This window comes from Thioalkalivibrio sp. XN8, from assembly GCF_011058255.1.
Classification (GTDB): Bacteria; Pseudomonadota; Gammaproteobacteria; order Steroidobacterales; family XN24; genus XN24.
The window spans coordinates 22,376-78,970 of sequence record NZ_JAALFH010000062.1; the positions used below are offsets into that span (position 1 = coordinate 22,376).

The window sequence follows — 56,595 nt, forward strand, 5'->3', positions numbered from 1 at the left end:
GGGCCGCCGCCAGGAACAGGGAGCTCATGCGGCCGCCTCCGCCGGCGCGGCCGGCGCGCGCCCCGCCATGGCAAGCACCGCTTCGGCGGCCTGTCGGTCGGCGTCCCGGCGCAACAGCTCATGCAGCTCGCCGAAGCGCTGGCGGAGCCGCTCGCAATGGACGGGATCGGCCAGCAGGGCCGCCGCTGCGGCCGCGATCCTGGCGGGCGTCGCCTCCTCCTGGATCAACTCCGGCACGATGGCCTCGCCCGCCAGCAGGTTGGGCAGCGAGTAGAGCTGTGTCTGCATCAGCTTGAAGGTCCGGACGATCCGCACGGTGAGCGGGGCGAGCCGGTAGGCCATGACCATGGGCCGGCGCAGCAGCGCCGCCTCCAGGGTGGCGGTGCCGGAGGCGAGCAGCACCAGGTCGGCGGCCGTCATCACCTCGCGCGAATGGCCGTCCACCAGGTGCACGTCCAGTCCCGGCGCGTGCCGGGCCAGCTGTGACTCGAACAGGGCCCGCAGCTGCGGTGTCGCCATGGCGGCCACGAAGCGGGTCCCCGGCCGCTGGGCCGCGAGCTGTGCAGCGGCTCCGGCGAGCACCTCGCCCAGCCGCTCCACTTCGCCGCGCCGGCTGCCCGGCAGCAGCGCCACCAGGGCCGGTCCTGGGGACTGTCCCGGGGACAGTCCCCATTCCAAACCCAGCGCCGCCCGCGCGGCGGCGGGGTCGGTGACCAGCGGGATGGCGTCCGCCATGGGGTGCCCGACGAAGCGCGCGGCGACACCGTGGGCGTGGTACAGCGGCGGCTCGAAGGGCAGCAGGCAAAGCACCTCGTCCGCGGCCGCCGCGACCGTATGGACACGCTGCGGGCGCCAGGCCCAGATCGAAGGGCTGACGTAGTGCATGGTGCGCATCCCGGCCCGGCGCAGCCGGCGCTCCAGCCCGAGGTTGAAGTCCGGCGCATCGACCCCGACCACCACGTGCGGCCGGAATGCCTCGAAGGACGCCACCAGCCCGCGCCGCAGCGCCAGCAGCCCGGGCAGGTGCCGGAGCACCTCGGCCAGCCCCATCACCGACAGCTGCTCCATCGGCGCCCAGCTCACGACGCCCTCGGCCTGCATCGCCGGGCCGGCGATCCCCGCCAGCGCGGCGTCCGGGTAGCGGGCCCGGATGGCGCGGGCCAGCCCCGCGCCCAGCAGGTCGCCCGACGGCTCGCCCGCCACCAGGCCGACGCGCAGGCCGCCGGGGGGCAGTGGGGGCTTGGGGTCGACGGGGCCGGGCATCGCGGCCCTTAGCGAACGATACTGCGGCTGGAGTCGCGGATGGAGGCGACGAAGAGCTCCAGCTCGGGCTGTTCCCGGGCCAGCTCCTCGAGCTGGGCCAGGGCGTCGGCCAGTTTGAGGCCGCTGCGATACAGCAGCTTGTAGCCCTGCTTGATGTTGGCGATCTGCCCGGCGGTGAAGCCGCGCCGCTTCAGGCCCTCGCTGTTGATGCCGCGCGGGCCCGGCGGCGTGCCGCCGACCATCACGTAGGCCGGCACGTCCTGGCTCACCCCGGCGTACTTGCCGAGGAAGGCGTGGGCGCCGGCGCGGCAGAACTGGTGCAGGCCGGAAAAGCCGGCGAAGATCACCCAGTCGGCGACGTGGCAATGCCCGGCGAGCGCCACGTTGTTCGCCAGGATGATGTGGTCGCCCAGCACGCAGTCGTGGGCGATGTGGGCATAGGCCATGATCCAGTTGTCGTTGCCGATCGTGGTCTCGCCCCGGTCCTGCGCCGTGCCGCGGTTGATGGTGACGCACTCGCGGATGGTGTTGCCGTCGCCGATCACCAGCCGGGTGGGCTCGCCGGCGTACTTCTTGTCCTGCGGCGCATCGCCGATGGAGGCGAACTGGAAGATTCGGTTGTTGCGCCCGATCACCGTCGGCCCGCGCACCACCACGTGCGGCCCGATCACGGTGCCGGCGCCGATCTCCACGTCATCGCCGATGATGCTGTAGGCGCCGATCTCCGCGTCCTCGTGGACGCGGGCGCCGGAGTCGATGATGGCCGTCGGGTGAATCACGACTTGCTCCCCTCCGGCGCGATCATGATCTCGGCCGAGGCCACCCGCCGGCCGTCCACCAGCGCCTCGGTGCTGAAGCGCCAGATGGTCCTGATGCGCCGCTCGTACGTGGCCCGGAGGACCAATTGGTCGCCCGGGACCACCGGGGCGCGGAAGCGGGTCTTGTCGATGCCCACGAAATAGAAGGCGAAGTTGTCGTCGGGCTCGACCCCGGCCGTGCGGAAGGCCAGCACGCCCGCCGCCTGGGCCATGGCCTCGACGATGAGCACGCCCGGCATCACCGGGCGCACCGGGAAATGCCCCGGGAAAAACGGCTCGTTGACGGTGACGTTCTTGATCGCCACCAGGTCCTTGCCCGGCGTGTGCTCCAGCACCCGGTCGATGAGCAGGAACGGGTACCGGTGCGGCAGGTAGGTCATGATGCGCTGGAGGTCCAGCGCGCTGTTCTCAGTCATTCTCGGGCTCTCCCTCGCCACGTTCCAGGCGGGCCACGCGCTTCGCCAGTTCGTCGAGCCGGCGGAAGCGGGCGGCGTTGCGGCGCCAGCGGGCCGCCTCGTCCAGCGGCAATCCGCCCGAGTATACGCCGGGCTCGCGGATCGAATGACTCACCATGGTCATGCCGGTGACTACGACCCCGTCGGCGATCTCCAGGTGCCCGCCAATGCCGACCTTGCCGGCGATCATGCAGTTGCGGCCGATGGTCGCGCTGCCGGCGATCGCGGCGCAGCCCGCCACCGCCGTGTGGGCGCCGATGCGCACGTTGTGGCCGACCTGGATCTGGTTGTCCAGCTTGACCCCCTCCTCGATCACGGTGTCCTCGATGGCGCCGCGGTCGATGGTGGTATTGGCGCCGACCTCCACGTCGTCCCCGATCACCACGCTGCCGACCTGGGGCACCTTGAACCAGCCCTCCGGCTCGCGCGCGATGCCGAAGCCGTCGCCGCCGATCACCACGCCGGGGTGCAGCAGCACGCGGGCGCCGAGCCGCACGCCGTGGCACAGCGTCACGCCGGCCACCAGCCGGCAGCCCGGCCCGACCACCACGTCGCGCCCGACCACGCAGTTGGGGCCGATCCAGGTCCCCGCGCCGATCCGGGCCCCGGCCTCGACGACCGCGCCGGGGGCGACGCCGGCGTCCGGCGCGACTTCGGCTCCCGGCGCCACGTGCGCGCCCGGGTCGATCCCCGGCGCGAAGGCCGGCGGCGGATGCAGGTCGGCCGCGATCCGCGCGTAAGCGGCGTAGGGATTGGCGGCGACCAGCACCGGCGCGGCGCACTCCGCCGCGAACTCCGGCGCCAGCACGACGGCGCCGGCGCGGGTGGTGGCCAGGTACCTGCGGTAGCGCGGGTTGGCCAGGAAGGAGACGGCGTCGGCGCCGGCCTCGGGCAGCGTGCCGACCCGCTGGACCTGCCGGTCGGGGTCGCCGCGCAGCTCCAGCCCGTGCCGGACGGCGAGCTCGCCCAGGCTGCGGCTCATGCGCCCGCCCGTGCTCAACCGCCCTGGTGGCGTCGCTGCAGGACCTGGAGGACCTGCTGCGTGATGTCGAGCGCGTCGCTGGCGTGAATGAAGCCTTCCACCAGCACCAGGTCATAGCCCTGGGAGCTGGCGTAGCCCTGGATCTCGGCGATGAACAGGCGTTGCAGCTCGCCGAGTCGCTCGTTCCGGCGCAGGTTGAGGTCCTCCATGAACTCGTTCTGGGTCCGCTGGAAGTCGCGCTGGCCGTCGCGGAACTGCTGCTCCACGCGCCGGCGCTCATCCTCGGACATGAAGCCGTCGGACTGCTGCAGCCGTTCCTGCAGGGCGACCAGCTCTTCCTGCTTGCTGCGCAGCTCCCGCTCCCGGGGCGCGAACTCCTCGGTCAGCGAGCGCTGCAGTGCCAGCGCCTGGGGCGCCTCTTCGAACAGGCGGTTGAGCTTGACCACGCCGATGCGCGTCTCCGCCAGCGCCGTCGTCGGCGCCGCGAGCAGCACCACCAGCAGCGTGGCGGCCAGGTTGCGAACGAGAGTGCGATGCGATGCCTTCATGCCTGTGGGTCCTCAATCATCGGGTCCGGCGGCTCGGTGCTCAGAACGCCGAGCCCACGGTGAACTGGAAGCCTTCCGTCCGGTCGCCCGGCTCGTCATTGAGCGGGAAGGCGTAGCTGAATCTGAACAGTCCCAGCGGCGCCAGCCACTGGAAGGAAATGCCGGTCGAGTATCTCAACTCGGAGAAGGAGAAGTCGTTGTTGAGGGGCTCTCCCGTATCCCGGTCGAAGAACGGCGTCGTGTCGGTGGAGAATATATTACCGGCGTCGAAGAACAAACTGAAACGCGTGGTCCTGGCGATCTCGCCCCGCAACGGAATGATCAGCTCCAGCTGGGAACTCAGCTCGAAGTTGCCGCCGTAAGGATTTTCGTTGGTGTCCAGGGGTCCGAGCCAGCCCTCGCGGTAACCGCGCACCGAGCCCGGCCCGCCGCCGAAGTAGCGCTTGAACGGCGGCACCTCGGTGGTGTCGCCGAGCGCATCGGTGTACGCGATCTCGCCGCTCCATTCGATAAACGTCGGGCCGATGAAGGGCAGGTACTGGAGCAGGTCGAGCGAGGCGCTGTAGTACTCCACGCTGCTGCCGGGCACCGTGTAGTTGAGCTGGATGCGGTGACGGGAGCCGCGGTCGGCAAAGAACACCCGGTTGCGGCTGTCGTAGGTCCAGCCGAGCAGGAGCTCGTAGGACTGGAACTGGGTTTCGAAGAGTTCGCCGCCGGTCACCTCCCGGACCCTGGAATCGCCGTTCAGCCGCACCCAGCGGATCGACTGGAAGGGGCTGCTGGCGTTGGTCAGGAGGCGCGAATCGTACAGCTGCACGCCGGCCCGCAGGCGCGTGTACTCCGAGATCGGGTAGCCGTACTCGATGCCGAGCGAGGCGGTCTTGGTGCCGAACTCCGAGGCGCCCGAGACGAACTGCGTGATATCCCGGTAAGACGCCGATACCGTCCGCGACACGCCGTTCGGCGTCACGTAGGGGTTGGTGTGGAGGAAGCTGTACACGGTCGAGAACCGGCCGGTATTGACGTCCGCCTCGATGCGGTTCCCCGTGCCGAGGAAATTGGTGTGGACGAAGTTGGCGTTGAAAATCACGCCCTGGAGGCCCGAGTAGCCGACGCCGCCGCCGAAACTGCCCGGCAGCCCTTCCTTGACGGCGAACTCCACGTCCACCAGGTCGTCGGTACCGATCACCGGAAAGGTCTCGCGCTGCACGTCCTCGATGAAGGGCAGCCGGCGCACGCGCTCCTCGGAGCGGTCCAGCGCCCGGTTGGAAAGATAGGCGCCTTCGAGCTGGCGCATCTCGCGGCGGAGCACCTCGTCGTTGGTGCTGGTGGTGCCGGCGAAATTGATACGGCGCACGTAGGCGCGCTTGCCGGGCTCGATGTAGAAGGTCACCGAGACCTCGTTGGTGCCGGGCGTGATGGTCGGCACGGGATCGACGCGGGCGAAGGCGAAGCCTTCCTCGCCGAGCCGGAAGGTGATCAGTTCGGCGGTCTGGGTCAGCTGGCGCCGGGAGAAGGTGTCGCCGGGCTTGCTCAGCACCAGGGCGCGCAGCTGTTCCTCCGGCACCGGCATCTGGCCGGCCAGCCGGATGTCGGCGATCCGGTGGGGCTCGCCCTCGCTGACGTTGATGGCGATGAAGATGTCCTGCCGGTCCGGCGAAATCTGCACCTGGGTCGATTCGATGTCGAAGTTGGCATAGCCGCGGTCCATGTAGAAGGACTGCAGCGTCTCCAGGTCGCCGACCAGCGATTCGCGCGCGTAGCGGTCGTCCTGCCGGTACCAGGACAGCCAGTTCGGCGTGCGCAGCTGGAACTCGTCGAGGATCTCCTCGTCGCTGAAGACCTCGTTGCCGACGATGGCGACCTGCCGGATCCGGGCCCGCTCGCCCTCCTGGATCGTGATAGTGATGTCGACCGTGTTCTCGGCCTCGTTCTCGTCGACGCGCGTGTCGATGATCACGCCGTACTTGCCGCGGCTGTAGTACTGGTCGGTCATGAAGCGCTCGACTTCCTCGAGCACCGGCCGGTCGAAGGTCTGGCCGCGGGACAGGCCGACGCCGCGCAGCGACTCCTCGAGGTCCTCGGTCTTGATGTCCTTGTTGCCGGTGATGGTCAGGCGCCGGATCGACGGCCGCTCGCGCACCGCAATCACCAGGGTCGAGCCGTCGCGCCGGAACTCCACGTCCGCGAACAGGCCGGTGCCGTAGACGGCGCGGATGGCCTCCGCGACCCGCCCCTCGTCCAGGGTGTCGCCGATGCTTACCGGCAGGTAATTGTAGACCGTGCCCTCGGCAATGCGCTGCAAGCCCTCCACCCGCATGTCGCGCACCACGAAGGCCTCGCCCTCCTGCGCCGGCACGGCCGCAGCGCCCAGCCCCAGGAACACGGCGAGCAGCGCCGCCAAAACTCGCAACCGATGCTTCACGCTCGTCCTCAGCCCGCGGTGATGCGCACGATATCGTTATAGAAAGCGAAACTCATCAGCAGCAGCAGCAGGAAGATGCCCACCTGCTGGCCGATGATCTGGGCGCGCTCGGAGACCGGGCTGCCCTTGGCGAGCTCGACCACCTGGTAGACGATCTGGCCGCCGTCGAGCATCGGGATGGGCAGCAGGTTGATGATGCCGAGGCTGATGCTGACGATCGCAAGGAAGGTGACGAAAGCCGCGAAGCCCGCCGCCGCCGTGAAGCCGGCCGTCTGGGCGATGTTGATCGGCCCGCTGAGGTTCTTCACCGAGACCTGGCCCATGATCATGCGCGCCATCATCGTCACGGTCAGCTCCGAGATCCGCCAGGTCTCGCCCACGGCGCGCCCTACCGCCGCCACGGGTCCGTAACGCTGCTCGGTCCGGATCGGGTCCCACAGTTCCGCCAGGATCTGCGGCCCGGCCCCGATCCGTCCGACGCGGACGCCCTCCTCGTCGGCGGCGCCGATCAACAGCTCGAGCCGCATCGGATTGCCGTCGCGCTCGATGAGCAGGCCCACGGTCTCGCCCGGCCGCGCCCGCACGAACTCGACCCAGTCCTGCCACTCCGCGATCGGCTCGCCCGCCGCGCTCAGCACCCGGTCGCCGGGCTGCAGCCCGGCCGCCGCCGCCGTGCCTTCCGGCAGCAGCTCGCCGACCACGGCCGGGACCGAGGGACGCCAGAACGAGATGCCCAGCTCGGGGAACATGGCGTTCGGCTCGGTGAGCGCTTGGATGTCGCCGTCGTAGCGCAAGGCCAGCTCGCGGCGGGCGCCCGCCGCATCCTCCACCAGCAGGCGCGCGCGCCCGGCCGGCACCATGGCGCTGAGCAGCTCCAGCTGGGCTTCCATCATGGTCCGGGTGGGCGCGCCGTCGATCGCGACGATCTGGTCGCCCGCCTGCAGCCCTGCCTCGGCCGCCGGCGAAGCTGCGGCGATCTCGCCGACCATCGGCTTGATCGCCGGCACGCCGGCCACGAATATGACCCAGTAGGCCGCGATCGCGAAGATGAAATTGAACGCCGGCCCGGCGAACAGCACTGCGATGCGCCGCTGGGGCGACTGGCGGTTGAAGCAGCGCGGCAGGTCCTCGGGGGGCACGTTGCCCTCGCGCTCGTCCAGCATCTTGACGTAGCCGCCCAGCGGGATCGCCGAAATCCAGTACTCGGTCCCGTCGCGACCGGTGCGCCGCCACAGGGGGCTGCCGAAGCCGACCGAGAACCGCAGTACCTTGATGCCGAGGCGGCGGGCGACCCAGAAATGGCCGTACTCGTGCACCGCCACCAGCACGCTGATGGCGACCACGAAAGCCAGCACTGACGTCAGCAATTCGTTCAATTCGTATCCCGCAAGTTCGAGCCGTCCCGGCGGCCGCCGGGCCGCCGGCAAGTATTAGAGCGCCAAAGTCCGGATTTTCTCCTCGGCCGCGTCCCGGCTGTGCGCGTCGAGCGCCAGGATCGACTCGAGGTCGGCCGGCGCGGAATCCGTATATTGTGCCAGAACCGCGTCGATGATCGCGGCGATGGCGGTGAACCGGACCCGCCCGGCCAGGAACGCCGCCACCGCGACCTCGTTGGCCGCGTTCAGCACCACCGGTGCGCCGGCATCGCCGGCCGCCGCCTGCATCGCCAGCGCCAGGCAGGGGAAACGGGCCGGGTCCGCCGGGCGGAAGTTCAGGCTGCCGCGGGCGGCCAGGTCCAGGGGCTCGACGCCGGACGGCATCCGCTCGGGCCAGGCCAGGGCGTGCGCGATCGGCGTGCGCATGTCCGGATTGCCGAGCTGCGCCAGCATGGACCCGTCGCGGTACTCGACCAGCGAGTGGATGATGCTCTCCGGGTGCACGACGACGCCCACGCGCGCCACCGGGACGCCGAACAGGCGGCAGGCCTCGATGATCTCGAGCCCCTTGTTCATCATGGTGGCGGAGTCGACCGAGATCTTCCGGCCCATCTCCCAGTTGGGATGGGCGCAGGCCTGGGCCGGGGTGACCTCCTCCAGGGCTGCCAGCGGCGTGTCGAGGAAGGGGCCGCCCGAGGCCGTCAGCAGCAGCCGCGTGACGCCGGCGCCGTCGGAGTCGCGGTCCCGTCCCGGCGGCAGGCACTGGAACAGCGCGTTGTGCTCGCTGTCGATCGGGAGCAGCTCGCCGCCGGAAGCGGCGAGCGCTTCCAGCAGCAGGTTGCCCGCCATGACCACCGCCTCCTTGTTGGCCAGCAGGATCCGCTTGCCCGCCCGCGCCGCCGCCAGGGTCGGCAGCAGGCCGGCAGCACCGACGATCGCCGCCATGACGTAGTCCACGTCCGGTCGCGCGCCGGCCGCGGCCAGCGCCTCGGCCCCGGCCTGCACTTCCACCGCCAGGCCCTCGGCCCGGACCGCCGCCTCGAGCTGCGCCGCCGCCGCCGGGTCCAGCAGCACGGCCACGGCCGGGCGGAACTGCCGGCACTGCTCGAGCAGCCGCTGCCAGTTGCGGCCGGCCGTGAGCGCCCGGACCGCGAAGCGGCCGGGATTGCGCGCCACCACGTCGAGCGTGCTGAGGCCGATGCTGCCCGTGGCGCCGAGGATCGCCAGTCCCTTCACGCTGCGGGCCTCACCACGCCGGCGCCAGCCAGCGCACGCCCAGCACGAACACGGGGATGGCGGCGAGCAGGCTGTCGATCCGGTCGAGCACGCCGCCGTGGCCGGGCAGGACGTGGCTGGTGTCCTTCAGTCCCGCCGTGCGCTTGAGCATGCTGATGCCGAGGTCGCCGATCACCGAGATGCCGCCCACGGCGAGCGAGAGCACCACCAGCGGGAACGCCGGCACGTCGAACCAGTACGCGCCCCCGGTGGCCACCAGGGCCACCAGGCACAGGCCGCCGATCAGGCCCTCCCAGGTCTTCTTCGGGCTGATCTGCGGCGCCAGCTTGACCCGCCCCAGCGACCGCCCCGCGAAATACGCCCCGACGTCCGCGGCGGCCACCACGAGGAACAGGTACAGCACCCATTCCGGGCCGAAGACGCGGGTCTTGAGCAGGAAGGCAAAGGCCAGCCAGGCCAGCGGCAGCAGCAGCAGCCCGCCGGCCAGCACGACCGCGCGCGGCAGCCGCAAGGGATACCGGGTCAGCAGCAGGCCGATCACGGCCCACAGCGCCAGGTGGAGCCACAGCAGGCCTTCCGGCAGGTGCCCGGTCGGCATCCACCAGGCCAGCCAGCCGATCACCGCCGCCATGGCGAAGGTGTAGGCGGCGCGCGCGCTGGCGGCCCGCACCTCGGCCAGGCCCGACCATTCCCAGGCCGCCAGCAGCAGCAGCAGCCCGAACAGCACCACGCCGACGTCCTTGGAGGCGAAGAACAGGACGGTCAGCAGCGCGGCGACCAGCAGCAGGGCAGTGACCAGGCGTTCCTTCAGCATGACTCCTCCCCGGCGGCCGGCTGCAGCTGCTCGGACGTCTGCCCGAAGCGCCGTTCCACGGCGGCATAGCGGGCCAGCGCCCGGTCCAGCTCGGCTTCCCCGAAATCCGGCCACAGGCAGTCGGTGAACCACAGCTCGGCGTAGGCCAGCTGCCAGAGCAGGAAGTTGCTGAGGCGGTGCTCGCCGCCGGTGCGGATCAGCAGGTCGGGCTCCGGCAGCCCGGCCAGCGCCAGCCGCCCCGCCACCGTCGCGTCGTCGATGGCCGCGGGGTCAAGCGTGCCGGCGGCTGCCTCGGCGGCCAGCTGCCGCGCGGCCTGGCCGATGTCCCAGCGCCCGCCGTAGGCCAGGGCGATGACCAGCACCAGCCGCTCGTTGGCCCGGGTCCGCTCCTCGGCCGACCGCATGCGGGCCTGCAGCTCCGCCGACAGCTCGCGGCGCTCGCCGATGAAACGCAGCTGGACGCCGTTGGCGTGCAGCTCGTCCACCTCGCGCTCCAGCGCCTCGAGGAACAGCCGCATCAGCGCGCCGACCTCGCCCTGCGGGCGGCGCCAGTTCTCGCTCGAGAACGCGAACAGGGTGAGGTGACGGATGCCGCGCCGGGCGCAGGTCTCGACGATGGCGCGGGCCGCACGCACGCCGGCCCGGTGGCCGGCCTGGCGCGGCATCATGCGCTGGCGGGCCCAGCGGCCGTTGCCATCCATGATGATGGCGACGTGGGCGGGCGTGGCTGGAGGGTTCACCGCAAGGACTGCCGGGGCCTCAGACCTCGAGCAGTTCCTGTTCCTTCTCCGCGACCACCTGGTCGACCAGCGCGATGTGCTTGTCGGTCAGCACCTGCACCTCGTCGTGGGCGCGGCGGTCGTCGTCCTCGGTGATCTCTTTTTCTTTCAGCAGTTCCTTCACGTGATGCAGGGCATCGCGGCGGATGTTACGGATCGCGACCTTGGCGTTCTCGCCCTCGTGGCGCACGACCTTGGTCATGTCGCGGCGCCGTTCCTCGGTCAGCGGCGGCAGCGGCACCCGGATCACGGTGCCGGCCGTGTTCGGATTCAGGCCGAGGTCGGAGGTCATGATGGCCTTCTCGACCACCGACACCATCTGGCGTTCCCACGGCGTGATGGTCAGGGTGCGGGAATCCTCGACCCCGACATTGGCGACCTGGCTCAGCGGCACCTCGCTGCCGTAGTACTCGACCGTGATGTGGTCCAGCAGGCTGGTGTGGGCGCGCCCGGTGCGGAGCTTCTTCAGCTCCCCGCGCAGCGACTCCACGCTCTTGTCCATGCGCTCGTTGGCGTCCTTCATGATGTCCTGCAGCATGCTCGGGCTCCTCTCAGGCTTCGGCGCCGGGCTCGGCGGCCCGGGTCACCAGGGTACCCACGTCCTCGCCGTTGACGATGCGCAGCAGGTCGCCCTTGTTGTGGACGTTGAACACCCGCAAGGGCAGGTCGTGGTCGCGGCACATCACCACCGCGGTGGCGTCCATCACCCCGAGCCGCTGGTCCAGCACCTGGTCGAAGGTCAGGGTGGCGTAGCGTTCGGCGTCCGGATGCTTTTTCGGGTCGGCCGAATACACGCCGTTGACCTTGGTCGCCTTCAGCAGCAGGTCCGCGCTGATCTCGATCGCCCGCAGGCTGGCGGCGGAATCGGTGGTGAAGAAGGGGTTGCCGGTGCCCGCAGCGAGGATCACCACCCGGCTCTTCTCCAGGTGGCGAATGGCGCGGCGGCGGATGTAGTCCTCGCACACGTCGTTGATCCGGATCGCCGACATGACCCGGGCGTGGACGCCGAGCTTCTCCAGCGCGTCCTGCAGGGCGAGCGAGTTGATGACCGTGGCCAGCATGCCCATGTTGTCGCCGGTGACGCGGTCCATGCCGGCTTCGGCGAGGCCGGCGCCGCGGAAGATGTTGCCGCCGCCGATGACCACCGCGACCTGGACGCCCAGCTCGCGCACGTCGCGCAACTCGCCGGCGATGCGGTTGATGACCTCGGGATCGATCCCGTAATCGACGCCGCCGAGGAGCGCCTCGCCGCTGAGCTTGAGGAGGATTCTTTTCGGAACTTTCCGGCTCATCTCGCCCCCTGAGAGCATTGCCCTGGCACTACGGCCGCAAAAAAGAACCCCGCTGTTCGCGGGGCCCTCGAGTTTACCTCATCTCCGGGCCGCGCGGCGGCTGCGCGCACGACCGGATGCTGCGTTGCGACGGGCCTCAGCCACCGCGCACCTGGGCCATCACTTCCTCGACGAAGTTGTCGGCCTTCTTTTCGATGCCCTCGCCCACCTCGAAGCGCACGAAGGCCTGGACCGCGGCGCCGTGCGCCTTGAGCAGCTTGCCCACGGTGGTGTCCGGGTCCTTGACGAAAGGCTGGCCCACCAGGGTGATCTCGGCGAGCTGCTTGCGCAGGCGCCCCTCGACCATCCTGGCCACGATCTCGGCCGGCTTGCCCTCGCCCTTGGCCTGCTCGACGAGGATTTCGCGCTCCTTGTCGAGATAGTCCGCCGGGACCTGGCTCTCGTCGACGTACTGCGGCCGCGAGGCGGCGATATGCATGGCGAGATCGCGCGCCAGGGCGTCGTCGCCGCCCTCCAGCGCGACCAGCACGCCGATCCGGGTCCCGTGCACGTAGCTGCCGACCAGGCCGGTGGACTCCAGCAGCGCGAACCGGCGCACGCCGATGTTCTCGCCGATCTTGGCCACCAGGCCGCGGCGCGTCTCTTCGACGGTGGCGCCGTCCATGCCGGTCGCCAGCAGCGCGTCGAGGTCCGTCGGGCGCTCGGCCAGCACCAGCTCGCCGACCCGCTGCGAGAAATCGCGGAAATCGTCGCCGCCGGCGACGAAATCGGTCTCGCAGTTGATCTCGACGACCGCGGCCGCCTTCTGGTCCGGCGCGGCGGTGACCACCACCAGGCCTTCCGCCGCGATGCGGCCGGCCTTCTTGTCGGCCTTGGCCAGGCCCTGCTTGCGCATGTGCTCGACGGCCGCCTCGATGTCGCCGCCGGTCTCCACCAGCGCCTTCTTGCACTCCATCATGCCGGCGCCGGTGCGCTCGCGGAGTTCCTTCACCTGGGATGCGGAAATCGTCATGGCTTACTCCTCCGCCGCCGGGGCCTCGGGCTTGGCCGGCTTCTCGGGGGCCGCAGTCTCGGGGGCCGGCGGCTCGGCCGCCTGCGCCTCGGCGGCTGCCTGGGCCGGCGGCGGTTCCGCATCGGCCTTGCGCGGCGCGTGCGGCTTGCGCACCGGCTTCTTCGCCGCCGGTTCGGCCTCGTTGACCTCGACGAACTCGTCGGTGCCCTCGGGGACTTCCGGCACCTGCGCCCGGCCTTCCAGCACCGCGTCGGCGATGCCGGCGGTGTAGAGCTGGATGGCGCGCATGGCGTCGTCGTTGCCCGGGATCACGTAGTCGATGCCCTCGGGCGAGCAGTTGGTGTCGACCACCGCCACGATCGGGATACCCAGCTTGTTGGCCTCGGCCACCGCGATGCGCTCGTGCTCGATGTCGATGATGAACAGCGCGTCCGGCAGGGAGCCCATGTTCTTGATGCCGCCCAGGCTGCGCTCCAGCTTCTCCATCTCCCGGTTCAGGCCCAGCACTTCCTTCTTCGAGAGGCTCTCGAAGGTGCCGTCCTCGGCCATCGCCTCGAGCTCGAACAGGCGCTTGATGGACTGCTTCACGGTCTTGTAGTTGGTGAGCATGCCGCCCAGCCAGCGGTAGCTGACGTAGGGCATGCCGGCGCGGTCGGCCTCGCGCTGGATCGCTTCGCGCGCGCTGCGCTTGGTGCCGACGAACAGCACGTTGCCGCCGTCGGTGGCGAGCTTGCGGACGAAGTCCTGCGCCTTGATATACAGCGGCAGGGTCTTCTCGAGATTGATGATGTGGATCTTGTTACGTTCGCCGAAGATGTAGGGTGACATCTTCGGGTTCCAGAAGCGGGTCTGGTGGCCGAAATGAACGCCGGCCTCCAGCATCTGGCGCATGGAGATTGAAGCCATGTTGTACTCCTACGGGTTGAGCCTCCACGCACCCCACCCGGCAACCCCTGTCCACTCGGGAAAGAAGGCACCCAGCCGGGCGTGACGGTGCGTGTGTGGGATTAATTGCGCTTAAGGCGCGCGCTTTATACCATAGGCGCCGCCTGCGGACAATCACCCGGAGAGGCCCGCGCCAGTGCCTAAGTGGTTGAACGGCCGCGCACTTCTCCCCCTTTTGGCCAAGACTGAACCGGCGGCTCGGAGGCCGCAACCGCCATGCCCGTGACCATCAAGACGACCGAGGCCGAGCGCGAGGGCATGCGCCACGCCGGCCGCCTGGCCGCCGAGGTGCTCGACATGATCGGCGCGCACGTGCGCCCGGGCGTGTCCACGGACGAGCTGGACCGGATCTGCCACGAGTACATCACCGGCCGGCAGGGCGCCGTCCCGGCGCCGCTGAATTACCGCGGGTTTCCGAAGTCGATCTGCACCTCGGTCAACCACGTGGTGTGCCACGGCATCCCGGGCGAGCGGGTGCTGAAGAAAGGCGACATCGTCAACATCGACATCACCGTCATCAAGGACGGCTGGCACGGCGACACCAGCCGCATGTTCTTCGTCGGCGAACCCACCGTCGGGGGCCGCCGGGTCAGCGAGGTCTCGCACGAGGCCATGCGCCGCGGCATCGAGATGGTCCGACCGGGCGTGCGCCTCGGCGACATCGGCCATGCCATCCAGGCTTACGTCGAAGCGCAGCACTGCTCGGTGGTGCGCGAATACTGCGGCCACGGCATCGGCCGCGAGTTCCACGAGGACCCCCAGGTGCTGCACTACGGCAAGCCGGGCACCGGGCTCGAGCTCCTGCCGGGCATGACCTTCACCATCGAGCCGATGGTCAACGCCGGCAAGCGCCACGTGCGGCTGCTGCCCGACGGCTGGACCGTGGTCACCAAGGACCATTCGCTCTCGGCCCAGTGGGAGCACACCATCCTGGTCACGGAAGACGGTTTCGAAGTACTGACGCTCGGCGCGTCCGGCCGGATCTGAGGAGCGCCATGGATACCGCCACCCGGCCTGCCGCCGCCCAGGACCCGCAACTGCCGGAGGTCGATGCCGCGCCCGGCCCGGCCGCCGTCCGCCAGTTCCGGCAGGTGCTGGAGGCCGGCGACCGGCAGCTCCGCGCCCGCTTCGAGGCCGAGGAGCCGGTCGAGGCGCTGGTGCGCGACCGCGCCCGCCTGATCGACATCGCCCTGGTCCGCGCCTGGCGCATGCACCTCGGCGACGCCCACGGCGAGCTGGCGCTGGTGGCGGTCGGCGGCTACGGCCGCGGCGAGCTCCATCCCTGCTCCGACATCGACATCATGGTGGTGGTGCCGGCCGGCGACGACAGCGCCTGGCGGGAGCGCGTGTCGGGCTTTTTGACGTTCCTGTGGGACATCGGCATGGAGGTCGGCCACAGCGTGCGCACGCTGGCCGACTGCGAACGGGAGGCCGCCGCCGACGTCACGGTCGTGACCACCCTGATGGAATCGCGGCTGCTGGACGGCGCGCCCGGCCTGTTCGAGGCCATGCAGGCGGCCACGGCCCCCGAGCGGGTCTGGCCCGCCGCCGAATTCTTCACCGCCAAGCGCGACGAGCAGACCGCCCGCCATCATCGCTACCACGACACGGCCCACAACCTCGAGCCGAACATCAAGGGCACCCCCGGAGGCCTGCGGGACATCCAGGTGGTGTGCTGGATCGCCAAGCGGCAATTCGGCGTCGGCAGCCTGCACCAGCTGGCCCAGCAGGGTTTTCTCACCGACTACGAATACCGGCGCCTGCTGGCCGGCCAGAACTTCCTGTGGAAGATCCGCTGGGCGCTGCACACCGTCACCGGCCGGCGCGAGGACCGCCTGCTGTTCGACCACCAGGTCAAGCTGGCGAAGCTGTTCGGCTATGAGGACGCCAGCTACACGCTGGCGGTCGAGCAGTTCATGCAGAAGTACTACCGCACGGTGCAGGAACTGGCGCGCCTCAACGAGATGCTGCTGCAGCTGTTCGAGGAAGCGATCCTGCTCGACCCCGCCGCCCCGCCCCGCCCGCTGAACGCCCGCTTCCAGGTGCGCAACGAGTTCCTGGAGGTCACCGACGAGGAAGTCTTCGAGCGAACGCCGTCGGCGCTGCTGGAGATCTTCCTGCTGCTGCAGCAGGAGCCGGGCTTGAAGGGCGTGAGCGCGCGCACCATCCGGCTGCTGCGCCGCGCCCTGCCGCTGATCGACGAGGAGTTCCGCCAGAACCCGCGCCACCACCGGCTGTTCATGGACATCATCAAGGCGCCGGAGGGCGTGACCCACGAGCTCCGGCGCATGAACCGCTACGGCGTGCTCGGCCGCTACATCCCGGCCTTCGGCCGCGTCACCGGCCGCATGCAGTTCGACCTCTTCCACGCCTATACCGTGGACGCCCACACCCTGTTCGTGGTCTCCAACCTGCGGCGCTTCGCGCTGGCGCGCTTCGACCACGAGATGCCGATGTGCAGCCGGATCATGCAGGCGCTGCCGAAGCCCGAGCTGGCCTACCTGGCGGGGCTGTTCCACGACATCGCCAAGGGCCGCGGCGGCGACCACTCCGAGCTCGGCGCGGTCGACGCCGAGGCCTTCTGCCTGGAACACGGCCTCTCGCCCTATGACGCGCGCCTGGTGGCGTGGCTGGTGCGCCACCACCTGACCTTCTCCATCACCGCGCAGAAGAAAGACATCCACGACCCGGCCGTGGTGGCCAGTTTCGCCCGCACCGTGGGCGACGAGACCCGCCTCGATTATCTCTACGTGCTGACCGTGGCCGACGTCCGGGGCACCAGCCCGAAGCTGTGGAACGCCTGGAAGGCCTCGCTGTTCGAGGAGTTCTACCTCAGCGTGAAGCGGGCGCTGCGCGCCGGGCTGGAGTCGCCCATCGATTCCGAACAGCTGGTGGCCGAGACCCAGGACGCGGCGCTGGCGCTGCTCGCCGCCCGCGGGATCCGGGCCGCGCGGGCCCGCGAGGTCTGGGGCGGCTTCGCCCAGGAGTATTTCCTGCGCCATACGCCCGAGGAGATCGCCTGGCACATCCGCGTGCTGGCCACCCTCGAGGACCGCGGCGAACAGGCCGCGGTCTCAGTGGAGCAGCAGACCGGCCGCGGCGGCACCGCCATCATGGTGTGCACCCAGAGCGGCCAGCACAGCTTCGCCCGGGCTACCGGCGCGCTGGACGAGCTCGGCCTGAATATCCTGGACGCGCGCGTGGTGCCCGTGGGCGACGGGCGCAACGTGCATACCTACGTGGTGCTGGAGAGCGACGGCTCGCCCATCGACGACCACGAGCGGCTGGTGCAGATCGAGACGGCGGTGCGCAAGGCCACCCTGGAGCACGCCGACCGCATGCCGACGGTGCTGCGCCAGCCCCCGCGCCAGGTCCGGCTGTTCACCACGCCCACGCGCATCGCCTTCTCGCGCGACGAGGCGAACGGCCGCACCGTGGTCGAGCTGATCGCGGCCGACCGCCCCGGCCTGCTGTGCGAGGTCGGCAAGGCCTTCGTGGAATGCGGCCTGTCGCTGCGCGCCGCCAAGATCATGACCGTCGGCGAACGCGCCGAGGACGTGTTCTACATCACCGAGCTCGGCGGCGAAACGCTGGACGCCGCCGCCTGCGCCGCACTCGAACAACGGCTCAAGGCGCGGCTGGACCAGCCCGAGGCAGTCGCCTGAGCACCCCGACGGCCCGCGCGACCTGCGAGGAACCCGCGCCATGAATCCCCTGCTCGACCGGCTGCACCCCTATCCCTTCGAACGCCTGGCCGCCCTGCTCGCCCCGGCGGTCCCGCCGGCCGGCCGGCCGCATATCGCGCTGTCGATCGGGGAGCCCCGCCACCCCCCGCCGGCCTTCGTCGGCGCCGCCCTGGCCGGGCACCTGGAGCGCCTGGCGGTGTATCCCAAGGCTGCCGGCCTGCCGGCGCTGCGCCAGGCCTGCGCCCGCTGGCTGGAGCGCCGCTTCGCGCTGGGCGCCGGCACAGTGGACCCGGAGACCATGGTGCTGCCGGTGAACGGTACCCGCGAAGGCCTGTTTTCCTTCGTGCAGGCGGCCCTGGACCCGGCGGCGGGCGGGCTGGTGATGATGCCGAACCCCTTCTACCAGATCTACGAGGGCGCGGCGCTGCTGGCGGGCGCGGAGCCGTACTACCTGGACACCACGGCCGCCACCGGCTTCCTGCCCGACCTCGACGCCGTGCCGGAGGCCGACTGGGCCCGCTGCCGCGTGCTGTTCATCTGCAGCCCCGGCAACCCCACCGGCGCCGTCATGGACGAGGCCTGCCTGCTGCGGGTGCTGGAGCTGGCCGAGCGCCACGACTTCCTGGTCGCCTCCGACGAGTGCTATGCCGATATCTACCTCGACGAGGACCGGCCGCCGCCCGGCCTGCTGGGCGCCGCGCTGCGGGCCGGCAACACCGGCTTCCGCCGCTGCGTCGTGTTCCACAGCCTGTCCAAGCGCTCCAGCGTCCCCGGGCTGCGCTCCGGCTTCGTCGCCGGCGACCCCGAGGTGATGGCCGCCTTCCGGCTGTACCGGACCTATCACGGCTGCGCCGTGCCCGAGATGGTGCAGCTGGCCAGCGTGCCGGCGTGGGACGACGACGCCCACGCGGCCGCCAACCGCGCCCTGTACCAGCAGAAGTTCGACGCCGTGGTGCCGATCCTCGCCGAGGTGATGCCGGTGGCGCGGCCCGAAGCCGCCTTCTACCTGTGGCTGGAAGTCCCCGGCGGCGACGACGAGGCCTTCGCCCGCGAGCTGTTTGCCGCCGAGCACGTCACCGTGCTGCCGGGACGCTACCTGTCGCGCGACCATGCCGGCGGCAACCCCGGGACCGGGCGGATCCGGGTCTCGCTCGTCGCCGAGCTCGACGAGTGCATCGAGGCCGCGCGCCGCATTGCGCGCTTTTGCGCCGCCACGGGGTAAACTCTCCGCCCAAGGGGCAATCCGCTCCCAGCCGGGACAGGCCGATGAGCACGCTGCAAGAGACGATCGAAGCCGCCTTCGAGCAACGCGCCAGCTTCACTCCTGACGAGACGCCCGCCGATATCCGCCAGGCCGTGGCGGAAGCCATCGACGCCCTGGACGACGGCCGCGAGCGCGTCGCCGAGCAGGTCGACGGCGCCTGGGTGGTCAACGAGTGGCTGAAGAAGGCCGTGCTGCTGTCCTTCCGCATCGAGGGCAACCGCCTGATCGAAATGGGCGCGCTGCGCGGCTGGGACAAGGTGCCGCTGAAATACTCCGGCTATGACGACAACGCCTTCCAGCACGCCGGGGCCCGCATCGTGCCGCCCGCCACCGTGCGCCGCGGCGCCTACGTCTCGCCCGACGCCGTGCTGATGCCGAGCTACGTCAACATCGGCGCCTGGATCGGCCCCGGCACCATGGTCGACACCTGGGCCACCGTCGGCTCCTGCGCCCAGATCGGCGCCAACGTGCATCTCTCCGGCGGCGCCGGCATCGGCGGCGTGCTCGAACCCCTGCAGGCCAGCCCCACCATCATCGAGGACAACTGCTTCATCGGCGCCCGCTCCGAGATCGTCGAGGGCGTGATCGTCGAAGAAGGCGCAGTGGTGTCGATGGGCGTGTTCATCGGCCAGAGCACCCGCATCTACGACCGCGAGACCGGCGAGGTCACCTACGGCCGCGTGCCCGCGGGCGCGGTGGTCGTGCCCGGCAGCCTGCCCTCGGCCGACGGCAAGTACAGCCTCGCCTGTGCGGTGATCGTCAAGCGGGTGGACGCGGCGACGCGGGCGAAGGTGGGCATCAATGAGCTCTTGCGCTCGGCGCGCTGATCAGCTGCGGTCCGTGGGGGGCGCTGCGCGCTGCGTCGCAGGCCAATTCGGGGCCGCCGTGAATACATCCCTGTAGGCTCGCTCGCGCACGTCCTGTGCGCGAGCGCCCCGAATTGGCCTGCAACACATCACGCAGCGCCCTCCCCCAGCCACAAAGCCGATCGCCGCGCACCCCCGCGCTCCCCGCCGGCGCTGGCCCCGACCCATGATGCCGAAGTCAGCGACAGGCCCAGCCACTAAGAGGCTATCGCGCCGCGTGTCGCCACCGAGCGCGCGTTGGTGCAGCCCGGTAGCCGCGCTGGGTGATGTGGTGCGGGTCGATTCGGGGCGCTCGCGAACAGGGATGTTCGCGAGCGAGCGTACAGGGACGTATTCACAGCGTCCCCGAATCGACCCGCACCGCAGCGCGCAGCGCGAGGTCGGACAGCGTCAGCAACGGGTTCGGGGGTTGCGGGGCGGGAGGCGTGGCATGGGTGTTTGCGGGGCGCTCGCGAACAGGGACGTATTCACAGCGTCCCCGCAAACACCTGTGCCGCGACGCCCGGCCACTGGGCAAGGAGCCGTGGGTGGTGGAGCATGCCGTGGCGAGACGCGTGGTGAGGCAACCCGGTGGCCGCGCTGGGTGATGTGGTGCGGGTCGATTCGGGGCGCTCGCGAACAGGGATGTTCGCGAGCGAGCGTACAGGGACGTATTCACAGCGTCCCCGAATCGACCCGCACCGCAGCGCGCAGCGCGGGATCGACCTGGGTCGCTAGGCGTCCTTGCCGGGCGGCGGCGTGACCTCGGCGCCCATCTCCTTCGCCAGCTGCTTGGTCTTGATGTGCCGCACATCGCGGCCCTGGACCACGTAGATGACGTACTTGGCGATGTTCTTGGCGTGGTCGCCGATCCGCTCCAGCGCCTTGATGACGATCACGATCTCGGCGGCATGCTCGATGCGCGAGCTGTCCTGGGCGAGCGTCTCATGCACCAGCCGCAGGCACTGCTTGTACTCCCAGTTCAGGTGGCGGTCCTCGGCGGCCACGCGGATGGCCTTGTCGGCGTCGAAGACGTCGAGCGCCTCGAGAACCTCGCGCATCAGCTTGGCGGCCAGCTCCGCCATCCGGTCGATGGCGCGGGAGAACTGCGGCACGGGTTCGACCTCGTCCACGATCAGCTTGCGCGCGGTCTTGGCGATCTTCTTCGCCTCGTCGCCGACGCGCTCGAGGTCGGTGATGGTGCGGATCATGGCGAGGACGACGCGCAGGTCCGTGGCGATGGGCTGGCGCTTGGCGATGAGCTTGAAAGCCAGTTCCTCGCCGTCCGTGTCGAGCTGGTTGACCTCCGTCTCGCGCGCGATGACCTTGCGGGCGAGGTCGTCGTCACGCTCCTTGAGCGCCCGGCGCGCGAGCAGGATCTGGTCGACCACCAGGCCGCCCAGCTTGAGCACCAGCAGCCGGAGCTGGTCCAGCTCGTTGTCGTAGGCCTTGACGGTATGGGACTCGGAGAGCTCGGTCATGGCAGTGTCCTCTGGCCCGTCAGCCGAAGCGGCCGGTGATGTAGTCCTCGGTCAGCTTGTGCGTCGGATTGGTAAAGATGTGGTCCGTCGTCCCGACCTCGACCAGGATGCCGAGATGGAAATACGCGGTGCGCTGCGACACGCGCGCCGCCTGCTGCATCGAGTGGGTCACGATCGCGATGGTGTATTTCTGCTTCAGCTCGTCGATCAGGTCCTCGATGCGGGCGGTGGCGATGGGATCCAGCGCTGAACAGGGCTCGTCCATCAACACGACCTCGGGATTGACGGCGATGGCGCGCGCGATGCACAGCCGCTGCTGCTGGCCGCCGGAGAGGCCGGTGCCCGGCTGGTCCATGCGGTCCTTGACCTCCTTCAGCAGGCCGGCGCGCTCCAGCGACTCGTGCACGATCTCCTCGAGATCCGTCTTGTCGCGCGCCATGCCGTGGATCCGCGGCCCGTAGGCGACGTTCTCGAAAATCGACTTCGGGAACGGGTTCGGCTTCTGGAACACCATGCCGACCCGGGCGCGCAGCTGCACCACGTCGAGCCGCTTGTCGTAGATATTCTCGCCGTCGAGCGTGATGTCGCCGGTCACCCGCGCGATGTCGATGGTGTCGTTCATGCGGTTGAGGCAGCGCAGGAACGTCGACTTGCCGCAGCCCGAGGGCCCGATCATGGAGATCACCTCGTTGCGGCCGATGTCGAGCGACACGTCCATCACCGCCTGCTTGTCCCCGTAGTACACGTCGACGTTGCGGCAGCTCATGACCGCGTCCGGATGGGTGTAATCCCCGATGGTCTTGCCGGGCACGGCCTCGGTGGTGCCCTCGGGTCGCGGCCGCTCGGAGACCGCCCGATTCGCTTCAGCTGGCATCTTGACCCCTCGCTCTCGCGGAGTTTTCGTCAGTACATCGTGCATGTTCGTGTCCATCTGCCGGGCCCGCTCACCAGCGGCGCTCGAACTTGCGCCGCAGGAAGACCGCCAGCAGGTTCATCGCCAGCAGGAAGCCCAGCAGGACCATGATGGCGGCGGAAGTCCGCTCGACGAAGGCGCGCTCCGGGCTGTCCGCCCAGAGGAAGATCTGCACCGGCAGCGCCGTGCTCGGATCGGTGAAACCCTGCGGCACGTCGACGATGAAGGCCACCATGCCGATCATCAGGAGCGGCGCAGTCTCGCCGAGCGCCTGGGCCATCCCGATGATGGTCCCGGTCAGCATGCCGGGCATGGCCAGCGGCACCACGTGGTGGAACGTGGTCTGCATCTTGGAGGCCCCCATGCCCAGCGCCGCCTCCCGGATCGAAGGCGGGACGGCCTTCAGCGCGGCGCGGCTGGCGATGATGATGGTCGGCAGGGTCATCAGCGTCAGCACCAGGCCGCCGACCAGCGGCGCCGAACGGGGCATGCCGAAGAAGTTGAGGAACACCGCCAGGCCCAGCAGGCCGAAGACGATCGACGGCACCGCCGCCAGGTTGTTGATGTTCACCTCGATCAGGTCGGTCCAGCGGTTCTTCGGCGCGAACTCTTCGAGGTAGACGGCCGCGGCGATACCGATCGGGAAGCTCAGCCCGAGCGTCACCAGCAGCATGAAGAAGGAGCCCTTCACGGCGCCCAGGATGCCGGCGAGCTCCGGGTCCCGGGAGTCGCCGTTGGTAAAGAGCGCGGTATTGAATTTCAGCTCGAGCCGGCCCTGGTCGGCCAGCGCATCGAGCCAGCCGAGCTGCTTGTCGCTCAGCCGCCGCTCGCTTTCCGGCACCTCCGTGGTAATGCGGCCTTTGCGATACATGTCCGCGTCATCGTCCGCCGGCACCCAGAGCTCGATGGTCTGCCCGACCAGCGAGGGGTCGTCCAGCACCATGTTCTGCAACTCGAACATCGCCCCGGTACTCACCAGGCTGTTGAGCGCGCGCCGGTCGCTGCGGCTGGTGACCTCCGGGAACAGGCCGTAGAGGGCGTTGCGCACCACGGCGAGGTAGTTGCCGGCGCGCAGCGAGGCCTCCGAAGCGTCGCCCTGGGGGTCCACGGTCTCCGCGTCGAGGTTGAACTCGAGCTTCATGTAGGTCTGCTGGAACGCGGTATAGCCGTTGCCGATGATGGTCGTCAGCAGCAGGCCGAGGAAGCTGATGGCGAGGACCAGCGCTATGATGCCGTAGGCCTTGAAGCGGGCCTCGGCGCGATAGCGGCGCGGCAGGCTGGCGCGCACCACCTCGAGCACAGGCGGGCGCCCGCCGGCGTTATTCGTACTGCTCACGGTACTTCCTCACCACGTGCAGGGCGATGACGTTCAGGATCAGCGTCACCACGAACAGGACCAGGCCGAGCGCGAAGGCCGCCAGCGTCTTGGCGCTGTCGAACTCCTGGTCGCCGACCAGCAGGGTGACGATCTGGACCGTCACCGTGGTCACCGCCTCGAGCGGGTTGGCCGTCAGGTTGGCCGCCATGCCGGCCGCCATCACCACGATCATGGTCTCCCCGATGGCGCGCGAGACCGCCAGCAGGAAGCCGCCCACGATGCCCGGCAGCGCCGCCGGAATGATCACCTGCTTGATGGTCTCGGCCTTGGTGGCGCCGAGGGCATAGGCGCCGTCGCGCATCGCCTGCGGCACGGCGTTGATCACGTCGTCCGACAGCGACGAGACGAAGGGAATAATCATGATGCCCATCACCAGCCCGGCCGCCAGGGCGCTCTCCGAGGCCACGTCCAGCCCGAGCGTCACGCCCATGGCGCGCACCTGCGGCGCCACCACCAGGGCGGCGAAGAAGCCGTACACCACGGTCGGCACGCCGGCCAGGATTTCGAGCAGCGGCTTGGCCACGGTGCGCATCTTGCGCGGGGCGTACTCCGCGAGATAAATCGCGACCATCAGACCGATCGGGCCCGCCACGAGCATGGCGATGAACGAGATCAGCAGCGTGCCGGCGAACAGCGGCACCGCGCCGAAGGCGCCCGAGGCGCCGACCTGGTCGGCGCGCAGCGCCGTCTGCGGGCTCCAGTTCAGCCCGAACAGGAACTCGGTAATCGGCACTCGCTGGAAGAAGCGGATCGACTCGAACAGCACCGACAGCACGATGCCGACGGTGGTGAAGATCGCCAGCGTCGAGGAGGCGATCAGGAAGAACAGCGCCAGGTTCTCGACCCGGTTGCGCGCGCGCAGGGTGGTCGAGATGCTGCGGTAGCCGATGGCGAGCCCCCCGACCGCCAGCGCCAGCACCAGCACGGTGCGCAGCGTCGCGCTTTGCGCCTGGAGGCTCACGTACTGCCGGGCCGCCGCCTGGACCGCCTCCGACTGCTGGCCGGTAACGATATTCCCGACCACGGTGTTGCGCACGTCGTTCATGAACAGCCCGAGCCGGCCCTCGTCGAGGGCCTGGATCTCGGCCGGCAGGTCCGCGATGACCAGCCGCTCCAGCACGACCGGCTCGGCGACGCGCCAGCCGAACAGCAGCAGCACCGCCGGGACCCCGACGAGCACCGCGGCCCAGCTCCCATAGTGCGCCGGCAGGGAATGCAGCGCACGGATGCCGCCGGCTTCGCCGGCCAGGGCAAGCGACCGCCGCTTGCCGAGCACGAACGCCGCCGCGCTCATGACGAGCAGTACGAGGATGACCGTGGAAATTGGCATGCGAGACTCGTATCCGGCTCAAGCCGGCCCTAGTCTATTAAGTCGCAGGGGCGACAGCCAGCCCGGCCGTCGCCCCCGCCAGTTCCTCCGCTGAGAGGAGCGTGGCCACCCGGCGCTTTACAGCGTCTCGAGGTTCTGCACGCGCTCGGCCACGGCCTTGCGCTCGGCCTGCGGCAGCGGAATCAGGCCGCGATCGGCCAGGTAGCCCTCGGGGCCCCAGGCCTTCTCGCTGGTGAACTCGGCCAGGAACTCGCGCATGCCGGGAATCACGCCCACGTGGGCCTTCTTCACGTAGACGTAGAGCGAGCGGGAGACCGGGTAGCTGCCGTCGGCGATGTTGTCGAAGGTCGGCCGCACGCCGTCGACCGCCTTGCCCTTCAGCACGTCGCTGTTCTGGTCCAGGAAGCTGAAACCGAAGATACCCAGGGCGTTCTTGTTGCCCTGCAGTTTCTGCACGATCAGGTTGTCGTTCTCGCCGGCTTCGACGTAGCCGCCGTCCTCGCGCACGGTATGGCAGATGGCCTTGAACCGGCCGGAATCCGACTTGTCGAGTTCCTCGATCCAGGGGAAGGCCTTGCAACCCGTCTCCATCGCCAGCTCGACAAAGGCATCACGCGTGCCGGAGGTCGGCGGCGGGCCCAGCACCTCGATCTTGATGGCGGGCAGCGAGGCATTTACCTGGTCCCAGGTCATGTAGGGGTTCTTCACCAGTTCGCCGCTGTCCGGATTCGCCGGGTCCGGCACCTCGGCCGCCAGGGCCAGCCAGACGTCCTTGAGCGTGAGATCGAAATCCGGGCCGTCCTTGGAATTGGACAGCACGATGCCGTCGTAGCCGATCTTGACCTCGACGATCTCCTCGACGCCGTTCGACTTGCAGAGCTCCACCTCGCTGCTCTTGATGGCGCGCGAAGCGTTGGTGATGTCCGGATGCTCGACGCCGACACCCGAGCAGAACAGCTTCAGGCCGCCGCCCGAGCCGGTGGACTCGACCTTCGGGGTCTTGAAGGCGGTAGAGCGACCGAAATTCTCCGCGACCACCGTGGAGAACGGGTAGACGGTCGACGAACCGACAATGAAGATAGAATCACGGGCAGACTGCGCCTGGGCGGAGCCGGCCATGATCAGTGCCACGGCGACCGAAGCCGACGTCAAGGTCTTCTTGATCACAGGTTTCCCCTCGGGTTGGACTGGCAATTAAGTCAAGGGAGTGTACGGCCGGGATGTTACAGAAATGCTGCAGCAAGGTCCCGCCACCCAGGCCCAAGGGCCCGACGGCCGGAATACAAAGCTAATTGAAACATTGTGTTAGAAGAAATATTACAGGTTATACACAAGGTTCGGACCGGCGCCGCGGGGGCCCGCCCATGAGCGCCGGGCGCGTGCTCGAACTGGCCCGCGAACTCGTCCGCCGGCCCTCCGTCACGCCGGAGGACGCCGGCTGCCAGGCGCTGATGGCCGAGCGGCTCGAGCGCATCGGCTTCCAGGTCGAGCGCCAGCGCTACGGCGAGGTCGACAATTTCTGGGCGCGCCGCGGCCATGCGGGGCCCCTGCTCTGCTTTGCCGGCCACACCGACGTGGTGCCGACCGGCCCGCTGGATGCCTGGACGCATCCGCCCTTCGAGGCCGAGGTGAAAGACGGGCTGTTGTGGGGTCGCGGCGCCGCCGACATGAAGGCCAGCCTCGCGGCCATGATCGTCGCCTGCGAGGAATTTCTCGCCGCCCGTCCCGATCACCGCGGCTCGCTCGCCTTCCTGGTCACCAGCGACGAGGAAGGCCCGGCGCAGGACGGTACGAAGAAGGTCATCGAGGCCCTCGAGGCCCGCGGCGAGAAGATCGACTGGTGCCTCGTCGGCGAGCCCTCCAGCCGGGAACGGCTGGGCGACATGCTGCGCATCGGCCGCCGGGGCTCCCTGTCCTGCGACCTCCTGGTGCACGGCATCCAGGGCCACGTCGCCTATCCCGAGAAGGCCCGCAACCCGCTGCACCAGCTCGCCCCGTTCCTCCAGGAGCTGGTCGGCATCGAGTGGGACGCAGGCAACGCATCCTTCCCGCCGACCAGCCTCCAGCTCACCAACCTCCACTCCGGCACCGGCTTTCGCAACGTCATTCCCGGCTCGGCCGAGCTGAAGTTCAACCTGCGCTACTCCACCGAGCAGACCATGGCAGGCCTGCAGGAGCGCATCGAGGCGCTGTTGCAGCGCCACGGCCTGGACTACGAGGTCAGCTGGCGCGACGCCGGCCGTCCCTTCCTGACACGGCCGGGCCCCTTCCTCAGCGCCGTGCAGGAAGTGGTGCGCGACATCGCCGGCGTCGACCCCGAACTGTCCACCGGCGGCGGCACCTCCGACGGCCGCTTCATCGCCCCGACGGGCGCCGCGGTGGTCGAGCTCGGCCCGGTCAACGCCAGCATCCACAAGATCGACGAGCACGTGCGCGTGGACGACCTGGAGCCGCTGAAGGACCTCTACCTCGGGGTGATGCGGCGGCTGCTGGCCTGAACCACGAGCCGCGCCTGTAGCCCCGCCGCGAAGCCGGGCCTTGTCGCCCGACCGCGAGGCCGCGCCGTGTCATGCACCTCTCGCTTGAGGAGATGCCGCTCGACGCGCATGACACGTCCCGACCTCGCTGCCACACAAGTTTCGGTTCGGGCCAGGGCGCAGCCGGACTCGATCGGCAACGCCAACCCCCGCCGTCCGAGCCGGGAGCCGGAGCCTCAGCTGCCGAGGCAAGTCAGGGTCCGGCTGCCGAGTCCGAGCGGGGGGGCCGGGAGCAGCCGCGGTGGCCACGGTGCGTTGTGGGCGTGCCGGTCCCCGTATGGCAGCGGAATCGCGACGCGTGATGTCCGCCGAGCGACATGTCGAGCGAGGGGGATATCACGTGGCGCGGTTGCGCGGTCAGGCTCACGTGATCCGGTTTCGCGGCCAGGTCCTGAGAGATCCAGCCCGCGGTGGAGGTTGGTCAGCGCCGGAAGTTGTTCCAGGCAGCCCCCGACGCCAGCCCGGCCATCCAGGCCAGCACCCAGCCGGCCATGCTGAGGCCGAGGAAGGTCCAGCCCATCTCGGCGCAGTCGCCGGAGCCCTCGAGCATCATGGCAATGGCCTCGTGGGCGGGGAACACGTCCATCAGGTAGTCGTAGCCGGGGCCGCAGGCGGGGACCTGGTCCGGCGGCAGGCCCTGCAGCCAGACCTGCCGGCCGGCGAACAGCACGCCAGTGCCGGCGGCGAGGATGGCCAGCACGCCGTAGGCGGCCGCGCCGCCCCGCCCGGGGTTGTGGAGGTAGGCGGCCAGGAAGACGACGCCCAGGGCGAGCACCGAGCCGCGCTGGAGCATGCACAGCGGGCAGGGCTCGTAGCCGAGGGCGTATTCGGAGAACAGCGCGAAGCCGAGCAGCGCGCCGCAAATCAGGGCGCCATAGAGGTTGACCATGCGGCGGTCGAACCAGGCGGGGCGACTGTCCTCAGCCATTCTCCCCCCCGACCTCGCGCTCGGCGTCCTCGATGGCGACGTGCCGGATGTCCTTGCCGTGGACCATGTAGACGACGTACTCGCAGATGTTCTTGGCGTGGTCGCCGATCCGCTCCAGCGCCCGGCCGACCCACAACATGTCGAGCACCCGGCGGATGCTGCGCGGGTCTTCCATCATCAGCGTGATGGCCTGGCGCGTCAGCGCGTCGTACTCCTGGTCCACGGCCTTGTCGTCGCGCAACACCTGCATGGCCAGCTCGGGATCGAGGCGTGCGAAGGCGTCGAGCGACTGGTGCAGCATGCCCCCGACCAGGTCGCCGATGTGGCGCAGGCCACGGTAGCGGTCCACCGGCCGCTCCTGCAGGGCGAGCCGCGCGGCCAGGTAGCCGATCTTCTCGGCCTCGTCGCCGATGCGCTCGAGGTCGGTGATGGTCTTGATGATGGCCATGATCAGCCGGAGGTCGCTCGCGGTCGGCTGGCGCCGGGCGATGATGCGGCTGCATTCCTCGTCGATGGACACCTCGAGGCGGTTGACCTTGTGGTCGTCGCGCACCACCTCCTCGCCCAGCGCGCTGTCGCCGCGCTCCAGCGCCTCGACGGCGCGGCGCAGCTGGTCCTCGACCATGCCGCCCATGGACATGACGTTGTTGCGCACGGCCTCGAGTTCCGCGTTGAAACGGCGCGACCAGTGGTGGGTGATGTCCTGGTGTTCCATCGAATAGCTCGACCTGCGGCCGCCGGGAAGGTTCAAGTGTCGCACTGCCCCGGCGCCCGGAACAAGAACGACGGTCACACCGCGGCTACAATGCGGGCCATGGGCGTGGAGATCGAGCGCAAGTTCCTGGTGACGGGCGACGGCTGGCAAGCGGGCGCCGCGGGCCGTCGCCTGCGGCAGGGCTACCTGTCCTTCGACCCCGAGCGGACCGTGCGGGTCCGGGTCACCGGCGACCGGGCCTGGCTGAACATCAAGGGCCGCACCGAGGGCATTCGGCGGCTGGAGTTCGAATACGGCATTCCGGTCGACGACGCCGTCCAGCTGCTGGCGCTGTGCCAGGGCGCCGTGATCGACAAGACGCGCTACGAGGTCCGCTGGGACGGGCGCACCTGGGAAGTGGACGAGTTCCACGGCGAGAACGCAGGCCTGGTGGTGGCCGAGCTCGAGCTCCGGGACGAGCACGAGGACTTCACCCGGCCGCCCTGGCTGGGCCTCGAGGTCTCCGGCGACCCGCGCTACTACAACGCCGCGCTGGCCCGGAATCCCTACCGGGCCTGGACTGGCGACTGAAGCGGCGCCTCAGTCCTTCAGCCAGGCGCGCTCGGCCGGGAACCGGCAGGTGAAGCTGCTGCCTTGGCCAAGCTCGCTCTCGACCTCGAGCCAGGCGCCGTGACGCTGGAGCACGTGCTTGACGATCGCCAGGCCGAGCCCGGTGCCGCCGGTGGCGCGATCCCGGCTCTTGTCGACCCGGTAGAAGCGCTCGGTCAGCCGCGGGATCGCTTCGGCCGGGATGCCGACCCCGGTATCGGTCACGGTGAGGCAGGGCTCGTCGCCCTCCAGCCGCCAGCGGATGTGGACACTGCCGTCCGCGGCCGTGTACTTCAGGGCATTGCCGATGATATTGGCGAAGGCGGAATAGATCTCGGATTCGGCGCCCCACAGGCCGAGCTGCGATTCCACCTCGACCTCGATAACCGCCGGCCGCTCCGGCCGCGCTACGGCCTCCTTGCGCAGCGAGGCGAGCATGCCGGCGATATCGACGCGCTCGCGCTCGGCTTCGGCGCCGGAGGCTTCGAGCCGGGACAGGGTCAGCAGGTCCTCGATGATCCGGCGCATGCGCTCCGACTGGCGGGCCATCTCCTGGACCGGCTCGCGCCAGTGCTCGACCAGGTCGGGTTCCTCGGCCAGCGCATCGAGATAGCCCGAGATCACGGTGAGCGGCGAACGCAGTTCGTGCGAGGCATTGGCGACGAAAGTACGGCGCACCGACTCGAGGCGGTAGGCGTGAGTGGTGTCCCGGGCCAGCAGCAGCCGCTGGGTCTCGCCGTAGGGCACGACCTGCAGGGCCAGGCGCATCTCGGGATCCACCGGCGAGGACGTGCGCAGGACCCGCTCCGGGTCGTCCTGGCGCAGGAACTCGACGAACTCCGGCGCGCGCAGCAGGTTCTCGATCCGCTGGCCGCGGTCTTCACGCTGCAGTCCGAGCAGCTTTCCCGCCGCCTTGTTGACCCAGGCGATCTCGTGGTCGGCGTCCAGCAGCACGCCGGCGTCGGGCAGGGCCTGGGTGGACTTGCGGAACTCCTTCAGCACGCGCGCGAGACGCTTCTTGCGCGCCCGGCTCTGCAGCCGGACGCGATGCAGCTTGGCGTAGACGTCGCCCCACAGGCCCGCCGCGTCGCGCGGGGGCTCACCGAGTTTCTTGCGCAGCCAGGTTTCCAGCTGCCAGAGGTGCCAGAGATGCCAGCCGAGGTAGGCCAGCAGGAAAGCCGACAACCAGGCGAAAGGCCGGCCGAACAGGGTGCCGAACAGGATCGCTGCGCCGAGCAGCGCGGCGAAGCGGAACAATACATAGCCCCACGGCCCCGGGGTCACCCGCCAACCTGTTCGGAGAAGCGGTAACCCGCCCCGCGCACCGTCTGCACCAGCCGGTCGCAGCCGGAGGGCTCGAGTGCCTTGCGCAGGCGGCGGATGTGGACATCGACCGTGCGTTCCTCGACGTACACGTTGCCGCCCCAGACGCGGTCCAGCAGCTGCGCCCGGCTGTAGACACGCTCCGGGTGCGTGATGAAGAACTTCAGCAGGCGGAACTCGGTCGGCCCGAGCGAAACCTCCTGGCCGGCCGCCGTGACCCGGTGGCTGGCCGCGTTGAGCGTCAGCCCGCCGAGCGTATGGACTTCGTCTTCGTCGTCCGCGCCGTGGCGCCGCATGACGGCCTTGATCCGCGCGACCAGCTCGCGCGGCGAGAACGGCTTGGTGATGTAGTCATCGGCGCCGCCCTCGAGGCCGCGGATCTTGTCCTCTTCCTCGGCGCGCGCAGTCAGCATGATGACCGGCACATCCTTGGTCGCCGGGTCTTTCTTCAGCAGCCGGGTCAGCTCCAGCCCGCTCATGTCGGGCAGCATCCAGTCCGCCAGCACGAGATCCGGCGCCTGGTCGGCCACCTGGACCCGGGCCTCGCGGCAGTCCTCGGCCTCGCGTACCTCGTAGCCCGCCCGCTTCAGGCCGAAGGCGATCATGTCCCGGATCGGCTTCTCGTCCTCAACGATCAGAATCTGCTTGGCAGTCATGGCACAGCCCATTAATGTGACTGCAACATTACAGCAACGTAGTGTGACAAGGCGATTAAAAACCGCGCCCTAGGGGCGGTGTCGGCCGGCCCCGCCCTGCCAGGCCACCCGGTCGCGCAGGTACACCGGCAACGCTTCCGCCGCGGTCACCGTCCGCCCGCCGGCCACGGCTTCGGCGGCGATCCCGAGCAGGTCGCGCGCCACCGGCTCGACGGCCGGATCGCAGCCGGCCAGCCCGAGCGCGGCCCCGAGTTCCGGCCAGGCGGCGAAGCCCGAGCCGGCGCCCATCCAGGCGCCCAGGGTGTCCGGCAGCAGCAGCGCCGCCGGCGACAGCAGCGCTTCCGCCCGCACCGGCACCGGCAGGCCGGCCCGGTCGAAGCGATAGGCGGCAGCGTACAGCTCGCCCATGCGGGCGTCGAAGGCGGCCAGCACCTGGTCCCAGCCGTGCTTGCGCCGGGCCGCGACGGCCGCGGCTGCGAGGTTCGACACCGGCACCACCGGCAGCCCGGCGCCGTAGGCGATCCCCTGGGTCACGCTGGTCGCGATCCGCAGGCCGGTGAAACTGCCCGGGCCGCGCCCAAAGGCCACCGCGTGGAGATCCTTGAGCGTGAGGCCGGCCTCGGCCAGGCAGTCTTCCGCCATGGGGAGCAGTGTCGCCGCATGCTTGCGCGGCGCCGTCTCGATGCGTTCGATGACGCCCTCGCCGGTGAGCAGCGCCACCGAGCAGGCATTGGCCGCCGTGTCCAGGGCCAGGATGTTCAACCGGCCTCTCCCAGCTCGGTCAGGCCCGGCTCGGTGAGGCCCAGCCCGACCAGGAAATCCACCGCCTCCTGTTCGCGCCGCACCAGCGGCATGCGCGGCAGGCTGCGCAGGAACACGCGGCCGTAGCTCTTGCCGAGCAGCCGCGGGTCGCAGACCACGGCCAGCCCGGCGTCGTCCGCGTCGCGGATCAGGCGCCCGATCCCCTGCTTCAGGCTCAGCACCGCCTGCGGCAGCTGCACGTCGCGGAAGGGATCGCGCCCCTGCTCGCGGGCCGCCTCCAGCCGCGCCTTCAGCAGCGGGTCATCCGGCGCGGCGAAAGGCAGCTTGTCGATCAGCACCACCGACAGCGCCGGCCCCTTGACGTCCACGCCTTCCCAGAAGCTCTGGGTGCCCAGCAGCACCGCGTTGCCCAGGCGGCGGAACTCCGCCAGCAGCCGCGCCCGCGGCTCGTCGCCCTGCACCAGCACCGGGAAGCCGAGCTTTGCCGCCCGCTCGCGCAGCTCGCGCGCCGCCAGCTGCAGCGCGCGGTGGCTGGTGAACAGCAGGAAGGCGCGCCCGCCGCTGGCCTCCAGCAGCGGCAGCGCGATTTCCACCACGCGGTGCGTGTAGCCCGGCGTGGACGGCGCCGGCATGCCCTCCGGCACGTACAGCCGGGTGCGGCGGGCGTAATCGAAAGGGCTGTCCAGCTGCAGCGTGCCGGCCTCTTCCAGCCCGAGCCGGTCCATGAAGGCGCCGAAGTCCGTGCCGACGGCCAGCGTCGCCGAAGTGAAGACCCAGCCGCACTCGCGCCCGGCCAGCTTCTCCGCCAGCGCCCGGCCGGCGTCCAGGGGCGCGCCGTGGAAACTCGCGCTGCGCCGGTGCGTCTCGGCCCAGCGCAGCTCGCAGCCCTCGCCGCCCGCCCGCAACCGGGTGAGCCGTGCCGCCATGGCGCGCGCCCGGCGCGTGACCGCGTCGAGTCCCGGGGTGGCGCCCGCCAGCGCTTCGCAGGCCTCCGCCAGTTCCCCGGCCGCGACTTCCCAGGCCTCCAGGCGCGCCTCGGTTGCGGGCGGCAGTTCCGGCCAGGCGACGCGGGGGGTGGCCCCGGCCAAGGCCGCGGCGGCCTCGCGCGCGGTCCGCTCGAGCGCGTCCACCGCCCGTTCCAGCGGCGGCTGCCAGGCCCCCGCCTGCACGGCCTCGCTGCGCGCATCGCCGACCAGCGCCAGGGCCTGGCGGGTGCCGACCCCAATCGCAAAGAACCGCGCGGCGATCTCCGGCAGCTGGTGCGCCTCGTCCACCACCACGGCGTCGGCGCCCGGCAGCAGCTCGCCGAAGCCCTCCTCCTTCAGGGCCAGGTCCGCCAGCAGCAGGTGATGATTGACCACCACGACCTCGGCCTTGAGCGCCTCGCGCCGCGCCTTGACCACGAAGCAGCGCTGGAACTCCGGGCATTCCTGGCCCAGGCAGTTGTCGGCGTTGGAGGTGACGCGGCCCCACAGCGGCGCGTCCTCGGGGATGCCGGGCACTTCGGCGATCTCGCCGCGCGTGGTGGTCGGCAGCCAGGACTGGAGCTGCCCCAGCCAGCGCCCGTCACGCCGGCTGGCGGCCCCTTCCTCGACGGCCAGGTCGAAGCGATGGCGACAGAGGTAGTTGCTGCGCCCCTTCAGCAGGGCCACGTGCACCGGCCGGCCGAGCGCGCCCGACAGCGCCGGCAGGTCGCGCCGGAACAGCTGGTCCTGCAGCGTCTTGGTGCCGGTGGAAACGACGACCTTCAGGCCGGCGTCCAGCACCGGCGCCAGGTAAGCGTAGGTCTTGCCGGTGCCGGTGCCGGCTTCGACCAGCAGCACCTCGCGCGCCTCCAGCGCCTGCGCCACCGCCTCGGCCATGACGCGCTGGCCCTCGCGCGGGCGAAAGCCCGGCAGGGAGCGGGCCAGCGGCCCGTCGGCCTCGAACGCTGCCCCGATGCGTTCGGCGAGGCTCACCGTCCCCCGTCCGCCAGCGCCAGCAGCCGCTCGGCCGCCTGGCGCGCTTGCGGGTCCGTCATGGCGAGGCTGAGCGCCTTGCGCGCCATGCTCTCGGCCGCGCCGGCCTGGCCGGCCTCGAGCCGCAGGTGGCCGAGTTCGATCCAGATCCAGGGATTGCCGCCGTCGATCCTGAGCGCGCGCTCCAGCGTCGAGCCGGCCGCGGCGACGTTGCCCAGCAGCGCCTCGCGCCGGGCCTGCTCCACCAGCGCCTCGCCGGCCGGGTGATAGCTCGGCGGGACTTCCGGCAGCGCCTGCGGCGCGGGCTGCGGCACCGGTCGCGGCAGCGGCTCGGCCGCCGGCGGGGCGGGCATGGTGCGCACCTCAGGCGGCGGTTCGCCGGCGGGAACCGGCTCCCGGGCTTCCGGCTGCGGCCGCTCGACCACCGGGAACGGGGCGCAGCCTGCCGCCGCCAGGGCGAGCAGCCCGACCGCCGCGAGCCGGCGACGCGGCCGCACTACGGCCCGTCCCGGAACAACCTGCGCAACCATTCCAATCCCCTCTCCCCGAGGTCCTGCGCGTCGGGCGCGCAATCCCGCATGGCATAAAGCTCCACGCCCTGCGGCACCGGCACGAACACCGTGTCGGCGCAGCTGGAGCGCGCCAGCAGCCCGGAGGCGTAGTCGATCTCGACCTCGACCAGGCCGTCGGCCCGCGCCGGGACGAAGGCCTGCGCGCCCAGGCCCGTCATGATATCGGCCCAGATCGGCAAGGCGCCGCCGGCCCCGGTCAGCCCGGTCGGGGCGTTGTCGTCGCGCCCCACCCAGGCCACCGCCAGAGTATCGCGCCCGAAGCCGGCGAACCAACTGTCCCTAAAGTCGCCAGAAGTGCCCGTTTTGCCCGCATAGGCCTGCCCGGCCAGGCGGCCGGCGACGCTGCGGGCGGTGCCGCGCTCGAACACCTGCAGCATGGCGTGCTGGAGCTGCACGATCGCCGCCGGGTCCGCCACCGCCGCGATGTCCACCGGGTAGCGCGACAACGGTTGCCCCGCCGGATCCAACACCGCGCGGACCGCGCGCAGCGGGGCACGGAAGCCGCCGGCGGCAATGGCGCCGTAGAACTGCGCCACCACCAGCGGCGGGTACTCCACCGAGCCGAGCAGCAGCGAGGGGTAGGCCGGGGGCGGCGGCTCGCCGGACAGCCCGGCCAGCTGCGCGGCGACCACCTCGGGGCCGAGCGCCAGGCCGAGGTTCACGGTCGCCAGGTTGAGCGATTCGGCCAGGCCGCGCAGCAGCGAGACCGGGCCGCGCGGCTGCTCGTCGAAATTGGTCGGGGCCCAGGTGTCGCCGTTCTCCAGCGTGACCTCGACCGGCAGGTCCTGCAGGGTCGAGGCGAGATGGTAGCGCCCGGACTCCAGCGCGGCGAGATACACCGCCGGCTTGACCAGCGAGCCGATCGGCCGATGCGCGTCGAGCGCCCGGTTGAAGCCGTCGAAGCCCGCCTCGGCCCCGCCGACCACGGCCAGCACCTCGCCGGTGGCCGGGCGCGTGACCACGGCCGCGCCCTGCAGCTCCGCCGTCGCCGCGCCGCGCCGGCGCAGCTCCGCCACGCCCTGGCTGACCGCCGCCTGGGCGCGGCGCTGGGCCAGCGGGTCCATGGTCGTCAGCACCACCAGGCCGGCGGAGTCGAGGTCGGAGTCCCGGTAGTCCTGTTGCAGCTGGCGCCGCACCAGCCCGAGGAACGCGGGCTGGAAACCCGCGCCGGTGGCCTGGGTGTCCGCGCTGCGCAGGCCGAGCGGACGCTGCGCGCCACGCTCCGCGCGCTCGGGCTCGAGGACCCCCTGCCCCGCCAGCAGCGACAGCACCAGGTCGCGCCGCTCCAGTACCCGTTGCGGATGCCGCCACGGGTTGTAATAGGAGGGACCGCGCACGATGGTCACCAGCGTGGCGATCTCCACCGGGTCGAGCTCGGCCAGGGGCTTGCCGAAGTAGAAGGCGCTGGCCAGTCCGAAGCCGTGGATCGCCCGCGGGCCGTCCTGGCCCATGTACACCTCGTTGACGTAGGCGGTGAGGATGTCGTCCTTGTCGAAGCGGCGTTCCAGCAGCATCGCCATGAACGCCTCGGTGACCTTGCGGCCGAGCGTCTGCCGGCTGTCGAGGAAGTAGCTCTTCACCAGCTGCTGGGTGAGGGTGCTGCCGCCCTGGCGGACCTCCCCGGCGCGCAGGTTCACCACCAGCGCCCGGCCGATGCCCTCCGGGTCGATGCCCGGGTGGCTGCGAAAGCGCCGGTCCTCGACCGCGATCAGCGCCTCCTCGAGCAGCTCGGGCACCTCGTCGGGCGCCAGCACGATGCGATCCTCGCCGTGCGCCGGGAAAATGCTGCCGATGCGCATCGGGTCCAGCCTCAGCAGCGGCAGCTCCCGGCCCTCGAGATCCCGGATGCGGCCGACGCCCGCCCGCGTGAAATCGACCTGGGCAGCCAGCGCGGGCTGCTCGCCGTCGGGGAAGCGGAAGGGGCGCGTCACCAGGCGCACGCTGTTGCCCTCGCGCCACCAGAAACCGGGGCGCGGCGCGCTGCCGTCGGCCTCGCGGTAGCCCTGCGCACCCAAGAGCTCGACGAAGGGCTCGATGCGCAGCGGCAGGCCGGTGTACAGCTCTACCGGCTCGGCGAAGACCTGCGCCGGCTGGTCCCAGCGCCGTCCCTCGAACTGGCTGGTGATGCGGGCGTCGAGCCAGGCCAGCCACCCTGCCAGCGCGAGCACGCCGGCCAGCGCCAGCCACAGCAGGGGCCGCCTCAGGCGCCGCCAGGGCCCCGGCCCGGGCTTGCGGGCGCGCTGGCGGCTCACGGCCCGGCCTCTGCGGCCTCGACATCCTCGGGCGGTCGCGGCACGGCGCGGAACGAGACGAGCCCGGTGGTGCCCGGCTCCAGCGGGCCCGGCAGCAGCCACTGCACCCGGCGGGGCTCGGGGAGATAATCGGTCTCGGCGCCGGGACCGGTGGCGCTGTCCGGGATGTATTGCAGCTCCGGCGGCACCGCGACCTCGATCTGCAACGCGCCCGCCGCGACCTCGCCCTCGTAGCGGAACCGCACCGTGCCCAGCCGCTCGACGGCCTGGGCCTGGGCCGCGTCCGCCGGCGGCACGGGCACCAGCTGTTCGCCCTCGCCTCCCGGGCCCGGGACGATCCAGCCCCAGCTGACCGTCACCGCCGGCGCCTCGAGGGTCACCGTCGGCGGGCGGAGCCCTTCATCCACGGGCGCCGCCGCGCCCTCCTGCGCCAGCCCGGCCGCGGGCCCGGCCAGCAGGCCGGCAAAGAGAAAAAGCTGGCTAAAAATTGACCTCACCCGCTTGACTCCGGGGCTGGGAAGCGTATATTGTGCATTGCAGCAATGATGCACTGCACCATGACACTGGAGTTGAGGACATGATGAACCGAATCGAACAATTTGCCGACAGCCTGATGAGCGAGTCGCGCCAGCTGGCCGACCGCGCCGTTGCCGGCCTGCGGACCGCCGGTCTCGAGACCGCCGGCCTGATCAGCCGGACCAAGGGCCCGGTCGACGCCTTCGCCGACAGCGCCCTGAAAATCAACAACATGTCGCACAAGCGCATCGAGCAGCTGCTGAAACAGCAGGCCAAGATGCTCGACGAGCTGATCGACGGCAGCGCCGAGCGCCTGGAGAAGGCCGCGAAGGCGAAGGACGTCAAGGACCTGAAGGACGTGATCGTGGTGGACTTCTCCGCCTTCGGCGGCGCCAAGAAGGCCCCGGCCCGCAAGAAGCCGGCCGCCCGCAAGACGACCGCGAAGAAGCGCACCGCGCGCAAGACCACGGCCAAGAAGCGGACCACCCGCAAGGCCGGGACGCGCAAGACCAGCGCGAAGAAGGCCGCCTGACGGTCGCCTTTCGAGCCTTGACCCATGCGTACGAGGCCCTCTCCGGAGGGCCTCGTTGCATTCTGGGGCCGGGCCGGGCTGGCTGGGGCGGGCCTTCAATCTTCCTGGATGAAAGTGATGGCCTGGGCGGAGCCGGGCTGGACCACGCGGCCGAGGCCGATGACGCCCTCGCCGCTGATCTGGACGCTGTCGCGCCGCACGAACAGCTCCTCGCCCTTGCGATTGAGGATGAAGGAGCCGTTGGTGGACTGGTCCACCAGCATGAAGCGGTCGCGGCTCATCTCGATCCGGGCGTGCAGGCGGGAAATCAGGTTCCCCTTCACCACCAGGTCGTTCTCCTCGCTGCGGCCCAGCGTGGCGTGCGGGCGCGAGGGATCGACGATGACTTCCTTGCCGAGATAGCGCACCCGCATCCGGCCGCGCGGCTTCTTCTGCTGCTCTTCGCCCCACTTGATGGTGGGCAGCATGCTGGTGACGTCCTCGGACTGCCACAGCGCCTCGTACATCGCCACTTCGCCGCTCTTGCCCTTCAGCGGCGCCAGGTCGATCTGGCGCACGGCGGCGCGCCACTCGGCGCCGAGGTTGGCCACCATGTTCTCGGTGATCAGCACCTGGGCCGCCTTGGCCTGGCTGGTCACGCGGTTGGCAGTGTTCACCGTCGAGCCGAACACGTCGCGCTCCTCGGGAATCACGGGGCCGAAATCGCAGCCCACGCGGATCGCCAGCGGCGCCCCGCCGACCGAGACGACCTCGCCCTTGCTGATCGCCGTCTGCATGTCGCGCGCAGCGTTCATGGCGCCGTCCGCGGTCGGGAAGGTCGCCATCACCTCGTCGCCGATGGTCTTCACCACCCGGCCGTTGTAAGCCTCGGTCGCGCGACGCATGACGTCGATGCACCGGCCGACCGTCTCGCGCGCCTTGAAATCCCCGAGCACCTCGTACAGCTCGGTGCTGCCGACGACGTCGGCGAACAGGACGGCAACTGAGTTATCCCTGGCCATGGTTTCCGTGGTCCCCGTACGCCGGCATCCGGCGGCGTTCCGCTGGTTATGTTAATTCAAATCCACTGCAATAGTAGCGGCCGGGCTGGATTTTTCTGGAGTCCGCGGCCGCCGGCTGCCGTCACTTCCGCTGCTTGACCGCGGCCACGTAGGCGATCCAGGCCGGGTCGTTCTCGCCCTCCTCGACGGCCGAGAACTCGCCGCTGGGCTCGCCCTTCGCGTCTTCGCCCTGCCAGTACACCACGCTGCGGGTAAAGCCGGCCTCCGCCAGCAGCTCCCGCAGCTCCGGCAGGGTCCACAGCCGCCAGTCGTAGCTGAACGCCTGCGGCAGCTCGGAGCCGTCGGGGAAGCGGAAGTGGATGTAGCAGCGGTAGCGCGCCGTGATCGGGTCGAAACTGTGCTGGTCCCAGACGTAGGTGTAGTCGAGGTACTCGGTCTCTTCCTCCTGCTCGACATAGGCGTCCGAACCGCCGTAGATGTCGAGCATGAACACCCCGTCCGCGGCCAGGGCTGCGTGCACGGCACGAAAATAGCCCACCAGCTCCGCCCGCGTCTTGAAGGTCCACCAGCTGAAATTGAAAGCCACGGCGATGTCGGCCAGCCCGTCGGCGCCCTCGCCGCCGTCGGCCAGCGCCGCCAGGGCGGCCGGCGTATCCGTGCTGCGGACGTCGCCCTCGATCAGCGCCACCCGGGCACGCTGCTTCGGCTTCAGTTCGGCGACATGGTGCGTGCGCCCCCAGTCCAGCACCTCCGGGTCGATGTCCACCGCCACCGCCAGGCGGCGCCGGTCGCTCCGGACCCAGGTGCAGGCTGCAGCTGCGGTGCCGCAGAAGTCCTCGCGCAGGCTCAGCGCCTTGCGCCCGGTGAGTTCCTTGAAGCTCGTGGCGAGGAACTCGACCTCGTGCTCGACACTCTGCACCGAGCCCTCGTACAGGACATGCCGGTCGGCGACGTCGGCCATGGTCGCGTAGACCGGGCCCTTGCCGCGTCCCTTCCTTTGCCGCTTGCCGCCGCCCTTGCGCTGGTTCGCCATGTCCCTGCCTTGTTGCCCGACGCCGTTCGCAGCGCGACATTCTAGCGTCATCCGCGGCTCGTGACCGGCCGCGACGATGGTGTAGAGTAAGCGCCCTCCACGTCCCGACCCCATGAGCACCCGGAGCCTGCCCGATGCCGTCGTTCGCCGCATCCCCGCGTCACCCCCTCTTCCGCCCCCTGCTCGCCCTGGCCGCTGCGCTGCTGGCGCCGGCCCTGGCGACGGCCGCCGAGCCCTCGGCCCGGCTGGTCAAGGAAGCGACCGAGCTGCGCGACCGGGCCCTGGCCGAGGGCAACGCCTGGCAGCACGCCTGGTCGCTGACGACCGAGGTCGGCCCGCGGCCGGCCGGCTCGGCTGCGGATCGCGCGGCCGTGGCCTGGGCGCTGGCCAACCTGGCCGAGCTGGGTTTCGACGACATCCGGCCGCAGCCGGTCGAGGTCACGGCCTGGGAGCGCGGCACGGCGGAAGTGCGGATCACCGCCCCCTTCCCGCAGCCGCTGGTCGCGACCGCGCTGGGCCGCAGCGTCGGCACGCCCGAAGCAGGCATCGAGGCCCCGGTAGTGCGCTTCGAGAGCCTCGCCGAGCTCGAGGCGGCCAAGCCCGAGCAGGTCCGCGGCCGGATCGTGTTCATCGACGAGCGCATGGAACGCGCGCGCGACGGCAGCGGCTACGGGCCGGCGGTCCAGAAGCGCAGCCGCGGCCCCTCCGTGGCCGCCGAACGGGGCGCCGTCGCGCTGGTGATCCGCTCCGTCGGCACCTCGAACGACCGCGTCGCCCACACCGGCGGCTTGCGCTATGCGGAAGGGATTCCGCGCATCCCCGCCTTCGCCGTCTCCAACCCGGACGCCGACCTGATCGGCGGCCAGTTCGCCTCCGGCGAGGAAGTGCGGCTGTACCTGTATTCCAGCGCCCGCATGCTCGGGCCGGCGCGCTCGGCCAACATCATCGCGGACATCCGGGGTGCCGAGAAGCCGGACGAGATCGTGATCATGGGCGCCCACCTCGACTCCTGGGACCTCGGGACCGGGGCGCAAGACAACGCCACGGGCGTCGCCATCCTGATGGAGACGGCGCGCTTCATCGCCATGATGCCGGGGCGGCCGGCGCGCACCGTGCGCCTGGTGTTGTACGCCAACGAGGAGCGCGGCCTCGACGGCTCGCGCACCTACACCGCCGCGGCGATGGAATCCGAGGCGCGGCACGTGGTCGGGATCGAGGCCGACGGCGGCGCCGGCGTGATCTACCGCTTCGACAGCGGCGTGGCCGAGCACGCCTTCCCGGTGATCGAGGCCATGCAGGGCGTGCTCGAGCCGCTCGGCATCGAAGCGGGCGACAACAGCGCCATCGGCGGCGCCGACCTGTCCACGCTGCGCGAGCGCGGGATGCCGGTGCTGTCGCTGCGCCACGACGCGACGGAGTACTTCGACCTGCACCACACCGCCAACGACACGCTGGCCACGGTCGATCCCGAGGCGCTCAAGCAGGCAGTCGCCGCCTACGCTGCGGTGGTATGGATCGCGGCCAACGTCGAGGGGGACTTCGGGGAGTTTCCGAAGAATTAGGCTGTCAGGCCGGTCATGAGGCGCGCGACTCCGGGAGCGCGGCCATCGCCTCCCGGATCACCTCGACCCCGGCGCCGGACCGGCAGGCACCCTCCGCCAGCTGGCGCCGCCACCGCCGCGCGCCGGGCTCACCGAGGTAGAGCCCGAGGACGTGGCGGGTCATGGCCGACAGCCGCACCCCCGCCTCGAGCTGGCGCTCGATGTATTCGAGGTAGCGCCCCATGACTTCTTCCCGGTTCGGCGGCGCCGTGCCGTAGAGCGCCTGTTCCAGCTCGGCCAGGAAACAGGGATTGTGGTAGGCCTCGCGGCCGATCATCACGCCGTCCACCTGTGCCAGGTGGGCATGCACGGACTCGAGGTCACGCACGCCGCCGTTGAGCACCACGGTCAGCTGCGGAAATTCCTGCTTCAGCCGGTAGACGAACTCGTAGCGCAGCGGCGGAATCTCGCGGTTCTCTTTTGGGGACAGTCCCCGCAGGATCGCCTTGCGGGCGTGCACCACGAACACGGTGCAGCCCGACTCGGCCACCGTGCCGACGAAGTCGCGCAGGAAGCCGTAGTCCTCGTGCTCGTCGATGCCGATGCGGCTTTTCACCGTGACCGGCCGGTCCACCACCTCACGCATCGCCGCCACGCAGTCCCGAACCAGCGCGGGCTCGGCCATCAGGCAGGCGCCGAAGCGGCCCGACTGCACCCGGTCGCTGGGGCAGCCGATATTGAGGTTGATCTCGTCGTAACCGTAGTCCGCGCCGATCCGCGCCGCTTCGGCCAGCATGCCGGGCTCCGAGCCGCCGAGCTGCAGCGCCACCGGGTGCTCCGCCGGGTCGAAGCCGAGCAGCCGTTCGCGGTCGCCGTGGCGGATCGCCTGGGCGGTGACCATCTCGGTGTAGAGCAGCGCGTGCGGCGAGAGCAGCCGCAGGAAATAGCGGCAGTGCCGATCGGTCCAGTCCATCATCGGGGCGACCTGAATGCGCCGGTATGCGGTTGGGTCGCTCATTTCACAGAAGTGCCACGCGCTCAGGCTTCCCGTTGCAGCCCTTCGAGGCCCGTTTTGTCCAGGATGCGCAGCTTGCCGTAACCGGTAGAAATCAGCCCGTTGTCGGTCAGGTCTGCGATAGCGCGGCGGATACTGGAACGGGTCATGCCGAGCAGGCGGCCGAGATCCTCCTGGCTGCCGGCGACGACGCCCTCGCCGTCAGAGAGCCGCAGCAGCACACGCGCGACCCGGGCGCGCGGCGTCAGTGACAACACCTCTGCGAGCAGCGTCAGCGTGATGATCTGGTTGCCCACGCTCTGTTCGTAGAACGCACCCCAATACCGCGGATTCGCCTCGATCATGCGCCGCAATTCGATCTGGGAAAGAAACAGGGCGCGCACCGCTGTCGCTGCCGACACTGTGACGAAGCGATTCTGGCCCGCCAGGATCGAGGCCTCGCCGATCCAGAAGCCCGGCTCGGCGCGATGTACCGTTACCTCCTCCTCGCCGACCAGCGGGAAGGAAATCTCCAGGGTGCCGTCGGCGAGACCGTACAGGCCATCGGATGCGCCCCCCGCCAGGTAGATGATTTCCCTCGGCTTGTATTCGCGCCAGCGTCCCAGCCGCGCTACGGCAGCCTGGAAATCGGGCGGCTGGCGCGACAGCCAGCCGACCCGGCCGAGAATCCCGAGGCGTCCTATATCGGCGCGTGCTGATTGATCCAAATGAGCCAATCTCGCCCTCCCCAGGCTGGCATTCTGCGCGCGACGGTCGGGTCCACGACCGCGTGAGCAACCAAGATACTGACACGGCCCGGCCGTGCCGGAAAGGGAGATTGTGTGATGAAAAAGCAGCTTCGGGGCGCCCGCGCCCTGCTCGGGGCCGTGGCGCTGGGATTGTGCGCCAGCGCGGCCACCGCGGCTGAAAAGCCGAACATCCTGGTGATCTGGGGTGACGACATCGGCACCTGGAATATCAGCCACAACAACCGCGGCATGATGGGCTACGAGACGCCCAACATCGATCGCATCGCCCGGGAAGGCCTGAGCTTCACCGACTACTACGCGCAGCAGAGCTGCACCGCCGGCCGCGCGGCTTTCATCGGCGGCAACGTGCCGGTGCGCACCGGCATGACCAAGGTCGGCCTGCCCGGCGCCGAGCAGGGCTGGCAGGAATCGGACGTCACCATGGCCACCGTGCTGAAGTCGCAGGGCTACACCACCGGCCAGTTCGGCAAGAACCACCAGGGCGACCGCGACACGCACCTGCCGACCAACCACGGCTTCGACGAGTTCCTCGGCAACCTCTATCACCTGAATGCCGAGGAAGAGCCGGAGAACCGGGATTACCCTCGCGACCTCGTGCTGGCCAACGGCAAGACCTTCGTCGAGCAGTTCGGGCCGCGCGGCGTCATCCACAGCTGGAAGCTGCCCAACGGCGAGCACCGGATCGAGAACACCGGGCCGCTGACCAAGAAGCGCATGGAGACCATCGACGACGAGACCGTGGCCGCGGCGAAGCGCTTCATCACCGAGGCCGTGCGCGCCGACAAGCCCTTCTTCGTCTGGTGGAACGCCACCCGCATGCACTTCCGCACCCACGTGCGCGACGAGCACACCGGGCTCTCCGGGCCGAGCGGCAACGAGTACCACGACGGCATGGTCGAGCACGACATGCACGTCGGCGAGCTGCTGGCGCTGGTCGATGAACTGGGCATCGCGGACAACACCATCGTGATGTACTCGACCGACAACGGGCCGCACTACAACACCTGGCCGGACGCCGGGACGACGCCGTTCCGCAGCGAGAAGAACTCGAACTGGGAAGGCGCCTACCGCGTCCCGGCCTTCGTGCGCTTCCCGGGCCGCTTCCCGGCCGGCAAGACGCTGAACGGGATCGTCAGCCACGAGGACTGGCTGCCGACCTTCGCGGCCTTCGCGGGCAACCCGGACGTCAAGCAACAGCTGCGCAAGGGCGTCAAGCTGAACGGTCGCAGCTACCGCAACTACATCGACGGCTACGACCTGTCCGACTATCTCAGCGGCAAGACGAATCAGTCGCCGCGACGCGAGTTCTGGTACGTCAACGACGACGGCCAGGTTGTGGCGGCGCGCTACGACGACTGGAAAGTCGTGTTCCTGGAGAACCGCGGCGAGGCCTTCGGCGTCTGGCGCGAGCCCTTCGTCGAGCTGCGCGTACCGCTGCTGTTCCACCTGCGGCGGGACCCGTTCGAGAAGGCCCAGCACAACGCGAACACCTACGACGACTGGTTCCTCGACCGCGCCTTCGTGATCGTGCCGATCCAGGCGCTGGCCGCACGGTTCCTGCAGAGCATGCAGGACTACCCGCCCAGCCAGAGCCCGGGCTCGTTCAACCTCTCTGCCATCGAAGAGAAGCTCAGGTCCGGTATCGGCAATTGATGTGCCGGGAGGGCGCCGCCCTGGCGCCCTCCCATCCTCTCTCTCCTGAGGCACCAGCCCACCCGGAGCGAATGACATGAATCGTATTCTTGCCGTGGGCGCAGCAGCGTTGCTGTTCGCCGCCCAGCTCGCCGCCGATCCCCTCCCCTCCTGGGCTGACACCGAGGCCAAAGCGCGGATCATCGAGTTCGTTCAGAGCGTCACCGATCCAGACTCTGCCGACTACGTCTTCCCGGCGGATCGCATCGCCACTTTCGACAACGACGGCTGCCTGTGGGCCGAGCAGCCGGTCTATTTCCAGCTGGTCTATGCCCTCGACCGGCTGAGGGAAAGGGCCGAAGCCGACCCCGCCATCCTCACCTCCGAGGTGCTCGAGGCAGCCGCCGGCGGTGACGTGAAGGGCATGCTGGCCGGCGGCAAGGAGGGTCTCATGGAGGTCCTCGCCGTCTCCCACGCCGGCATGTCGGTGGAGGACTTCCAGGCCGACGTCCTGGCCTGGCTGGAGTCCGCCCGCCACCCGACCACCGGGCGCCGCTACGACGCGATGATCTACCAGCCGATGCTGGAGCTGTTGCAGTACCTGCGCGCCGAGGGCTTCCAGACCTGGATCGTCTCCGGCGGCGGCGTGCATTTCCTGCGCGCCTTCGCGGCCGAAACCTACGGCATCCCGCCGCAGCAGGTCATGGGCAGCGCAGCCCCGACCGAGTACCGCGTCATCGACGGCGTGCCGACCATCGTCAAGCTGCCGGGCATCGAGTTCATGGATGACAAGGTGGGCAAACCGGTCGGCATCGACAGCCGCATCGGCAAGCGCCCCATCTTTGCCGCCGGCAACTCGGACGGCGACTTCCAGATGCTGGAGTACACCATGGCCGGCGCGGGCCCGCGCTTCGCCATGCTGGTGCACCACACCGACGCGGAGCGCGAATTCGCCTATGATCGGGACAGCCACATCGGCAAGCTCGAGCGGGGGCTCGACGAAGGGCCGCAGCGTGGCTGGCTGATCGTGGACATGGCCCGGGACTGGAACACCATTTGGCCCGCAGACTGACCGCCCTCGCCGCCCTGCTGGCCCTGTCGGCCGGCAGCGGCATGGCGCAGGCGTCAACGCCGCCGGACTACGTGGGCTCGGCGGCCTGCGCACGGTGCCACGAGGCGGCCGCCGCCGCGTGGTCCGGTTCGCACCACGCCCTGGCCTGGACCCTGCCGGGCCCGGACACGGTGGTGGCGGACTTCGACGGCACCTCCTTCACGCATGACGGCATGACGGCGCGCTTTCGCCGCGAGGGCGCGCACTACCATGTCGAGGTCACCGAGAAGGACGGCAGCAAGCGCGACTATCGCGTGCATTCGGTCGCCGGGATCGAGCCGCTGCAGCAGTACCTGCTCGAAACCGAACCCGGCCGGCTGCAGAGCTTCGACGTCGTCTGGGATACCGAGCAGGAACGCTGGTTCCACCTCTACCCGGACAGCGACCTCCCGCCGGGCGACGGGCTGCACTGGACCGGGCCCTACAAGAACTGGAACGCCCGTTGCGCCGAGTGCCACGCCACCGGCTACGAGAAGAACTACGACGCCGGAGCCCGGCGCTATGCCTCCACCCAGGCCGAGATCGGCGTCGGCTGCGAGGCCTGCCACGGGCCCGGCAGCGCCCACCTTGACTGGGTGGCGGGCAAGGAGATCGATCCCGCGCTCGGCGCGGCGGGGTTCAGCCTGGACCTGGCGCGGGCCGGCGTCGAGGCGACGATCCAGCAGTGCGCGGGCTGCCATTCCCGGCGCGAGGCCCATGGCGACGGCAACCCGCTCCCCGGCACGCCCTATCACGATGCCTACACCCTGGCGACGCTGCGGCCGGGGCTGTACCACCCCGACGGTCAGATCCTCGACGAGGTCTATGTCTACGGCTCTTTCCTGCAGTCGAAGATGTATGCCAACGGCGTCAGCTGCCTGGACTGCCACGACGCGCACTCCGCGCGCCTCGTCGCCGACGGCAACGCCGTCTGTGTCCAGTGCCACTCGCCGGCCGGGAATCCCCTGTTCCCGGCAGCGGCGCGGGGCGACTACGACAGCCCCCGCCATCATTTCCACCAGCCCGGCAGCGCGGGCGCCCAATGCAGCAGCTGCCACATGATCGAGCGGGTCTACATGGGCGTGGACGGCCGGCGCGACCACAGCTTCCGCATCCCGAGGCCGGACCTGGCCGCAGTGACCGGCGGGCCCGACGCCTGCACGGATTGCCACCAGGGCCAGACCCCGGCGTGGGCGGCGGCGGCCATCGCCGGCTGGTATGCGGACAGCCCCCGGCGCGGGCCGCACTATGGCGAGGCGCTGGCCCGCGGGCGCGCCGATCCGCGCGCCGGGCGGGACGGCCTGGTCGAACTCGCCGCCGACACCGCCCAGCCCGGGATCGTCCGCGCCACCGCCCTCTGGCTCATCGCCCAGGCGGCGGATCCCGATACCGCGACCCGGATGGCGCCGCTGCTCGAGGACCCCGACCCGCTGGTCCGCGCCGCGGCGCTGCAGATCCAGCGCGCCGCTGCGCCGCATGAAGGGGTGCCGCGCGTCTTGCCCCTGCTTTCCGATCCCTATCGGTCGGTCCGCATCGAGGCCGCCAAGCAGATGATCGCGGCGCCGATCGCGCGCATGCCGGCGAGCGTGGCAGAGCGAATCGCGGCCGCCATGGGCGAGTGGCAGGACGCGATGTCGAACCGGCTGGACTTCCCGGAGACTCATCTGGTGCTCGGCGGGATGGCCGCGGCGATGCGCAATATCCCGGCGGCCGAGAGCGCGTTCCGGGAAGCCACGGTGCTTGACCCGCAGCGCACCGAGGCCTGGGCGATGCTGGTCCGAATCGCTGCGGCGACGCGCGGGCGGGAAGCCGCGCGGGCTGTCCTCGCCGAGGCCCTGGCGGCGAGCCCGAAGAACGAGACCCTCCTCCGGCTCGCCGAGGAAGTGGAAGCCGCGCCCTAGGGCAGGCCGAGCACGAGGGCCGCCAGCCGGTCCTCGATCTCGCGCATGACCGGCCGTTCCTGGTCGATGATCCCGGCGTCCGTGTTGATCATGAAGGCGATGGTCGTGTCGTGCGCGGGGAAAAAGCGCAGGCTGGCGGTGTAGCCGGGGATCCAGCCGCAAGGACACAGAAAAATCCTGTCGGGATAGTTTACAAGTACTGAGCCGAATAACAGCGGCGATTTTGTAACATGCTGTTTTGTATGTATTTCACAGATCGGCATGATTCCTGCATATCTTATTGCAACTTGGATCAACACAGACCGGAGACCGATCATGAAGAAATCAATTGCTAGCGTGGCAGCCGCCCTCGGGCTGTTTGCGATGGCAGGTGCGGCCTACGCAGCGCCCGTGAAATTTGTTTTCCAGAACCCGGGCGCGGACACGCCGACGGCCGCAACCGCCTTCACGACGGGCAGCACGTGCAGCGGTATCGCGGTCACCAGCGGCGACTATTGCGCCACAACTGCAGATGGCCTCGTATACTTCAAGGATGGGCTGACTGTCGCTGCCACTGCTAAGAATACTGGCGGTGACGCTACGCTGTTGCAGGATGTCAAACCCGACAACTCTGGCCTTGCCGTTTTGTCGCCGAACGAGTCGAATCAAGACGATCAGGTCCAGGCCAACAGAGGCGAGTCCATCGTCTTTACGTTCGAGACCATGGTCTCGCTGCTGAAAATCGACTTCAACGCTGGCAACGACAAGAACTGCAGCAGTTCCAACGATGCTGAAGGTCCCTGCGATGATTTCGAGTTGTTCGTCGATAACGTCTCCAAGGGCACCTTTGGCGCGATTGACGACTTCGCATTCGCGACCGGTTTCAGCGGATCGGTGTTTGAGATCGTGGCCAGGAGTGAAACTCATCCGAGCGGTTTCGCGATTGGCTTGATCGAGGTCAGCAGGGTCCCCGAGCCCGGCACCCTGGCCCTCCTCGGCCTCGGCCTGATTGGAATCGCGGCACGTCGCAGGATGAAGATCTGACGAAACAAGAGAAGCTGTTGTTCGAACAAAGCCCCGCTCAAGTAGCGGGGCTTTTTTTTGGCTGCGACCGTATGCAATACCTTTTCCGCCAGCCGCTCCTCGATCTCGCGCATGACCGGCCGTTCCTGGTCGATGATCCCGGCGTCCGTGTTGATCATGAAGGCGATGGTCGTGTCGTGCGCGGGGAAAAAGCGCAGGCTGGCGGTGTAGCCGGGGATCCAGCCGCGGTGGCCGTAGCTCGGGCCCCAAGGGCTCGTGGTGATGATCGCGACGCCTAGGCCGTAGCGCGAGTCGGGATCGGCGTCGGAGGCGGCTACGCCGCCCACCATGTCGTCGACGGCAGCCGGCGGCAGGACCGTTCCCGAGAACAGCGCGGCGCCCCAACTCGCCAGGTCGCCCGCCGTCGAATAGAAACCGCCGCCGCTGGCCTCGACCGCGGGATCCCAGCGCAACGCGCCGTCCTGGTCCAGCGTAGTTGGGGGCAGGTCCAGGAAGTTCGGCCGGCTCACGTAACCGTTCGCGAGCCCCGGAATGCGCCGCGTGTTCGAGGGCCCGGTCTGCGCCAGGCCGAGCGGCTCGATGAACCGCTGCTGCACGGCCGTCTCCCAGGGCGCGCCCGTGACCTGTTCGATCACCAGGCCGAGCAGCAGGTAGCCGGTGTCCGAATAGGCGAAGCCCTCCCCGGCCGGGAACAGGGGCTCACGCTCGAGGACCAGTCCGACCAGCTCGCGCGGCTGGAGCGACGTGGCGCCGGCCTGCCAGGCCGCGGCGAACGCCGGCTCGTGGACGTGGTCGGGCAGCCCGGCGCGATGGCCGAGCAGGTGCCGCAGCGTGATGGTCTCGCTGTTCGGCAGGCGCCCGTACCAGTCCTCGTCGCCCAGCCAGCGCCGGAGCGGATCGTCGAGCCCCAGCTTGCCCTCCGCCGCCAGCGCCACCACGGTCGCGGCCACGAAGGTCTTGCCGATGCTCGCCGCGAGCATCGGAGTCCCGGGCGTCATCACGCGGCCGGTTTCGACCTCCGCCAGTCCCGCCGCCGCCTCCACCCGCAGGCCGTCGGGCCGGGCGACCGCCACCGTCATGCCCGGCAGGCCGTGATCGCGCACGATCGCTGCCGCTTCCGCCTGCAGCGCATCGCGCAGGCCCTCAGGCGAGGCTGCGAACCCGGGGCCCGTCGCAAGCGACAGCAAGATGACCGCCAGCGTCGAGACGGGCACGTCGCGCGTGCGGGTGTTCATGCGTCAGCCCCGTGGATTGCCGTCGCCAATTAGGGTGCAGGAGTCTATCCCACCTGGCCGAGGGCCCGCTCGAGCCCGGCCGACACCAGCACGAACAGCGCGAAGCCGCCGACGAATGCCAGTACGGAGCCGCGCGTGTCTTCGCGGGTCTCGTGCGCTTCCTCCAGCATGTCCTCGACGGCGGCCACCAGCAGCAGCGCGCCGGCGAACACCAGCCCGGCCGCCTGCCATGAATCGGGCGCGTGCCTCAGCAGCAGGTAGGCGACCAGGGTCGCGCCGAGCACGAAGATGAAGAACGAGGCGGATAACAGGATGCGGGTCTTGCGCGGCACCCCCTTGTCGCGGAAATTGGCCATCGCCGCGTAGCCCTCCGGCACGTCCGCCAGGACCTGGCCGGCCGCCAGGACCACGGCGAGCTGCAGCGACACGGCGGCGCCGGTCCCGATCATGATCCCGTCGCTGACCAGGTCCACCGCGATCGCGGCGTAGATCATCCACATCCGCCGGCGCTCGTCCGCCGCGCTGCTCGACTGCAGGCGCTTCACCGCCGAGTTGACCGCGATGTACGCGCCGCCGCCGGCCACGAAGGCCAGGGCGATCCACCAGCCGGCCAGCACGCCGCGTGCCGCCGGAACCAGCTCGACCGCGACGATGGCGATGATGATCCCGGCCGCGGCATGCAGCGCCCAGTTGAGCACCCTCGGCGGAGCCCGGGTGGTATCGGCGATCATGCCGCCGAGGAAGTTCCCGGCGGCCGGCAGCAGCGCCACCAGCAGCACGGGCCACAAGCCGCTCACGGCCGGCGCCCCGCCGGCGTCCCGGATGGTCCTGGATGGTGCTGGTGCCCGGTGCGCGCGCGCATGCGATTGCGAAGTTTCCTTGCCCCCCGGCCGGCCGTGGTCTAGCGTTACCAGTATCACAGCTCGAGAGGACCAAGCCATGAAACTGATGAAGCTGACGCTCGTCGCCGCGCTTGTCGCGGTGGCAGCCGGCTGCGCCTCCACGCCGAATTACCGGGTGGATTATGACCCGACGGTGGATTTCAGCCAGTACCGGACCTACGGGTTCTTCGACGAACTCGGCACGGACCAGGCCGGCTACTCCTCGCTGGTGACCCAGCATTTCAAGAGCGCCACGCGCCGGGAGATGGAGCGGCTGGGCTACACCTACACCGAGCAGGACCCCGACCTGCTGGTGAACTTCAACGCCAGCTCGACCGAGAAGACCGAGGTCCGCTCGCGGCCGTCGCCGGTGATGGGCTACACGGGTTATTACGGTTATCGCGGCGGGCTCTACGCGCCCTTCCCGGTCTATGAGACCCAGATCGAGACGGTGGACTACAAGGTCGGTACCGCCAACATCGACGTGGTCGACGCGGACCGCCAGATGCTGATCTGGGAGGGCGTCGCCGAGGGCCGCCTCACCAAGGAGGCCATGCAGAATCCCCGCGAGGCGATCGACAAGGTGGTGACCGAGCTGTTCGCCTTCTACCCGACCAAGATTGGCGGCACCTAGCGCGTAGCAGCGTCGCATGACCGCCTTCCTGAGCCTGGTCGCCGGCCTCGTTCTCGTCGCCGGCGTGCTCCTCGGCTGGCGCGCGCTGGACGCCGGCGCGGACCGTGCGCTAGCCCGGAAACTCGAGACCCTGGCGGGGTCTGCCGGGCCGGCATTCACGCCCGAGATGGTGGCGGCGCTGCCCGAACCGGCCCGGCGCTTCTTCGCCTTCGCCATCGAGCCGGGCACGCCGCTGGCCACCGTCGTCGAGCTGGAGATGCGGGGCGAGATCGGCCTCGGCACGAAGGACGAGCCGCGCTACCAGCCGATGCAGGCGACGCAGGTCCTGGCGCCGCCGCACGGCCTGGTCTGGCGGTTGCGCACGAACCTGTTTCGCGGCTCGGACGGCGCCGCCCCGGCGACCTCCTGGACGCGCTTCTGGCTCGGCGGCCTGGTGCCGGTGGTGCGCGCCGCCGGCCCGGACCATCACCGCTCCGCCTTCGGCCGCGTGATCGCGGAGGGCGCCTTCTGGGTGCCGGCCAGCCTGCTGCCGGGCGAGCACGTGCGCTGGGAGCCGGTGGACGCCAACCGGGCGCGGGCGATCGTCAGCTATGGCGGCTTCGTCCAGGACGTGGAGCTGACGGTGGGACCCGACGGGCAACCCGAGCGGGTGGTGATCCAGCGCTGGAGCAACGCCAACCCGGAGCAGCAGTACCGGGAACAGCCCTTCGGCGGGGAGCTCGGGGATTTTCGGCAGGTCGGCGGCTACCGGCTGCCGTTCCGGGTCGAGGGCGGCAACCTGATCGGCACGCCGGATTATTTCCCTTTCTTCAAGGCCGACCTCGAGGCGATCCGGCTGCCGCAGCTCGGCGCCGCGCCGGCGGCCCGCCCCGGGGACGATTTAACGTAACGCCGGCGGATTTCCCCTCGCCCCGGCTTTGGGTATGCTCGGGCCCATGCTCTACGAGAGACGCCATGCGCAACGCCGCCCGGTCGCCACCAACGTTCATATCGACGTCGGCGGCATCCGCAAGCAGGCGCGGGCGCTGAACCTCTCCGCGCGCGGCGTGTTCATCGCCGGCCAGCATCCCGAGCTGGCCACCGGGACGCTGGTCGAGCTGGTGTTCCATGTGCCGGTGCAGGGACTGATCCGGCTGCACCGCAAGCGCGCCGTCGTCACGCACGCCACCGCCCGCGGCGTCGGCATGCGCATGGCGGCGCTTACACCCGCGTCTCCTCGATAAGCAGGTCCACCACCGCCTGCAGCGCCTCGTGCTCGGAGGCGCCGCCCGCCAGCGCGCGCTCGTAGGCCGCCACCTGGCGGTGCGCGCTGGTGCCGCGCTCCATGATCTTCCAGGCGTGCTCCACCTCGGCGGTGCAGCCCAGCGCCTCGGCATCCTCGCGGATCAGCTCGATGAGATCGCCCAGGTTCTCCGCGTGGGGCACGATCTCGCCGCGCCCCAGGTCCACCAGGCCCTCGTCGAAGCTGTAGCGCATCGCCCGCCAGCGGTTCTCCATCAGCAGCATGCGCGCATAGGTGCGCCAGCGCTGGTTGGACCGGCGCAGGCGATACAGCATGCGCAGCAGGCAGACATTGATCGCGGCGATGCACACCGCGTCGTCGATGCGCGTGCACACGTCCATCACCCGCGTCTCGAGCGTCGGGTAGCGCGCGCTCGGCCGCACGTCCCACCAGATCTTGGTGCCGTCCTCGATCAGGCCGGCGTGCACCATCAGCTCGACGTGGCGCTCGTATTCCGCCCAGCTGGCGAAACTCTCCGGCATGCCGGTGCGCGGCAGGGCGTCGAACACGGTCAGGCGGAAAGATTTCAGCCCGGTGTTCTGGCCTTCCCAGAAGGGCGAGGAGCAGGACAGGGCGAGCAGGTGCGGCAGGAAGTAGGCGAACTGCCCCATCAGGTCCATGCGGGTCTCTTCGTCCTCGATCCCGACGTGCACGTGCATGCCGCAGATCAGGAGCCGCCGCGCCGTCGCCTGCAGCTCCCGGCCGAGGTTGTCGTAGCGCTCCTTGGCGGTGTGGCGCTGGTCGAGCCAGTGGGCGAAGGGATGCGTCGAAGCCGCGATCGGCGCGCAGCCGTGGCGGTCGGCGACCCGGATCACGCAGTCGCGCATCCGCGCCAGGTCTTCGCGCACCTCGCTGATGTTGCGGCAGACCTTGGTGCCGACCTCGATCTGCGCCCGCAGGAACTCCGGGCTGACCTGGCCGACGGCCTCCATCTCGTGTTCGCAGTCCTCGATCATCGACTCAGGCATGTCGGTGACGAGGTTCCGCGTTTCCCGGTCGACGAGCAGGTATTCCTCCTCCACGCCGATCGAGAAACTGGGCTCTGTATCGCTCATTTCAGGCCTCCCCGAACCTCCTGTACAAGCTCTCGTCCGCGAGGATCTGCGCCAGCGCGTCGCCGAGGATGCGCGCCCAGCGCGCCACCCCGTCCGGATGATCCACCAGGTCCTGGCGGATCTCGATCGACACGTGGGGCAGCCCCCCGCCCTCGGCATGGTGGTCCACCGTGTGGTCGGCGGGCGCCTTGCCCGAGTACGGCTCGTTGTCGCCGACGTTGATTCCCTGCGCGCGCAGTGCCTGCATCAGCGGCACGGGAATCCGCGGGTCGGCATCCCACAGGATGCCGATCTGCCAGGGGCGACGGACGTTCTTGAAGATCGGGGTGAAACTGTGGATGGCCACGAAGGCCGGCACGATGCCGCGGCGCTCGAAGCTCTCCAGCCGGCGCCGGATGGCGTCGTGGTAGGGATGGAAGAACTGGCGCGCGCGCTCGGCCTTCTGCTCCTCGTCCAGGCCCTGGTTGCCCGGTATGAACTCGCCGTCGCTGACGGCCAGGATCGAGGTCGGGTCGCTGAGGCCGCGATTGCAGTCCACCACCAGCCGCGAGTAGCTGGCCAGCACGGCCGGCGCGTCGAGCCGCTGCGAGAGGCGCTCGGTCACTTCGCCCGCGCCGATGTCGCAGGCGATATGGCGGCCGAGGGCCAGCTCGTCCAGGCCGAGGTTCTCCAGCGGCGCCGGGATGCGGTTGCTGGCGTGATCGCAGACCAGGAGCAGGCGCGCGCGGCCCTGGGAATTGACCACGCGGAACGGCCCGGGCTCGCCGGGGCCGATCAATGGCGCATGTTGGTGGGCGGCCGGGCCGGCCTCGCGGGCCGCGGGTTCCCGGACACCGGGCATGGTGCCCGCGGTCCTGCTCATGGACCGAGTGTACCTAAGGGTGGACGCGTGGGGACAGTCCCGGGGACAGTCCCCGGGACAGTCCCCATTACGCCAACTTGAGGCTGGGGCGGCCGTTGCGCGCCGCCAGGCGCGGAAAACGCTTGACCGAGGCCGGCGCGGCGATGTGATAGCCCTGCACGAACTCGACGCCGATCTTCTCCAGCACCTCGAGGGTCACGCGGGACTCGACGTGCTCCGCGATCATCCGGATGCCCATCGCCTTGCCGACCCGGTGCATGGCGTCGACCATGCACTGGTGCACATGGTTGGAGGCGATGTTGCGCACGAAATTGCCGTCGATCTTGATGTAGTCCACCGGCAGGTTCTGCAGGTAGCTGAACGACGACAGGCCGTTGCCGAAGTCGTCCAGGGAGAATTCGCAGCCGCGGGCCTTCAACTCGTTCATGAAATGCGCCGCCCGCTCGAGGCGCTGGATCGCCGCCGTCTCGGTGATCTCGAAGCACATCGTGCCCGGCGCCGGCTGGTGCTCGTCGATGGCGCCGACCAGGAACTCGAGGAACTTGTCGTCGTTCAGCGACGTGCCCGAGAGGTTGATCGACATCAGGTAACCGTCACGCCCGTCGTCGCCCTCCGCCGGCCGGTAGACCAGGTTCTCCAGCACCTGCGTCACGACCCAGCGATCGACCATGGGCATCATGTTGTAGCGCTCGGCCGCCGGGATGAAGGCGTTGGGCGGCACCATCCGGCCGTTCTCGTCGCGCATCCGCACCAGCAGCTCGTAGTGGCCGCGGCGGTCGGCGGTCTCGCCGATCGGCACGATCGGCTGGAAGTACAGCTCGAGGCGGTTCTCGTCGATCGCCCGGGTGACGCGCGAGACCCACTGCATCTCGGCATGCCGCTCCGTCGCGCCGGCCTGCTGGTAGACGTGCACCCGGTTGCGGCCGAGGTCCTTGGCCGAGTAGCAGGCCACGTCGGCCGCCGAGAGCAGCGACTCGATGTTGTCCGAGTTCGAATCGATGGTCACCAGGCCGATGGAGGCGCCGATCTCGAACGCCGCGTCCTTGGCCACGAAGCGGTAGCCGCGGATGGCCGCGCGCATGTCGTCGGCGATCTCCACCGCACGCTCGAGCGAGCAGCCCTCCAGCAGCACGCCGAACTCGTCGCCGCCGAGCCGCGCCACGGTGTCCGAAGAGCGGACCAGGCCGCGGATCAGCGCCGTGATCTGTTTCAGGAGCTGGTCGCCGGCGGTGTGGCCGCAGGTGTCGTTGACCACCTTGAACTGGTCGAGATCGACGTACAGCAGGACGTGATGCTGGCCCTCGCGGGCGGTGGCCAGCGAGTGCTTCAGCCGCAGCTCGAACTCGCGCCGGTTGATCAGGCCGGTGAGGGAATCGTGGGCGGCGTGGTGCGCCAGCTGGCGGCGCAGCTGCCGCTCCTTGCTGACGTCGTGGATGACGACCACGGCGCCGGCGACCTGGCCGGCAGTGTCGCGGATCGG

General features: G+C 69.9%; 52 protein-coding genes and 1 pseudogene (1 of these 53 running past the window's edge). 15 read left to right on the forward strand and 38 right to left on the reverse strand.

Going from position 1 to position 56,595, the window contains the following annotated elements; all coding sequences use genetic code 11:
* Nucleotides 1-24 precede the first annotated feature (24 nt).
* The 14 genes from lpxB to rpsB form a co-directional block, all read right to left on the reverse strand.
* Nucleotides 25-1,263 (reverse strand): lipid-A-disaccharide synthase, encoded by a 1,239-nt coding sequence (gene lpxB / locus G6N75_RS08870; protein ID WP_165347998.1) that lies wholly within the window; start codon nt 1,261-1,263, stop codon nt 25-27.
* A gap of 8 nt (nt 1,264-1,271) precedes the next feature.
* Nucleotides 1,272-2,042, reverse strand: a complete 771-nt coding sequence (gene lpxA / locus G6N75_RS08875) for an acyl-ACP--UDP-N-acetylglucosamine O-acyltransferase (protein WP_165347999.1) — start codon at nt 2,040-2,042, stop codon at nt 1,272-1,274.
* Nucleotides 2,039-2,497, reverse strand: a complete 459-nt coding sequence (fabZ, locus tag G6N75_RS08880; RefSeq protein WP_165348000.1) for a 3-hydroxyacyl-ACP dehydratase FabZ — start codon at nt 2,495-2,497, stop codon at nt 2,039-2,041. The genes lpxA and fabZ overlap by 4 nt, the downstream gene beginning before the upstream one ends.
* Entirely contained in the window at nt 2,490-3,518 is a 1,029-nt protein-coding gene (gene lpxD / locus G6N75_RS08885) for a UDP-3-O-(3-hydroxymyristoyl)glucosamine N-acyltransferase (RefSeq protein WP_165348001.1), read from the reverse strand. The genes fabZ and lpxD overlap by 8 nt, the downstream gene beginning before the upstream one ends.
* Nucleotides 3,519-3,532: 14 nt before the next feature.
* Complete coding sequence (locus G6N75_RS08890) at nt 3,533-4,066, reverse strand: OmpH family outer membrane protein (protein ID WP_165348002.1); 534 nt, start codon at nt 4,064-4,066, stop codon at nt 3,533-3,535.
* A gap of 40 nt (nt 4,067-4,106) precedes the next feature.
* Nucleotides 4,107-6,491 (reverse strand): outer membrane protein assembly factor BamA, encoded by a 2,385-nt coding sequence (gene bamA / locus G6N75_RS08895; RefSeq protein WP_165348003.1) that lies wholly within the window; start codon nt 6,489-6,491, stop codon nt 4,107-4,109.
* Between the two features lie 8 nt (nt 6,492-6,499).
* The gene (gene rseP / locus G6N75_RS08900) at nt 6,500-7,867 is read right to left on the reverse strand and encodes an RIP metalloprotease RseP (RefSeq protein ID WP_165348004.1); all 1,368 of its coding nucleotides are present in this window, start codon (nt 7,865-7,867) and stop codon (nt 6,500-6,502) included.
* Nucleotides 7,868-7,921: 54 nt separating this feature from the next.
* Complete coding sequence (ispC, locus tag G6N75_RS08905) at nt 7,922-9,103, reverse strand: 1-deoxy-D-xylulose-5-phosphate reductoisomerase (protein WP_165348005.1); 1,182 nt, start codon at nt 9,101-9,103, stop codon at nt 7,922-7,924.
* A gap of 10 nt (nt 9,104-9,113) precedes the next feature.
* Nucleotides 9,114-9,917: a phosphatidate cytidylyltransferase gene (locus G6N75_RS08910; RefSeq protein WP_165348006.1), complete on the reverse strand. Its 804-nt coding sequence runs from the start codon at nt 9,915-9,917 to the stop codon at nt 9,114-9,116.
* The gene (uppS, locus tag G6N75_RS08915; protein WP_346765511.1) at nt 9,911-10,657 is read right to left on the reverse strand and encodes a polyprenyl diphosphate synthase; all 747 of its coding nucleotides are present in this window, start codon (nt 10,655-10,657) and stop codon (nt 9,911-9,913) included. The genes G6N75_RS08910 and uppS overlap by 7 nt, the downstream gene beginning before the upstream one ends.
* Before the next feature lie 19 nt (nt 10,658-10,676).
* Entirely contained in the window at nt 10,677-11,234 is a 558-nt protein-coding gene (gene frr, locus G6N75_RS08920) for a ribosome recycling factor (protein ID WP_165348007.1), read from the reverse strand.
* A gap of 13 nt (nt 11,235-11,247) precedes the next feature.
* Nucleotides 11,248-11,988, reverse strand: a complete 741-nt coding sequence (gene pyrH, locus G6N75_RS08925) for a UMP kinase (protein WP_165348008.1) — start codon at nt 11,986-11,988, stop codon at nt 11,248-11,250.
* A 136-nt stretch (nt 11,989-12,124) separates the two neighbouring features.
* A complete protein-coding gene (gene tsf / locus G6N75_RS08930) occupies nt 12,125-13,000 on the reverse strand; it encodes a translation elongation factor Ts (protein ID WP_165348009.1) in 876 nt (291 codons plus the stop codon).
* 3 nt (nt 13,001-13,003) lie between these two features.
* Nucleotides 13,004-13,906 (reverse strand): 30S ribosomal protein S2, encoded by a 903-nt coding sequence (rpsB, locus tag G6N75_RS08935; RefSeq protein ID WP_165348010.1) that lies wholly within the window; start codon nt 13,904-13,906, stop codon nt 13,004-13,006.
* A 255-nt stretch (nt 13,907-14,161) separates the two neighbouring features.
* Here rpsB and map point away from each other — a divergent pair, with 255 nt between their 5' ends.
* Genes map through dapD form a run of 4 tightly spaced genes read left to right on the forward strand, consistent with a single transcriptional unit; the run spans nt 14,162 to nt 19,722 of the window.
* Entirely contained in the window at nt 14,162-14,932 is a 771-nt protein-coding gene (gene map / locus G6N75_RS08940; RefSeq protein WP_165348011.1) for a type I methionyl aminopeptidase, read from the forward strand.
* 8 nt (nt 14,933-14,940) lie between these two features.
* A complete protein-coding gene (gene glnD / locus G6N75_RS08945; RefSeq protein WP_165348012.1) occupies nt 14,941-17,610 on the forward strand; it encodes a [protein-PII] uridylyltransferase in 2,670 nt (889 codons plus the stop codon).
* 40 nt (nt 17,611-17,650) lie between these two features.
* Nucleotides 17,651-18,853 carry a succinyldiaminopimelate transaminase gene (dapC, locus tag G6N75_RS08950; protein WP_165348013.1) on the forward strand — a complete coding sequence of 401 codons (1,203 nt, stop codon included), beginning with the start codon at nt 17,651-17,653 and terminating at the stop codon, nt 18,851-18,853.
* 44 nt (nt 18,854-18,897) lie between these two features.
* A complete protein-coding gene (gene dapD, locus G6N75_RS08955; protein ID WP_165348014.1) occupies nt 18,898-19,722 on the forward strand; it encodes a 2,3,4,5-tetrahydropyridine-2,6-dicarboxylate N-succinyltransferase in 825 nt (274 codons plus the stop codon).
* Between the two features lie 752 nt (nt 19,723-20,474).
* Here dapD and phoU (G6N75_RS08960) read toward each other — a convergent pair.
* The 5 genes from phoU (G6N75_RS08960) to G6N75_RS08980 all read right to left on the reverse strand — a co-directional run bounded on the left by phoU (G6N75_RS08960) (nt 20,475) and on the right by G6N75_RS08980 (nt 26,006).
* Nucleotides 20,475-21,221 carry a phosphate signaling complex protein PhoU gene (gene phoU, locus G6N75_RS08960; protein WP_165348015.1) on the reverse strand — a complete coding sequence of 249 codons (747 nt, stop codon included), beginning with the start codon at nt 21,219-21,221 and terminating at the stop codon, nt 20,475-20,477.
* Nucleotides 21,222-21,240: 19 nt separating this feature from the next.
* Complete coding sequence (gene pstB / locus G6N75_RS08965) at nt 21,241-21,987, reverse strand: phosphate ABC transporter ATP-binding protein PstB (protein WP_240901049.1); 747 nt, start codon at nt 21,985-21,987, stop codon at nt 21,241-21,243.
* 178 nt (nt 21,988-22,165) lie between these two features.
* A complete protein-coding gene (pstA, locus tag G6N75_RS08970) occupies nt 22,166-23,470 on the reverse strand; it encodes a phosphate ABC transporter permease PstA (protein WP_165348017.1) in 1,305 nt (434 codons plus the stop codon).
* Nucleotides 23,454-24,842, reverse strand: a complete 1,389-nt coding sequence (gene pstC, locus G6N75_RS08975; RefSeq protein WP_165348018.1) for a phosphate ABC transporter permease subunit PstC — start codon at nt 24,840-24,842, stop codon at nt 23,454-23,456. The genes pstA and pstC overlap by 17 nt, the downstream gene beginning before the upstream one ends.
* Nucleotides 24,843-24,959: 117 nt before the next feature.
* Nucleotides 24,960-26,006, reverse strand: a complete 1,047-nt coding sequence (locus G6N75_RS08980; protein WP_165348178.1) for a substrate-binding domain-containing protein — start codon at nt 26,004-26,006, stop codon at nt 24,960-24,962.
* A gap of 200 nt (nt 26,007-26,206) precedes the next feature.
* Here G6N75_RS08980 and dapE point away from each other — a divergent pair, with 200 nt between their 5' ends.
* On the forward strand, nt 26,207-27,340 hold the full coding sequence (dapE, locus tag G6N75_RS08985) for a succinyl-diaminopimelate desuccinylase (protein WP_165348019.1): 1,134 nt from the start codon (nt 26,207-26,209) through the stop codon (nt 27,338-27,340).
* Nucleotides 27,341-27,800: 460 nt separating this feature from the next.
* Here dapE and G6N75_RS08990 read toward each other — a convergent pair whose 3' ends face one another.
* Nucleotides 27,801-28,307, reverse strand: a complete 507-nt coding sequence (locus tag G6N75_RS08990; protein ID WP_206203027.1) for a disulfide bond formation protein B — start codon at nt 28,305-28,307, stop codon at nt 27,801-27,803.
* Entirely contained in the window at nt 28,300-29,022 is a 723-nt protein-coding gene (gene phoU / locus G6N75_RS08995) for a phosphate signaling complex protein PhoU (RefSeq protein WP_165348020.1), read from the reverse strand. The genes G6N75_RS08990 and phoU (G6N75_RS08995) overlap by 8 nt, the downstream gene beginning before the upstream one ends.
* A 36-nt stretch (nt 29,023-29,058) precedes the next feature.
* Here phoU (G6N75_RS08995) and G6N75_RS09000 point away from each other — a divergent pair, with 36 nt between their 5' ends.
* Nucleotides 29,059-29,592, forward strand: coding sequence for a CYTH domain-containing protein (locus tag G6N75_RS09000; RefSeq protein ID WP_346765512.1), 534 nt, complete (start codon nt 29,059-29,061; stop codon nt 29,590-29,592).
* 9 nt (nt 29,593-29,601) lie between these two features.
* On the opposite strand, the gene phoR is transcribed toward G6N75_RS09000, so the two are convergent.
* From phoR to G6N75_RS09035, 7 genes are all read right to left on the reverse strand, one after another.
* Entirely contained in the window at nt 29,602-30,894 is a 1,293-nt protein-coding gene (gene phoR / locus G6N75_RS09005) for a phosphate regulon sensor histidine kinase PhoR (RefSeq protein ID WP_165348021.1), read from the reverse strand.
* Nucleotides 30,891-31,589: a phosphate regulon transcriptional regulator PhoB gene (phoB, locus tag G6N75_RS09010; protein WP_165348022.1), complete on the reverse strand. Its 699-nt coding sequence runs from the start codon at nt 31,587-31,589 to the stop codon at nt 30,891-30,893. The genes phoR and phoB overlap by 4 nt, the downstream gene beginning before the upstream one ends.
* Before the next feature lie 69 nt (nt 31,590-31,658).
* A complete protein-coding gene (gene tsaB, locus G6N75_RS09015; protein WP_206203028.1) occupies nt 31,659-32,351 on the reverse strand; it encodes a tRNA (adenosine(37)-N6)-threonylcarbamoyltransferase complex dimerization subunit type 1 TsaB in 693 nt (230 codons plus the stop codon).
* Nucleotides 32,348-34,309, reverse strand: a complete 1,962-nt coding sequence (locus G6N75_RS09020; protein ID WP_346765513.1) for an ATP-dependent DNA helicase — start codon at nt 34,307-34,309, stop codon at nt 32,348-32,350. The genes tsaB and G6N75_RS09020 overlap by 4 nt, the downstream gene beginning before the upstream one ends.
* The gene (locus tag G6N75_RS09025; RefSeq protein ID WP_165348023.1) at nt 34,306-34,806 is read right to left on the reverse strand and encodes a tetratricopeptide repeat protein; all 501 of its coding nucleotides are present in this window, start codon (nt 34,804-34,806) and stop codon (nt 34,306-34,308) included. The genes G6N75_RS09020 and G6N75_RS09025 overlap by 4 nt, the downstream gene beginning before the upstream one ends.
* Complete coding sequence (gene mrcB / locus G6N75_RS09030) at nt 34,806-37,133, reverse strand: penicillin-binding protein 1B (protein ID WP_165348024.1); 2,328 nt, start codon at nt 37,131-37,133, stop codon at nt 34,806-34,808. The genes G6N75_RS09025 and mrcB overlap by 1 nt, the downstream gene beginning before the upstream one ends.
* Complete coding sequence (locus tag G6N75_RS09035) at nt 37,130-37,630, reverse strand: hypothetical protein (protein ID WP_165348025.1); 501 nt, start codon at nt 37,628-37,630, stop codon at nt 37,130-37,132. The genes mrcB and G6N75_RS09035 overlap by 4 nt, the downstream gene beginning before the upstream one ends.
* An 80-nt stretch (nt 37,631-37,710) precedes the next feature.
* Between G6N75_RS09035 and G6N75_RS15105 the strand changes: the two genes are divergently transcribed.
* Entirely contained in the window at nt 37,711-38,181 is a 471-nt protein-coding gene (locus tag G6N75_RS15105) for a hypothetical protein (RefSeq protein ID WP_206203029.1), read from the forward strand.
* Between the two features lie 95 nt (nt 38,182-38,276).
* Here the strand turns inward: G6N75_RS15105 and G6N75_RS09045 are convergent, their stop codons facing one another.
* On the reverse strand, nt 38,277-39,182 hold the full coding sequence (locus G6N75_RS09045) for an adenylate/guanylate cyclase domain-containing protein (protein WP_165348026.1): 906 nt from the start codon (nt 39,180-39,182) through the stop codon (nt 38,277-38,279).
* 121 nt (nt 39,183-39,303) lie between these two features.
* Nucleotides 39,304-40,215, reverse strand: a complete 912-nt coding sequence (locus tag G6N75_RS09050; protein ID WP_240901039.1) for a class I SAM-dependent methyltransferase — start codon at nt 40,213-40,215, stop codon at nt 39,304-39,306.
* A gap of 134 nt (nt 40,216-40,349) precedes the next feature.
* Between G6N75_RS09050 and G6N75_RS09055 the strand changes: the two genes are divergently transcribed.
* The gene (locus G6N75_RS09055) at nt 40,350-41,777 is read left to right on the forward strand and encodes a M28 family peptidase (RefSeq protein WP_165348027.1); all 1,428 of its coding nucleotides are present in this window, start codon (nt 40,350-40,352) and stop codon (nt 41,775-41,777) included.
* A gap of 13 nt (nt 41,778-41,790) precedes the next feature.
* Here G6N75_RS09055 and dusA read toward each other — a convergent pair whose 3' ends face one another.
* Complete coding sequence (gene dusA, locus G6N75_RS09060; RefSeq protein ID WP_165348028.1) at nt 41,791-42,774, reverse strand: tRNA dihydrouridine(20/20a) synthase DusA; 984 nt, start codon at nt 42,772-42,774, stop codon at nt 41,791-41,793.
* A 20-nt stretch (nt 42,775-42,794) separates the two neighbouring features.
* The gene (locus G6N75_RS09065) at nt 42,795-43,487 is read right to left on the reverse strand and encodes a Crp/Fnr family transcriptional regulator (protein WP_206203030.1); all 693 of its coding nucleotides are present in this window, start codon (nt 43,485-43,487) and stop codon (nt 42,795-42,797) included.
* A 108-nt stretch (nt 43,488-43,595) separates the two neighbouring features.
* Here G6N75_RS09065 and G6N75_RS09070 point away from each other — a divergent pair, with 108 nt between their 5' ends.
* The 3 genes from G6N75_RS09070 (at nt 43,596) to G6N75_RS09080 (ending at nt 48,143) form a co-directional block, all read left to right on the forward strand.
* Nucleotides 43,596-45,173 carry an arylsulfatase gene (locus G6N75_RS09070; RefSeq protein WP_165348030.1) on the forward strand — a complete coding sequence of 526 codons (1,578 nt, stop codon included), beginning with the start codon at nt 43,596-43,598 and terminating at the stop codon, nt 45,171-45,173.
* A gap of 76 nt (nt 45,174-45,249) precedes the next feature.
* Nucleotides 45,250-46,224: an HAD family hydrolase gene (locus G6N75_RS09075; protein WP_165348031.1), complete on the forward strand. Its 975-nt coding sequence runs from the start codon at nt 45,250-45,252 to the stop codon at nt 46,222-46,224.
* Nucleotides 46,209-48,143: a multiheme c-type cytochrome gene (locus G6N75_RS09080; protein ID WP_206203031.1), complete on the forward strand. Its 1,935-nt coding sequence runs from the start codon at nt 46,209-46,211 to the stop codon at nt 48,141-48,143. The genes G6N75_RS09075 and G6N75_RS09080 overlap by 16 nt, the downstream gene beginning before the upstream one ends.
* Here G6N75_RS09080 and G6N75_RS15110 read toward each other — a convergent pair.
* On the reverse strand, nt 48,140-48,406 hold the full coding sequence (locus tag G6N75_RS15110; protein ID WP_206203032.1) for a hypothetical protein: 267 nt from the start codon (nt 48,404-48,406) through the stop codon (nt 48,140-48,142). The two genes, G6N75_RS09080 and G6N75_RS15110, sit on opposite strands and share 4 nt — an antisense overlap.
* A gap of 52 nt (nt 48,407-48,458) precedes the next feature.
* Here G6N75_RS15110 and G6N75_RS15305 point away from each other — a divergent pair, with 52 nt between their 5' ends.
* Nucleotides 48,459-49,166 carry a PEP-CTERM sorting domain-containing protein gene (locus G6N75_RS15305; protein WP_165348032.1) on the forward strand — a complete coding sequence of 236 codons (708 nt, stop codon included), beginning with the start codon at nt 48,459-48,461 and terminating at the stop codon, nt 49,164-49,166.
* 149 nt (nt 49,167-49,315) lie between these two features.
* Here G6N75_RS15305 and G6N75_RS09090 read toward each other — a convergent pair.
* Together G6N75_RS09090 and G6N75_RS09095 are read right to left on the reverse strand one after the other, a co-directional pair.
* Nucleotides 49,316-50,401: pseudogene (locus tag G6N75_RS09090) on the reverse strand (serine hydrolase domain-containing protein); the annotation flags it as partial.
* Nucleotides 50,402-50,445: 44 nt separating this feature from the next.
* The gene (locus tag G6N75_RS09095) at nt 50,446-51,198 is read right to left on the reverse strand and encodes a peptidoglycan-binding protein (RefSeq protein ID WP_165348034.1); all 753 of its coding nucleotides are present in this window, start codon (nt 51,196-51,198) and stop codon (nt 50,446-50,448) included.
* Between the two features lie 142 nt (nt 51,199-51,340).
* Between G6N75_RS09095 and G6N75_RS09100 the strand changes: the two genes are divergently transcribed.
* From G6N75_RS09100 to G6N75_RS09110, 3 genes are read left to right on the forward strand one after another with little or no spacing between them, the layout of a single operon-like run.
* Nucleotides 51,341-51,916 carry a DUF4136 domain-containing protein gene (locus G6N75_RS09100; protein ID WP_165348035.1) on the forward strand — a complete coding sequence of 192 codons (576 nt, stop codon included), beginning with the start codon at nt 51,341-51,343 and terminating at the stop codon, nt 51,914-51,916.
* Between the two features lie 16 nt (nt 51,917-51,932).
* Nucleotides 51,933-52,805: a DUF6544 family protein gene (locus G6N75_RS09105; RefSeq protein ID WP_165348036.1), complete on the forward strand. Its 873-nt coding sequence runs from the start codon at nt 51,933-51,935 to the stop codon at nt 52,803-52,805.
* Between the two features lie 46 nt (nt 52,806-52,851).
* Complete coding sequence (locus G6N75_RS09110; RefSeq protein ID WP_165348037.1) at nt 52,852-53,139, forward strand: PilZ domain-containing protein; 288 nt, start codon at nt 52,852-52,854, stop codon at nt 53,137-53,139.
* On the opposite strand, the gene G6N75_RS09115 is transcribed toward G6N75_RS09110, so the two are convergent.
* From G6N75_RS09115 to G6N75_RS09125, 3 genes are all read right to left on the reverse strand, one after another.
* A complete protein-coding gene (locus tag G6N75_RS09115) occupies nt 53,117-54,253 on the reverse strand; it encodes a carboxylate-amine ligase (protein ID WP_165348038.1) in 1,137 nt (378 codons plus the stop codon). The genes G6N75_RS09110 and G6N75_RS09115 overlap by 23 nt on opposite strands.
* A 1-nt stretch (nt 54,254) precedes the next feature.
* Nucleotides 54,255-55,115 (reverse strand): N-formylglutamate amidohydrolase, encoded by an 861-nt coding sequence (locus tag G6N75_RS09120; RefSeq protein ID WP_206203033.1) that lies wholly within the window; start codon nt 55,113-55,115, stop codon nt 54,255-54,257.
* 67 nt (nt 55,116-55,182) lie between these two features.
* Nucleotides 55,183-56,595 carry the 3' portion of an EAL domain-containing protein gene (locus G6N75_RS09125; RefSeq protein ID WP_165348039.1) on the reverse strand. The gene runs 2,139 nt beyond the window's last position, so the window shows 1,413 of its 3,552 coding nt (coding positions 2,140-3,552); its start codon lies off the right edge, out of view; it ends in the stop codon at nt 55,183-55,185.

Excerpts from the sequence above, each read along its gene's own strand:
- G6N75_RS09070 (WP_165348030.1), top strand. The coding sequence starts at position 43,596 with ATGAAAAAGCAGCTTCGGGGCGCCCGCGCCCTGCTCGGGGCCGTGGCG.
- pstC (WP_165348018.1), bottom strand. The coding sequence starts at position 24,842 with ATGCCAATTTCCACGGTCATCCTCGTACTGCTCGTCATGAGCGCGGCG.
- G6N75_RS08890 (WP_165348002.1), bottom strand. The coding sequence starts at position 4,066 with ATGAAGGCATCGCATCGCACTCTCGTTCGCAACCTGGCCGCCACGCTG.
- G6N75_RS08990 (WP_206203027.1), bottom strand. The coding sequence starts at position 28,307 with ATGGCTGAGGACAGTCGCCCCGCCTGGTTCGACCGCCGCATGGTCAAC.
- G6N75_RS09105 (WP_165348036.1), top strand. The coding sequence starts at position 51,933 with ATGACCGCCTTCCTGAGCCTGGTCGCCGGCCTCGTTCTCGTCGCCGGC.
- dapC (WP_165348013.1), top strand. The coding sequence starts at position 17,651 with ATGAATCCCCTGCTCGACCGGCTGCACCCCTATCCCTTCGAACGCCTG.
- pyrH (WP_165348008.1), bottom strand. The coding sequence starts at position 11,988 with ATGAGCCGGAAAGTTCCGAAAAGAATCCTCCTCAAGCTCAGCGGCGAG.
- G6N75_RS15110 (WP_206203032.1), bottom strand. The coding sequence starts at position 48,406 with ATGCCGATCTGTGAAATACATACAAAACAGCATGTTACAAAATCGCCG.
- frr (WP_165348007.1), bottom strand. The coding sequence starts at position 11,234 with ATGCTGCAGGACATCATGAAGGACGCCAACGAGCGCATGGACAAGAGC.
- fabZ (WP_165348000.1), bottom strand. The coding sequence starts at position 2,497 with ATGACTGAGAACAGCGCGCTGGACCTCCAGCGCATCATGACCTACCTG.
- G6N75_RS09055 (WP_165348027.1), top strand. The coding sequence starts at position 40,350 with ATGCCGTCGTTCGCCGCATCCCCGCGTCACCCCCTCTTCCGCCCCCTG.
- G6N75_RS09110 (WP_165348037.1), top strand. The coding sequence starts at position 52,852 with ATGCTCTACGAGAGACGCCATGCGCAACGCCGCCCGGTCGCCACCAAC.
- G6N75_RS09100 (WP_165348035.1), top strand. The coding sequence starts at position 51,341 with ATGAAACTGATGAAGCTGACGCTCGTCGCCGCGCTTGTCGCGGTGGCA.
- lpxB (WP_165347998.1), bottom strand. The coding sequence starts at position 1,263 with ATGCCCGGCCCCGTCGACCCCAAGCCCCCACTGCCCCCCGGCGGCCTG.
- G6N75_RS09120 (WP_206203033.1), bottom strand. The coding sequence starts at position 55,115 with ATGAGCAGGACCGCGGGCACCATGCCCGGTGTCCGGGAACCCGCGGCC.
- map (WP_165348011.1), top strand. The coding sequence starts at position 14,162 with ATGCCCGTGACCATCAAGACGACCGAGGCCGAGCGCGAGGGCATGCGC.
- tsf (WP_165348009.1), bottom strand. The coding sequence starts at position 13,000 with ATGACGATTTCCGCATCCCAGGTGAAGGAACTCCGCGAGCGCACCGGC.
- dapD (WP_165348014.1), top strand. The coding sequence starts at position 18,898 with ATGAGCACGCTGCAAGAGACGATCGAAGCCGCCTTCGAGCAACGCGCC.
- glnD (WP_165348012.1), top strand. The coding sequence starts at position 14,941 with ATGGATACCGCCACCCGGCCTGCCGCCGCCCAGGACCCGCAACTGCCG.
- dapE (WP_165348019.1), top strand. The coding sequence starts at position 26,207 with ATGAGCGCCGGGCGCGTGCTCGAACTGGCCCGCGAACTCGTCCGCCGG.
- G6N75_RS09115 (WP_165348038.1), bottom strand. The coding sequence starts at position 54,253 with ATGAGCGATACAGAGCCCAGTTTCTCGATCGGCGTGGAGGAGGAATAC.
- phoU (WP_165348020.1), bottom strand. The coding sequence starts at position 29,022 with ATGGAACACCAGGACATCACCCACCACTGGTCGCGCCGTTTCAACGCG.
- phoU (WP_165348015.1), bottom strand. The coding sequence starts at position 21,221 with ATGACCGAGCTCTCCGAGTCCCATACCGTCAAGGCCTACGACAACGAG.
- G6N75_RS08910 (WP_165348006.1), bottom strand. The coding sequence starts at position 9,917 with ATGCTGAAGGAACGCCTGGTCACTGCCCTGCTGCTGGTCGCCGCGCTG.
- dusA (WP_165348028.1), bottom strand. The coding sequence starts at position 42,774 with ATGAGCGACCCAACCGCATACCGGCGCATTCAGGTCGCCCCGATGATG.
- G6N75_RS09050 (WP_240901039.1), bottom strand. The coding sequence starts at position 40,215 with ATGGCGAACCAGCGCAAGGGCGGCGGCAAGCGGCAAAGGAAGGGACGC.
- G6N75_RS09045 (WP_165348026.1), bottom strand. The coding sequence starts at position 39,182 with ATGGCCAGGGATAACTCAGTTGCCGTCCTGTTCGCCGACGTCGTCGGC.
- G6N75_RS09075 (WP_165348031.1), top strand. The coding sequence starts at position 45,250 with ATGAATCGTATTCTTGCCGTGGGCGCAGCAGCGTTGCTGTTCGCCGCC.
- G6N75_RS15305 (WP_165348032.1), top strand. The coding sequence starts at position 48,459 with ATGAAGAAATCAATTGCTAGCGTGGCAGCCGCCCTCGGGCTGTTTGCG.
- lpxD (WP_165348001.1), bottom strand. The coding sequence starts at position 3,518 with ATGAGCCGCAGCCTGGGCGAGCTCGCCGTCCGGCACGGGCTGGAGCTG.
- phoB (WP_165348022.1), bottom strand. The coding sequence starts at position 31,589 with ATGACTGCCAAGCAGATTCTGATCGTTGAGGACGAGAAGCCGATCCGG.
- pstB (WP_240901049.1), bottom strand. The coding sequence starts at position 21,987 with ATGAGCTGCCGCAACGTCGACGTGTACTACGGGGACAAGCAGGCGGTG.
- rpsB (WP_165348010.1), bottom strand. The coding sequence starts at position 13,906 with ATGGCTTCAATCTCCATGCGCCAGATGCTGGAGGCCGGCGTTCATTTC.
- G6N75_RS15105 (WP_206203029.1), top strand. The coding sequence starts at position 37,711 with ATGATGAACCGAATCGAACAATTTGCCGACAGCCTGATGAGCGAGTCG.